This is a genomic window from Streptomyces asoensis (assembly GCF_016860545.1).
Taxonomy (GTDB): Bacteria; Actinomycetota; Actinomycetes; order Streptomycetales; family Streptomycetaceae; genus Streptomyces; species Streptomyces asoensis.
This window is the reverse complement of sequence record NZ_BNEB01000005.1, coordinates 3,051,716-3,108,040: the sequence shown is the minus strand read 5'-3', so window position 1 is coordinate 3,108,040 and position 56,325 is coordinate 3,051,716. Positions and strand designations below refer to the sequence as shown.

Here is a 56,325-nt window from a genome sequence, read left to right as displayed (position 1 = left end):
GGCGACCCCGACGAGCCGCAGGGTCGGCGCGGCGGCGACCGCGTCCGCGACCGCCGCGCACTCCGCCTCCGTGCGGACCCCGGTGCGGGCGCCGTCGCCCGCGGCCAGCTCGACGACGACGTCCAGCGGGCGTCCGGCGCCGCGCAGGGCGGCGTCCATCAGCTCCACGCCCCGCACCGAGTCGACGTAGCAGACGAAGCGGAAGCCGGGGTCGGCGTCGAGCTGCGCGGCGGTCCAGCGCAGTGCGGCGGGGTCCACGAGTTCGTTGGCGAGGAAGATCCGCCGGACCCCGAACGCCCGGGCCACCCGCACCTGGTGGGGGACGGCGAGGGTGATGCCCCAGGCGCCGCGGTCGGTCTGGCGCCGGAAGAGCTGCGGGGCCATGGAGGTCTTGCCGTGCGGGGCGAAGGCGAGCCCGTGGCGGGTCGCGTAGGTCTCCATGAGGGCGAGGTTGTGTTCGAGGCGCTCGGCGGACAGGGCCAGCACCGGGGTGGTGAACCCGTCCGTGAAGAGGTTGCGCCGCTGGGCGGCCAGCTCGCCGACGGTGAGGCCGTCGGCGTCCGGCGGGAGTCCCTTGAAGCGGTGGTCGACGCGTTCCCCGGCCAGTCGGGCCAGCGCCTCGGGTGCCTCGGTACCCATGGAACCTCCTGATCAGGAGCATTGCAGTATATGCAACGTCCATTGCGTATATCGCTTACGGCTGTCTAACATCTCGGCCAGCGCGGGGTCAACGGAGCCGCCCCGGTCTTCGGCCGGGGCGACCCCGTCCCGCTCCGTGCATCCGTACCGGCAAGGGAGCCATGACGATCGTGACCGCCACCGGACCGTGCGACGCCCCCGGCGTCGTGGACGTCGTCACGCTCGGCGAGTCCATGGTCACCTTCCTTCCCTCCCGCCCCGGCCGCCTCGCCGACGTCCCCTCCTTCGACCGGGGCATCGGCGGCGCCGAGTCCAACGTGGCCTGCGCGCTCGCGGCGGCCGGCCACCCGGTGCGCTGGGTCAGCCGGGTGGGCGCGGACGGCTTCGGCGACCACCTCGTCGAGACCGTGGGCTCCTACGGCGTGGACGTGACCCGCGTACGGCGCGATGCCGAGCGCCCGACCGGCGTCTACTTCCGCACCGCGGGCGACCGGGCCACCGACGCGCACGAGGTCGCCTACTACCGGGCCGGGTCCGCCGCCTCCGCGATGTCCGTCGACACCGTCGGCCTCGACGCCGTACGGGCCGGCCGGGTGCTGCACCTCACCGGGATCACCGCGGCCCTCTCCGCCGGCTGCCTGGACCTGCTGCGCGCGCTGACGGCCCCCGCGCCCGGCCGCCCCCTCGTCTCCTTCGACGTCAACCACCGGCCGCTGCTGTGGGCGGACGGCAGCAGCCCCCAGGTCCTCCTCGAACTGGCCCGCGGCGCCGACCTCGTCTTCGTGGGCGAGGACGAGGCGGCCGAGGTGTGGGGCCTGGACGGCGTGGACGCCGTACGGAGCGCCTTCCCCGACCCCGAGGTGCTCGTCGTCAAACAGGGGGCGCTCGGCGCGACCGTCTTCGACCGCGGACGCGTCCTGCACGTCCCCGCCCCCCGGGTCGACGTCGTCGCCGCCGTCGGCGCCGGCGACGCCTTCGCCGCCGGCTTCCTCTCCGCCACCCTGCGCGGACTGCCCCTGCGCGACCGCCTGCGGCACGGGCATCTCATGGCCGCCGCCGCCCTCACCGTCCCCGGCGACCTCGCCGTCCCCCCGGCACGCGCCCACGCCGACCGCCTCGCGGCCCTCGACGACGGCGCGTGGGGGAGACTTCGACTCGGCCCCGGCTGGACGCACCCCGAAGACCGGGCCGACGAGGAGGTACGCACCCCATGAGCCAGACCGTCGACCGAGCCCTGAGCATCCTGCCGTTGCTCGCCGAGGGACCCGCCGACCTCGGACAGGTCGCCCACCGTCTCGGCGTGCACAAGTCGACGGCCCTGCGGCTGCTGCGCACCCTGCACGAACACGGCCTCGTCTACCGCCAGTCCGACCAGCGCTACCGGCTGGGCGCCCGGCTCTTCGCCCTCGCCCAGGAGGCGATGGAGAACCTCGACATCCGGGAGATCGCCCACCCGCACCTCGCCCGTCTGAACGAGACCTGCGGCCACACCGTGCACCTCGCCGTGTACGAGGAGGGCGAGGTCCTCTACATCGACAAGGTGGAGAGCCGCTACCCGGTGCGCATGTACTCGCGGATCGGCAAGCCCGTCGCCATCACCGTCGCCGCCGTCGCCAAGCTGCTCCTCGCCGACCTGCCCGAGACCGAACGCCGGCCGCTCGCGGAGCAGCTCGACTACCCCCTCTACACGGCCCGTTCGACCCCCAGCGCGCCCGCCTTCCTGCGGGAGCTGGAGAAGGTGCGCGAACAGGGCTGGGCCACCGACCTCGGTGGCCACGAGGAGTCCATCAACTGCGTCGCCGCGCCGATCCGGGGCGCGGACGGCCGGGTGGTCGCCGCGATGTCGGTCTCCGCGCCGAACGTCGTCGTCACCGCCGACGAACTCCTCACCCTGCTCCCGCTGGTGCGCCGCACGGCGGACGCCATCAGCGGCGAGTACTCCGGCAGGACGCCCGTATCCGCTCCAGACAGGGACACCGCATGACTGAGAAGACCGCGCTCACCCCCACGACCCACACCACCCCGCCCGCGAAGTTCTCGCACGGCGTGCGCAAGGGCAACATCCTCCAGGTGGCGGGCCAGGTCGGTTTCCTGCCCGCCGAGGAGGGCAGGCCGCCGACGCCCGCCGGCCCCACGCTGCGCGAGCAGACCCTCCAGACCCTCGCCAACGTCAAGGCGATCCTGGAGGAGGGCGGCGCGAGCTGGGACGACGTGATGATGATCCGCGTCTATTTGACGGACACGGGACACTTCGCCGAGTTCAACGAGCTCTACGACGCGTACTTCGGGGAACAGTCCCTGACCGCGCCGCCCGCGGCCCGCACCACGGTCTACGTCGGCCTCCCCGCCGGGCTGCTGGTGGAGATCGACGCCCTCGCCGTCCTCGGCTGACCCCCACGCACCGGCCAGCACCGGGACACCGCGGCACCGGCCCGGGCCCGGCCGCCGGCCACGACCCCGAGCGCGGCCCCGACCCGGGCACCGGGCTGTCCGTCCGCCCACGGCCCCCGGGCCGCCGCCCTCCCGGCGGTGACCTCCGGCGGTCACGTCCGGCGGCGACTTCCGGCCGACGTGCCGTCACTTTCCGCACCCCGTACCGACGTACGGCGCGCGCCCCGTCCGACAAGGGCGCCGTGCCGCGATCCGCCCTGCCCGAAAACCCCGTGAACCCAAGCAGAGGACCCCCCTTGTCCTACCCGCTCGCGGCGTCCACCCCCACCGAGGCCCCGCCTCACACCGGTGGACTGCTGCTCCTGATCGACGGCACCGCAGGCCTCCTGACGGTCGCGGCCCTCGGTATAGCCCTGCTCCTCGTCCTCATCATCAAGGTCAGACTCCAGCCCTTCGTGGCCCTCCTCGCGGTCTCCATAACCGTCGGCCTGCTGGCCGGTCTGTCGGTGACCGAACTCTTCGGCACCGTCCAGCGCTCCGACGCCGTCTCCACCATCGAGTCCGGCATGGGCGGCATCCTCGGACACGTCGCGATCATCATCGGCCTGGGCACCATGCTCGGCGCGGTGCTCGAGGTCAGCGGCGGCGCCGAGGTGCTGGCGTCCCGGCTGCTCGGCGTGTTCGGCGAGCGGCGGGCGCCCCTCGCCATGGGCCTGACCGGCCTGATCTTCGGCATCCCGGTCTTCTTCGACGTCGGCATCTTCGTGCTGGCCCCGATCGTCTACGCGGCCGCCAAGCGGGGCGGCAGGTCGATCCTGCTGTACTGCCTCCCGCTGCTCGCGGGCCTGTCGATGACCCACGCGTTCCTGCCCCCGCACCCCGGCCCGGTCGCGGCGGCCGGCCTGCTCCACGTCGACCTCGGCTGGGTCATCCTGATGGGTGTGGTCTGCGGTGTCCCGGCGGTGCTGGCGGCCTGGGCGTACTCCGCGTGGATCGGCCGGCGCGTCTTCGTCGCCGTGCCGCAGGACATGGTCGAGGCGGCGGCGGAGGCCCGGCAGGCGGTCGTCGAGGAGCAGCGGGCGCAGGGCGTCGTGCCCCGCGAGGACCCGGTGCCGCTGGGCACGGTCGTCGGCATCATCGGTACGCCGCTGGTGCTGATCCTCGCCGCCACGTTCTCCTCGATCGCCCTGGACCCCTCCACGGGCCGCTCGGTGATCGAGTTCTTCGGCAGCCCCTTCGTCGCGCTGACCATCGCGCTGCTCCTCGCCTACTACCTGCTCGGCATCCGGCGCGGCTGGTCCCGCAAGTCCCTGGAGACGGTCTCGACGGCCTCGCTCAAGCCGGTCGGCAACATCCTGCTGGTGGTCGGCGCGGGCGGGATCTTCGGCGCCGTCCTGAAGGCGAGCGGGGTGGCCCAGGCGCTGTCGGACACCTTCAACGACGTGGGTCTGCCGGTGATCGTCCTGTCGTACCTGATCTCGGTGGTGCTGCGGGTCGCGCAGGGCTCGGCGACGGTGGCGATCGTGACGACGGCGGGCATCGTGGCACCGCTGCTCGCCGAGGGCGACCACTCGCAGGCCTTCGTCGCGCTCGTCATCATGGCCGTCTCGGCGGGCTCGATCTTCGCCTCGCACGTCAACGACGGCGGATTCTGGATGGTGGCCAAGTACTTCGGCATCAGTGAGCGGGACACCCTGAAGACGTGGACCGTGCTGGAGTCGGTGCTGTCGGTGGCCGGGTTCGTGGCGGCGGCCGGATTGAGCCTCTTCGTGTAGGTGTCCGGTAACGAAGTCAGGGGCTGACTGTGTCCGGCACAGGATCTTCGACCATACTGCCCGCTGTGGAGCAGCGCATAGGTTCGAGCAGCCAGCCCCTGGAGGGCGCCGGGTTCGACCCGGCATTCATCCCCGGGCTCACGTCGCCCGTGACCGCGAAGCCGGAGGACGCGGGGCCGGCCGAGGACGACGGCGACGACGCCGCCGTCCCCGAGGAGCAGAAGGGGGAGTCGGCGGCGTCGCGGCGGCCGGACGTGCCCGGCGACGAGACCGACGCGCCGGACGCGGCCGACGAGCCCGTGGACGGGCCCGTCTTCGAGGCCGCCGACCGTCGCGCGCGGATCACCGCCGACGCCCGGGGCGTACGCCTCCGCCTCGACGAGGAGTCCTGCGAGTTCCGCTGGGACGAGATCGGCGCGGTCGAGACCGAGTCGCCGCGCTTCGGGAAGCGGTTCACCGTCACGGTGCACACCCCTGACCGCCGTTGGTACCCGATCGAGATCGAGGCGACGGCCAGGGCGCGCTTCCAGGAGTGGGAGGAGCAGCTGGACGCGGTCCTCGACGCCTACTTCGAAGAAGGCGGGCCGGACGCCGAGGACACGTCGGACGACGCCGGCGCCGAGGGCGGCGGAGCCGCCGAGGACGCCGACGCCCGGACCGGCGGTTAGGCGCAGTACTGGCTCTGCTTCCCGATGGACCGGTACATGCAGTCCGCGTTCTCGAGGAGCTGGAGCACCGCGTCCCGGTTGCGGGAGGTCTCCCGCTCGATGATCTCGTCGGGCGGGTAGAACCCCCCTCCGGAAGCGGACGACGGGTACATCTCGAAGGTGTACGAGAAGATCTTCTGTGTGCCCCAGAGGTAGTCGTCGATCGACCCGTCGGTGATGTAGAGGTCGCTCGACTGCTCGGGGGTGTACCCGTTGCTCGCGGCCATCTTCTGCCCGACGGCCTTGAACGCGGCGTTGTCGTCCGCGGTCATCCCGGTCGCCGTGTCCGCGGTGGTGTAGCCGAACGGCCAGAGCACCAGCTGGCTGTACGTGTGGAAGTCGATCCCGGCGGTGATCTGCTGCTTGCCGCCCACGATCCGGCTGCGCACGAAGTCGGCGACGACCTTCACCTCGGGCGCGGACTCGGCCGACGCGCCCCGGTAGGTCTCGGAGGAGGTCGACCCGGAGGAGCCGCCGCAGCAGCCGAACTTGTAGTTCCAGTTCCGGTTGAGGTCCGTGCCGACGTACGAGGAACCGGAGTTGGGCTGCCGGTTCTTGCGCCACGAGCGGTAGGAGCCGGAGGCGATGTCGTACTCGCCGCCGTCCGGGTTGAGGTCGGGGACGATCCAGATCTCGCGGCCGTTGACCATGTTGGTGACGCGCGAGTCCGAGCCGTAGCCGGCGCCCAGCTCGCGGATCAGGTAGAGCGCCATTTCCACGGTGAGGTGCTCGCGGGCGTGCTGGTGGTGGGTGAACAGCACCTCCGGCTCCGCCTCGTCGGTGCCGACGTTGTCGCTGATCTTGACCGCCACGATGTCCCGGCCCTGGTACGACTTGCCGATGACCCGCTTGCTCATGATGCCCGGGTAGGCGGCGATGCGCTGGTCGATCTCCGCCGTCGTCTCGGCGTAGTTGTGGTACTTGGAGTCGGCGGTCGGGAAGTCGAAGAGCCGCACCCCGCTCCCGGCGGACCGGTCGGGCGCCGAGCCGAGCAGGGACACCTCGTAGCCCTGTGCGCGCAGCTTGCGTACCTGGTCGGCGCGGCCGGAGACCACGACGGTCTCCGCGTCGGCCTCGTCGACGCTCACGCCGGACCGGGCGATCGCGGTGCGGTCCTGGGGTGTGCTGTGGGGAATGTGGATCTCGTACTGGTGGATGTCGTCGGCGGACGGCGCCGCCTCGACGGCGCCGCGCGCCGCCGCGTCGGTGACGGTGGCCGAGACCGGGGCGGCGAGAGCGAGGGTGAGCAGGGCGGCGAGTGCGGCGGTCCGTCTGCCGCCGCGGGCGCTCGTGGCGCCGGTGCCTGAGCCGCGGATGCGAAGTCGCATGAACTCTCCTTGTGGGGAGCCGGTTTGTGGGGGTCTGTGCGCTTGCTGTGTGCGGCGGTGCGGTGCCGCTCATCGTCGGGGCATGGCATGAGCAGGTCAAGAGACGACAAAGGGGCGTTGGCCGGAAACGTGCGGAAATCGGCGGGCGACCGGCCGCGCAGTGTATCCACGCGCGCGCCCGTCACCCGGTATCCACGCCCCGGCCGGAGTGTGGGCACATCGGGTGGAGATCGCGCACGCCCCCTTGCCCCACCGGCGGCTTTGCGCTTCCTTGACCGTCATGGCGGACACCACGGGAACCCCCAAGGGAAACTCCACGCACACCGAGGCCCCATCCGGCACCGAAGGCGACACCTCCCCCCGCAGGTCCAGTTGGAAGCACATCGGTCCCGGCATCGTGGTCGCGGCGACCGGCGTCGGCGCCGGCGACCTCGTGGCCACCCTCATCGCCGGCAGCAACTTCGGCTACACCCTGCTCTGGGCGGCCGTCGTCGGCTGCCTGATCAAGATCTCCCTCGCCGAGGCGGCCGGCCGCTGGCACCTCTCCACCGGCCGCACCCTCTTCGACGGCTGGGCGAGCCTCGGGCGCTGGACGACGTGGTTCTTCGTCGTCTACGTCGTCGTCTGGGGCTTCGTCTACGGCGCGGCGGCGATGTCGTCGAGCGCGCTGCCGCTCCAGGCGCTCTTCCCGGGCGTGATGGACCTGAAGGCCTGGGCCGTCGCCTGCGGTCTGGTCGGCCTGGTCTTCGTCTGGTTCAACAAGTACGCCGTGTTCGAGAAGGTCATGACCGTCCTGGTGGGCGTCATGTTCGTGGTGACGGTCTACCTGGCCGTCCGGGTCACGCCGCACCTCGGCGACGCCTTCGCGGGCCTGCTGCCGGTGCTGCCGGACGAGAAGGACTCCGTCCTCAACACCCTCGGCCTGATCGGCGGGGTCGGCGGCACCATCACGCTCGCCGCGTACGGCTACTGGGTCAACGCCAAGGGGTGGACCGACACGGGCTGGATGAAGGTCATGCGGCTCGACAACCGGATCGCGTACGCCACGACGGGCGTCTTCGTCGTCGCCATGCTCTTCGTCGGCGCCGAGCTGCTGCACTCCGCGAACGTGGCCCTCGCGAGCGGGGACAAGGGGCTGGTGCAGCTCGGCGACATCCTGGAGGCGCGCTACGGCACGGCGACGGCCACCTTCTTCCTGATCGGCTTCTTCGCCACCTCCTTCACCTCCCTGATCGGCGTCTGGCACGGCGTCAGCCTGATGTTCGCCGACTTCGTCGCCCGCTCCCGCGGCCGGGGCGACGCCACCGGGACACAGGTCGCCTCGGGTGAGCGCGAGCGCTCCTGGCCCTTCCGCGCGTACCTGCTGTGGCTGACCTTCCCGCCGATCGTGCTGCTCTTCCAGGGCCAGCCCTTCCGGCTGGTCATCCTGTACGGCGTGCTCGGCGCGGCCTTCCTGCCCTTCCTCGCGGGCACCCTGCTGTGGCTGCTCAACTCCTCCCGCACGCCCCGCGCGTGGCGCAACGGGCCGCTGAGCAACGCGATGCTGGTCCTCGCGGGGTTGCTGTTCCTGGTGCTGTGCGTCAAGCAGGTCGTGGACCAGCCCTGGGCGGACTTCTTCTGAGCCGGCCGGCTCCGGCCCGCACGCCCCTCTCCCGGCCCGGTGCCCCGGGAGAGGGGCGTGACCCGGTCAGTCCTGGCCGCTCACCCAGCGGGGGCTGAGCGCGACCGCCCGCAGCTGCTCGACGGTGAGGGCGGGCTCGGCGCGGGTGGCCGCCCGGTGCTGCTCGGAGGTGTTGAACGCCGAGACGACCACCCGCATGCCGTCCTTGCGCAGGGTGTCGACCGTCCACTGCACGACCCCCGCCCCGCCCTTCTCGCCGGGCTCCTGCCGGACCGCGACCCGGGTGCCGTCGGCGAGGGTCTCGGACCCGGAGCCGAACAGCTCTCCCGCGACGTCGGACATGTCCGGCTGCACGTTGACCTGGACCAGGCTCTCGCCCTTGCCGTCGTCGACGACGAAGTAACCGAACCCGGTCTCCTGGCTCCCGTTCGAGACGCGCTCCAGCTTCTTGGGCAGCAGCAGGGCGAGCTTGCGCAGGATGAGCCAGCCCGCCATCTCCGCAGGCCTGGCCGACGAGGCGGACGGGGTCGCCGGCGCCTTCTCCTCGGGGAGGGCGTCGATGATCCGCCGCCACTCGGAGGCCGCGGCCAGCTCCTTCAACCGGGCCGGGCTCAAGGGAGGTTCGGGGCGGGTGACCGGCTTGCCCTTCTCGGCCGCGGCGTTCCACTCGACGACGCTCACATGGTGCCCGGCCGGGGTGACCAGGTCCGCCCCCCACGCCTTGGTGTCCGCACGGCGGTCGGGGTACTCGTAGCCCTGGTACACGGTGACCGCGGACCCGTCGGGCAGCAGCTCGGTACGGCAGCTGTCGAGCCCCGTCTGCCCGCCCGTCGGGCAGGGCATCACCGCGCCGGACGGGGCGGGCCTGCCCGGGATCCGGCCCAGACCCACCGAGATGGACCCCACGCCCTTGCCGTCGTCGAACACGCCCACGGCGAGCGGCGGCTGCTTCCCGTCCGTGCCACGGGCGTCGCTGCGGCTGAACTTCCCCTCGGGGAGCAGCTTGCGCAGGGTGCGCACCATGTCGTCGGCGGAGTAGGACGCCCCGGGCCCGGTGGCGGTGGCGGTCGCGGCGACGGAGGACGGCGTCGGCGTGCCGGCGGTGTCGTCCCACGGGACGAGCAGGGCCCCGCCCACCCCGACGAGGGCGATGCCCGCCGCGCCCCCCGCGAGCGTGGCGCGGCGATGGAGCTGCATCCGCCGGCCGCGCACGGCCCCGGCCGTGGCCAGGCCGGTGCGGGGGGAGTCGAAGCCGTCGCCCGCCTGGTGCAGGGCGGCGGAGAGACGGCTCTCGAAGGGATCGCCGTGCGGGTCTGCGGGCATGGTGAACCACCGTTTCCACGAGCTTGGAGTGAGGTCGAAGTGAGGTGCGGGGCGGTGTCCCCGGGCCGGCCCCGGGGGGCGGGGTTTCAGGGGCGGGCGTACGTGCCGATGTCCTCGCCCAGCAGCTCCCGCAGCCGGGCGAGCGCCCGTGAGCAGCGCGTGCGCACGGCGGCCGAGCTGGTGTCGAGCGCCCGGGCGGTCTCCTCGATCGAGCGGTCCTCCCAGTACCGCAGGACCACGACCGCCCGGTCCTTCGCGGGCAGCCGCCCGAGGGCCTGCATCAGCGTCAGCCGCAGCGGGGTGTCGGACCCGGCGCCGTCCGCCACGTCCGGCAGCCTCTCCACGGCCCGTTCACGGCTGCTGCGCCGCCGCTGGTGCGCGAGGAAGGTGCGGGTGAGGACGGTCTGCGCGTACCCGGCGGGGTTGTCGACCCGGGAGACCCGGCCCCAGCGGACGTACAGCCTGCCGAGGGCCTCCTGCACCAGGTCCTCGGCCAGGTGCGTGTCCCCGGCGGTGAGCAGACACGCCGACCGGTACAGATGCCCGGCGCGCGCCGCCGCGAACTCGGCGTACTCGTCCGCACGGGCGGCCTGTCTCATCGATGATCCCCCTGGATTCGGTTGCCGTGCTGTCCTCACCTCACTAATGCGGTGGGGCGCGGGAAATGTTTCAGGGGAGACCTGAGGTGGGCGCCCGGGCGTCGCGGAGGTACGTTCTGCGCTGTGACAGACCAGCCGCCGCCGTACCCTCCGCAGGGCTTCGGTCCGCCCCCGCCGCAGTACGCCCCGCCGCAGTACGCCCCGCAGCCGGCCGTGCCGCCTTCCGGTCCGGGCCCGGAGTTCCTCGCCGTCGACCGGCGCAACGCCGTGGTGGTCGACGCGTCCGGCGTGGCCTTCGAGATGTACGACATCACGGTCGACTTCCCCTGGTCCGAGATCCGCAGCGTCCACTACAAGGCGAGCCCCGACGGCAGGGCGCTCATGGTCGCCGTCGTGCATCCGGACGGCAGGGTCTACGAGTGCGTGGTCAGGGCCAGGCCGAAGGAGCGGCTCCAGGCCTGGTTCGCCCAGCTGGCCTGGGTGCTGGGCCACTACCGGCCGGCGGGGTAGCGGACGCCGGTCGGACGGGCCGACGTGCGTGAGGGCGCCGCCCACGGTCGTGCCGTGGGCGGCGCCCCGGTCCCGTGCCGCCGTCACCCGCCGTGCGGGCTCCCGCGGTCCGCGGGCTACGGCAGGGCGTGCACGTGGGGGCCGACCGCCGCCGACCACGCGTTGCCCGCGCTCGCGTCCCAGTTCGTCGACCAGGTCATCGCGCCGCGCAGGTCGGGATAGGTCCGCGAGGGTTTGAAGGAGCCGCAGTTCGTGCCCTTGGCCAGGCAGTCGAGGGCGTTGTTGACCACCGTCGGCGACACGTAGCCGCTGCCCGCGCCGCTCGTGGAGGCCGGCAGACCGAGACCCACCTGGGAGGGGGACAGGCCGCCCTCCAGCTGGATGCAGGCGAGCGCCGTCAGGAAGTCCACCGAGCCCTGCGAGTAGACCTTGCCGTCACAGCCCAGCATGGAACCGCTGTTGTAGTACTGCATGTTGACGACCGTGAGGATGTCCTTCACGTTCAGCGCCGTCCGGAAGTACCCGGCGGACGTCGACTGCATGTCGATCGTCTGCGGGGCCATCGTCAGGATCAGCCCGGAGCCGGCCTTCGACGACAGCGAGCGCAGCGCCTGCGACATGTAGGTCGCGTCGATGCCGTTCTCCAGGTCGATGTCGACGCCGTCGAAGCCGTACGTCTGCATCAGCGAGTACACCGAGTTCGCGAAGTTCGCGGCCGAGGTCGGGTCGTTCACCGACACGGTGCCGTTCTGGCCGCCCACCGAGACGATGACCTTCTTGCCGGCCGCCTGCTTCGCCTTGATGTCCGCCTTGAACTGGTCGACCGTGTAGCCGCCCAGACCGGCCGAGTCCAGGTTGAAGGTCACGGCGCCCGGCGTGGTCGTCGCGTCCGCGAAGGCCACGGCGATGATGTCGTACTGGGAGGAGACGCCGGAGATCCGCTGGACGGTCGCGCCGTTGTTGAAGTTCTGCCAGTAGCCGGTCACGGCGTGCCGGGGCAGGGCGCCGCCCCCGGTGTTGCCGGTGGACGTGGTCGCGGTGACCGCCGCCGACTTCGCCGACTCGCCCGCCGCGTTGGTCGCGCTGACCTGGAAGCTGTACGACGTGGAGGCGGCCAGGCCGGTCACCGTCGCCGTAGTCCCCGTCACCGCCGTGACCTTGGTGCCGGCGCGGTAGACGGAGTAGCCCGTCGCCCCGGACACGGCGTTCCAGGACAGGGAGACGGACGACGAGGTCGTGCCGGAGACGGTGAGGCCGGCCGGCGTGCCCGGCACCGTCGGGGCCGGGTCGCCGCCTCCGCCGCCGTCGGGGCCGTACACCGACACGTCGTCCGCGTAGTACGCCGCCTGGCCGTACCAGCCGTGCGTGTACACGGTCACCGAGGTGGTGGACGCGCCGGTGGTGAAGGTCGTCGACAGCTGCTTCCACGCGGCCGAGTCGGGGGTCCAGGTCGAGACGTCCGTGGTCCCGGTGCCGGTCACGCCGAGGTAGGTGTAGCCGCCCTGGACCCACGCGCTCAGCGAGTAGGTCGAGTTGGGCTTCACGGCCACGGTCTGGGCGCACCGCGCGTTGTCCTGGCCGGCCGGCGTCGCCTTCAGTGCGGAAGCTCCGCCGTGCACCGGCGAGGAGACGGTCGAACCGCTGCCGGCCGAACAGCTCCAGCCGGTCAGACCGGACTCGAAGCCGCCGTTCTTGGCGTTGTTCAGGTCCGCGGCGGACGCCTGAGCCGCGCCCGTCACGGACAGGGCGAGGGCGGCGGCCATGACGCCCGCCGCTCCCGTCCAGGGTCGTGTCTTTCGTTTGATTGGGGACATGACAGTAAGAGTTGGTCCAGACCAATTCTGTTGTCAAGGGGTCGGCCGTGGAGGGCCGGTGCAGGACCGGCGCGCGCAACCTGCCCCGGTTTGGCGCGACTTGCGCGAAGAAGAGTTGCTTGCCAGTCACGGAAAGCTGTTCTCCGGCCACAGGGGCATGGATACAGTGCTGAGGTAGTCACGCAATGAAGTCACCCCGGTGCACCGCAGTAACGCCGGTGCGCCGGACCGCGGGAATCGGGGAGCTGCGCGTGCCAACAGCCATTGCCGTGACCGGAGCCGACCTCGCGCTGCCGCCGCAGGACGAACGCACCGTGCCCGCCGCCGTTCTCGCCGGCTTCGACCGGCAGCCGCTGGACGACGCCCTCGCCGCGGTCCAGGCCCTCGTCGACCAGCACGGACACGTGATCGTCGTGTACTCGCGGGCCGTGCCCGCCGCCGTGGAGCAGCGGCTGCACACCATCCGCTCCCTGCTGGAGAGCGACCGCATCGCGCTGTTCCGCCCCGACCTCCCGCCGCTCGCGGTGTCCGTCCTCGCCCGGCAGCTGCGTCAGCTGGCCTCCTGCGACCTCGGCCCCGGCGTCCTCGCCTCCGCGGGCCGGCTGCTCACCCACTACCTCCACGCCGGCGCGCTCCTCGGCTCGGTCGCCCGCCTCGACCGGGTACCGGTGGTCGGCCTCACGTCGCATGCCCGGTCATGGGTTCCGGGTAGTCAGTTCGGTGTGCTCGCCCACCCGCAGCCCGAACTCGTCAAGGCCACCCCGGAGACGGTCCTGCCCGGACCCGAGTTCGGCACCTGGCTGCTCGTCGCCCGCGGGCAGCTCCAGTCCGACTGGGTCACCGACGTCCTCGCCCCCGCCTGGAAGGTCCAGGGACTGCGCGAGACCCACCTGCCCGCCGAGTCCGCCGACTGGTGGAGCACCGGCAAGGCGATCGAGTTCTGCGCCTACCTGCCCGACCTGTCCGTCCTGTACCAGCTGGTCACTTCCGTGCGGCAGAACGTCTGCCACTGGTGCGGCATCGACGTCATCGGCGACCGCTGCGTCTTCTGCTCCGCGACCCCGCCGCCCGCCTCCGACATCACGGCCCGTCCTGCCCGCGCGCTCACCGCGGGCGGCTGAACCGCTCGACCCCCCGTCCGTTCCCGTCCGCTCGACCCGACCCCCAACGAGGTTGCTCGGCCCATGAACTCCCGTCAGCGCCGCGGCGTGATTCTCCTGCTCCTGTCGGTCCTGTGCGCCCTGGGCGCGTTCGCCGGCGTCCTCTCCGTCATCGACGACGTGAGGTCCAAGGTCGGCCCCGAGGTCACCGCGTACGAGCTGCGCTCCGACGTCGCGCCCTACACCACCCTGAGCGCCGACCAGTTCAAGAAGATAGCGATGCCCGAGCGCTGGCTTTCGCCGACCGCCGTCACCGATCTGGCGGCCATCCGCGGCAAGATCGCCGTGACGACCCTGAAGAAGGGCTCCCTGCTCCAGAGCGACATGCTCGTCGCGCAGCCGGCCCTCCAGCCCGGCCAGCAGGAGGTCGCCATCATGGTCGACGCGGCGACGGGCGTGGCGGGCAAGATCACCCCGGGTTCGTCGGTCAACGTCTACGCCACCTTCGAAGGCGCCCGGGCGAGCGACCCCGACCAGTCGAAGATCATCGTCACCAACGCCCGGGTCCTCGACATCGGCGAGATCAAGGCCCTCGAACCGGACGACAACGACCGCGGCAGGTCGGCCACCGACGCGGTCCCCATCACCTTCGCGCTGTCCACGCTCGACGCCCAGCGCATCACCTACGCCGAGTCCTTCGCCAAGCGCGTCCGCCTCGCCCTCGTCGCACCCGGCGGCGACAGCACGGTCCCCGACCAGGACCGGACCTACGAACTCGTCACGGACAAGTGAGAGGCCGCCGCCCATGCCCACGAGGATCCTCCCGGCCGTCGGCGACGCGGACTCGGTCCGTTCCCTCACCACCCTGCTCAGCCAGCTCCCGGACGCCGAACCGGTCGCCCCGGTCTCCGACTCCACCCAGCTCGTCGACACCCTCGCCCGGCTCGCCGCCGAGTCGGTCGACGAACTGCCCGAGGTCGTCGTCGTCCACGAACGCATCGGCCCCGTACCGGCGCTGGAGCTCGTCCGCGAGGTCGCCCTGCGCTTCCCCGCGGTCGGCGTCGTCCTCGTCACCACCGACGTGGGACCCGGTCTGTTCGCCGCCGCCATGGACGCCGGCGCCCGGGGCCTGGTCACCCTCCCGCTCAACTACGAGGACCTCGCGAACCGCGTCCAGGCCGTCGCCCAGTGGTCGGTCGGCGTACGACGCCACCTCGGCCACGGCGGCGACGTGTTCACCGGCGTCGGCGGCACCGTCGTCACCGTCAGCGGCGCCAAGGGAGGCGTGGGCGCGACCTTCGCCGCCGTCCAGCTCGCGCTCGCCGCACAGGCGTCCGGCCGCTCCACCGCCCTCGTCGACCTCGACCTCCAGTCCGGCGACATCGCCTCCTACCTCGACGTGCAGTTCCGCCGCTCCGTCGTCGACCTGGCCGCGATCACCGACATCTCGCCCCGCATCCTCGCCGAGGCCGTCTTCCGCCACGACAGCGGCGTGGCCCTCCTGCTCGCCCCCGGCGAGGGCGAACGCGGCGAGGAGGTCACCGACCGGGCCGCCCGCCAGATCATCGGCGCCCTGCGCTCGCGCTACGAGGTCGTCGTCGTCGACTGCGGCGCCCAGCTGAGCGGCGCGGGCGCGGCCGCCGTCGAACTCGCCGAGCGCGCCCTGCTCGTCACCACCCCCGACGTCGTCGCCGTACGCGCCGCCAAACGCACCGTGCGGATGTGGGACCGGCTCCAGATCCGCAAGGCCGAGGAGACGACCGTCGTCGTCAACCGCCACACCCGGAGCACGGAGATCCAGCCCGCGCTCATCAAGAAGATCACCGGCACGGCCGTCGCCACGACCACCGTGCCCGCGGCCTTCCGGGAACTCCAGGCCGCGGTCGACGCCGGACGGGTGCACGCCCTCGACGGCAGGAGCACCGTCCGCCAGGCCCTGTGGGCGCTCGCGGCGGAACTGGGTCTGGTGAAGGCGCCGGAGACCGCCCTGGTCCGCAGGGGCGGCGGACGGGGCCGCGGCGCGGAACGGGGCCCGGCCGGGTTCCGGCGGCGGAGGGAGTGAGGGCGATGCGCCAACGGCGGGCCCACGACCGGGGCCAGGTCACCATCGAGTTCCTCGGCATGACACCACTGATCATCGTGACCCTGGTGGTGGTGTGGCAGTTCGTCCTCGTGGGGTACACGTTCACGCTCGCGGGGAATGCTGCCGACGAGGCGGTGCGGGCCGGAACGGCGGCGCACCGAGGGGAGCGGCAGGCAGTGTGCGAACAGGCGGGGCTCGACAAGCTCGGGGACGCGTGGCGCTCCGGCGCCACGGTCAGCTGCTCGTCCTCGGGATACGTCACCGCGGACGTCGCGCTCGAGGTGCCCGTCCTGTTCCCCGGCACCGTGAACTTCCCGTTCACCGTGCGCGCCCACGCGGGCGCCGTCGAGGAAGAGGACGACTGAGATGCCGGGGCGCGGACCCGCCCACGGGGGCGTGAACGGCGGCCGGGAGGAGGAGAGCGGTCGCGGAACCGGCGGGGACCGGGGCCAGGTGGCCCTCGAATACCTCGGGTTCCTGCCGCTGCTGCTGCTGGTCGCGCTCGGCGCCGTCCAGCTCGGCCTGATCGCCTACGGCGCCCAGCAGGCCGGGACGGCGGCCCGCACCGGGGCCCGCAGCGCCTCCGTCGACGGGGACGTGCAGGGGGACTGCGCGCAGGCGGCCAGCGCCTGGCTGCACGCGAGCTGCGACCCGGCGTTCCTCGGCGACGAGGTGCGGGTCACCTCCACCGTCACCATCCCGTCCGTCATCCCCGGAGTCGGGGACTTCGAGGCGCACAAGACGGCCACGATGCCGGTCGACCACTGAGGGAAGGGCATCCGACATGAGCCTGCGGGCACGCATCACCTCCCCCGAGGAGAACGGCGGCCGGGGCGAGGACGGCCACCTCGTCTCCTCCTACCGGGCCAAGCTGCTGGAGGAGATCGACCTCGCCGAGATGAGTTCGCTGGCGGCGGCCGAGCGCCGGGCGAGGCTGGAACGGGTGCTGGGCCACATCATCAGCCGCGAGGGCCCCGTCCTGTCCACGGCGGAACGCGCGCAGCTGATCCGCAGGGTGGTCGACGAGGCACTGGGCCTGGGCATCCTCGAACCGCTCCTGGAGGACGCCTCCATCACCGAGATCATGGTGAACGGCCCCGACGCGATCTTCGTCGAGCGGGGCGGCCGGGTGGAACAGCTCCCCATCCGATTCGCGTCCAACGACCAGCTGATGCAGACGATCGAACGCATCGTGTCCACGGTCAACCGCCGGGTCGACGAGACCAACCCGATGGTCGACGCCCGCCTGCCCTCGGGCGAACGGGTCAACGTCATCATCCCGCCCCTGTCGCTGACCGGCCCCACCCTCACCATCCGCCGCTTCCCGCGCTCCTTCACCCTCCATGAGCTGATCGGCTTCGGCTCGCTGGACGAACAGATGCTGTACCTGCTGGCGGGGCTGGTGCAGGCCAAGTTCAACGTGATCGTCTCGGGCGCCACCGGCACCGGCAAGACGACGCTGCTCAACGCGCTCTCCGGCCTGATCCCCGACGGCGAACGCATCATCACCATCGAGGACTCGGCGGAACTCCAGCTCCAGCAGTCGCACGTCATCCGCCTGGAGTCCCGCCCCGCCAACGTCGAGGGCAACGGCCGCATCACCATCCGCGACCTGGTCCGCAACTCCCTGCGCATGCGCCCCGACCGGATCGTGGTCGGCGAGGTCCGCGGCGGCGAGTCGCTCGACATGCTCCAGGCGATGTCGACCGGCCACGACGGCTCCCTGGCCACGGTCCACGCCAACAGCGCGGAGGACGCCCTGATGCGGTTGCAGACCCTCGCCTCCATGTCGGACGTCGAGATCCCCTTCGTCGCGCTGCACGACCAGATCAACAGCGCGGTGGACGTCGTCGTGCAGCTCACCCGGTTCGCCGACGGCGCCCGCCGCATCACCGAGATCGCCCTCCTCGACAGCCACGGCTCGGAGCCGTACCGGCTGGCGACGATCGCCCGCTTCGACGCCCGGCCGATGACCGCCGACGGCCGCGTCCACGGCACCTTCCAGTACTTCCCCCTCCCACGCCGCACCGCCGACCGCCTGTACATGGCGAGCCAGCCGATCCCGCAGGCGTTCGGCGTGGCGCACGCGGCAAACGAACTGACGACAAGGGAAGCCCGGTAACGCAGATGGACCTCGACAGCCTGATCGCCCTCACCACCGGCGTGACCGTACTGACCTGCGCCCTGGCCGTCGTGGGCGTGCACGCGTACGGACAGGGGCGGGCCCGTCGGGCGGAGCTGGTGGAACGCCTCTCCGCCACCGGACAGCTGCCCGGCACCGGCCGCCGGCGCCGGTTCCGCACCCTGGACCGGCGGCTGCGCCGCACCGGGCCCGGGCGCAGGCTGGAGCGCAAGCTCGCGGCGACCGGACTCGACGTGACCCCGGGCGAGTTCTTCGTGTACATGCTGGCGGCGGTCGCCGGCCTGTGGCTGGCCGGCCAGGCCACGCTGGCCCCCTTCTTCGGCCCGCTCGCCGGCCTCCTGGGCGTCTGGGCGGCGTGGCAGTTCCTCAACTGGCAACGCCAGAAACGCATCGAGCGGTTCATCAACCAACTGCCCGAACTGGCCCGCATCCTGGCCAACGCCACCCACGCCGGCCTCGCGCTGCGCACCGCCATCGGCATGGCCGCGGAGGAGCTGGAGGCCCCGGCCGGCGAGGAACTCGGCAAGGTGGCCAACCAGCTGGCCGTCGGCCACTCCATGGAGGACGCCCTCGGCGAGCTCGCCGACCGCCTGCCCTCCCGCGAACTCGTCGTCCTGGTGACCACCCTGGTCCTCTCCAACCGCGCGGGCGGCCAGGTCGTCGGAGCCCTGCGCAACCTCACCGAGACGCTCGAGGAACGCAAGGAGACCCGGCGCGAGGTCCGCACGCAGCTCTCGCAGGTGAACATGACGTCGTACGCGGTGCCCGCCCTGGGGGTCGGGGCGTTGTTCCTCATGAACAGCGTCGAGGACGGCACGCTGGACCGGATGACGGGGTCGCCCGTCGGCCAGGCCTGCGTCATCATCGCGTTCGGCCTCTACGCCGTCGGGTTCGTCCTCATCCGCCGTATGTCCCGCATCGACGTCTGAGCAGGAGGTGGCGCACAGGATGGACATGCTGCTCGCACTCGCCGTGGGTCTCGGCGTCTGGGGGATGTTCGCCGGCATCCGCATGTACCGGGCCGACGTGAAGCTCCCCACCGACCTCGCGCTGGCGCTGGAGGTCGGCTCCACGCGCACCGGCGCCGTCGGCTCGCTCGTCGACCGCATGGGCATGCGGTACGCCCCCGCCGTCCTGCGCCTGATGGGCCCCCGCCAGGTCGCCCGCTACCGGCGCAGGATCGACCTCGCGGGCAACCCCGGCGGCCTGACCATCGACCGGTACGCGGCCCGGCGCGCGGTCTACGGCGCGATCGGCGCCCTCGGCGCGTTCGCCGCGCTCCTCCAGGGCAGCTTCTTCGTCGCGCTGCTCATGCTCGCCTTCGGTCTGTTCTGGTCCGAGGTCGGCATCTGGTCCGCGATCCGGGTCCGCAAGGACGCCATCGAACGGACCCTGCCGGACTTCCTCGACGTCCTCGCCGTGGTCGTGAGCGCGGGCCTCGGTTTCCGGCAGGCCCTCGACCGGGTGGCCTCCCGCTACGAGGGCCCCTGGGCGGACGAGATCCGTATCACGCTGCGTCAGATGGACCTCGGCGTGAGCCGCCGCGAGGCCTTCCAGGAGCTGCGCCGCCGCAACGACTCCGAGCAGGTCGCCATGTTCGTCACGGCGCTCCAGCAGGGCGAGGAGCTGGGGGCGCCGATCGTCGACACGCTCGTCTCGATCGCCAAGGACATGCGCCGCACGGACGCGCAGAACGCCCGCCGCAAGGCGGCCCGGGCGGTCCCCAAGGCCACATTGATGATCACGACGTTCATGGTCCCGGCGACGATGCTCCTCCTCGGCGCGGGAATGCTGCTCGGCTCCGGTACGGACTTCAGCTCGATCACGGGCGACTAGGCGGACGACATGACAGCCATGACGACGGCGAGAACCGGCACGAAGGCGGCTGCCGCCGGGCCTGCGACGGTGGCCGGTGTGACGGCGGCGACGGCCGCGGACGCGGAGGCCGGGACGACGGCGATGCCCGGAGCCGCGACGGCCGGTATGACGGTGGCCGGGGCCGGGGCCGGGGAGGAGGGCGGGGCGCCGGGGACGGAGGACGTCCGGCTCCAGGTCAACGCCCTCCAGGCGATGTGCCGGCAGGTCTTCGGGTTCCGTCTGGCGATGATCGCGGTCGCCACCCCCGCGGCGCTCCTCAACGCCGCCCCCGGCCTGGGTACCCGCCTGGTCGGCGCCGCCGTGGTCGTCACGTTCATGGGCTCGTACGTCCTCTTCCGCGACTGGGAACGCTTCGGCCCCCTGCTCCTGCGCCACCCCTCCCTCCTGGCCGTGGACACCCTGTTCGGCACCCTGCTGCTGATCTCCGCGGGCCCCGACACCACGCTCGCCTACGTCAGTGTCTGCACCCCGCTGCTGGCCGGCATCGTCTACGGCTGGCGGGGAGCCGCCGGTTTCGCGTCCCTCCAGTCGCTGATCCTGCTGCTGGTCCACGCGACCCTCGTACGGGAGTCCGGCGTGAGCCTCGCCGAGCGGCTGCTGCTGCCGGGGCTGTGCGTCATCACCGGCGCGATGGGCTCGTCCCTGCGTCAGCTCATGCTCCGGTTCGGCGCGGCCACCCACGCCCTGACCTCCGTCAAGGCCCGCCTGGCCGGCACCGAGGCGGCCGCCGCCGAACGGGCCCGCCTGGCCCGCGAGATGCACGACTCGGTGGCCAAGACCCTGCACGGGGTGGCCCTCGCCGCCGATGCCCTGGCCCACTCGGCCGGCACCCCGGGCACCGACCCGGTCCTCGTGCGGCAACACGCCGAACTCGTCGCCCGGGCCGCCCGCCGCGCCGCCGCCGAGTCCCGCGAACTCCTCACCGACCTGCGCCGCGAGCCCCACCCGGCGCAGGACGTCGACCTCCTGCCCGAACTTGCCGCGCACACCGGCCTGTTCGGGGACCGGACGGGCCTGCCCGTCAGCTACCACGCCTGCGCCGACCGCGAGACGCTCCCCGTGCCGCCCGCAGTGGCCCGCCAGCTCCTCACCATCACCTCGGAGGCCATGGAGAACGCCCACCGGCACGCGTGCCCCACCCGCGTGGAGGTCCGGGCGGCGGTGGACGGCGGCCTCCTCACCCTCAGCGTCCGCGACGACGGCCGGGGGATCCCGCCCGGCGCCACCCTCGAACAGCTGCGCCGCGACGGTCACTTCGGGCTCGTGGGCATGGCCGAACGGGCCGCCTCCGTCGGCGCCCGCATCCACATCGGCCAGGGCCACCACGCCCGGGGCACCGAGGTGCGCCTGGAACTGCCCCTGGCCGCGTTCACCGCGCAGGAGGTCGCCTGATGCCGGACCTGCCGTCCCCTCACCCCGCCGCCGGGCAGCCGCTCTTCCCGCCGTCGCCCCGGCCCGCTCCCGTGCGCGTGGTCGTCGCCGACGACAACCCGGTCGTCCGCGCGGGACTCACCGCCCTGCTGTCCGGACGCGAGGACATCACGGTCGTCGCGCAGGCGTCGGACGGCCGCGAGGCCTGCGAGACGGCCCTGCGGCACCGCCCCGACGTCGTCCTCCTGGACGTGCGCATGCCCGGCGTGGACGGACTCTCCGCCCTGCCCCACCTGACGGCGATCACCCGGGTCGTGATGCTGACGTACAGCCACGAGGCCGACATCGTCCGGGCCGCCCTGCGCGGTGGCGCCGGAGGCTACCTGGTCCACGGGGAGTTCACCGTGGAGGAACTGGTGTCGGCGGTGCGCGACGTCACCGTGGGCCGGGCCCACTTCACCCCGACCGCGGCCACAGCGGTACTGGAACATCTCCGAAGCGATGCGACTGCACATGTAGAAGCGGACCCAAAGCCCCTATTTCCCATGACTTCAGCGGAAGCGCTTTCGCAGTTGCAATCGCCCGTGAGACAGTCGTCACGGGTACTCAGGGCGGGGTTCCAACTCAGCGCGAGGGAGGCGGAGATCATGGACCTCATCGCGTCGGGCATGACCAACCAGCAGATCGCCGCCACCTGCTTCATCAGCGAGAAGACGGTCAAGAACCACATCAACCGCATCTTCGCCAAGCTCCACAGCAGCAGCCGCTCCGAGGCGGCGGCCAAATGGCTCGGCACGGCGGTGACCTCATGAGACCGCGACGGACACACCGCTGGGCCCGGAATTGGGCCCAGGGACCCTTCTCCCGGACGGACGCACGGCCGTACGGTGCCGGTCACGCCACCAACGGAGAGGAACGCCATGAGCGACCTGCTGCTGAAGACCGCCGTCGCGGCCAAGGTCCGGGTGAGCGGCTGGACGAACACGACGGCCCGGGCGGTACGCCGCCGCGCCGGCAACGACCGGGGCCAGACCGCCGTCGAGTACCTGGGCATCATCGCGGTGGTGGTGGCGATCGTCGTCCTCATCGCCAACACGAACCTCGGCCAGACCATCGTGGACAAGCTGACCACCCAGATCGGCAAGGTGGCTCCCTGACCCGATCTCGCGGCTACGGCGACGCCGGGCAGGTCTTCCCCATCTACATCATGGTGGTGGCGGGCCTGCTCTTCTTGGCGTTCGCGTACTTCGCGGTCGGTCAGGCAGCGGTGAACCGCAACGGAGCGCAGACCGCGGCTGACGCAGCCGCTCTGGCGGCAGCGCAGGAGACCAGGGACGAACTCGGCGACTTGTGGAAGTCCGCCGTCCTCGACCCGACACGATGGCAGCAGATCTTCGACGGCGATGTCGGGCTGAAGCCGTCCTGCTGGCGCGCCCAGGAGCTTGCGGCCCAGAACGACGCCAGTGTGGACACATGCCACGACGGCATCCGGACGACGGTCAAGGTGCAGGCGAACAAGTCGGCAGGGGACTCCGTACTTCCCATCACGAGCACGACGAGGGCACACGCCCTCGCCACTGCCGTGATCGAGTCGCTGTGCACGTTCGAACCGCCGGGCCAGCCGGCTCCGGCCGACCTGCTACCGACGCTCACCTGCAAGGACGGGGACGGTGAGAGGGACTGGGAGCTGGACCCGGACGATCTCGCCGATCTCCCCGGACCCGAAGACCTCTTCGGCGTTCACCTGACCACTGACTGACGTGCGATCGACGAGTGCTGAAAGAAGCGGAGTGATGAGCATGCGGTTCACTGCGAAGGCCCGTAGGGGGATGGTCGCGCTCGCGGTGGTGACCGGGCTGGCAGTCGGCTCGGGCGCCTGCGGCGGCGGAGGCGGCGATGACAAGAAGCCCCAGTCCTCGGCGTCGTCCTCCACCAAGCCCGATGAATCGCAGCAGAACACGCAGGAAGGCCAGTCCGATGAGCCCTTGGCCGAGTTGAAGGGGCCGAGCGGGCTACTGCTCCAGATCACCTCTGCCGTCCGCGACTCCGGTGGCTTCGTCACCGTCGACGGATCACTGAAGAACGACAGCGGCACTCTTGTGACGATTCCTTCGGCACTGAGCGGCAACGAGACCGAGATCATGAACAACGGCCGGTCACTCGGCGGAGCCACTCTCGTCGACTCCAAGAGCAAGAAGCGCTACTACGTCCTGCGGGACACCGAAGGCCGGCCCCTCACGACCACCGGCTTCTCGACGCTCAAGGCCGGCGACTCCATCGACGTCTTCCTCCAGTTCCCCGCGCCCCCCGCGAGCTCCACCGACGTCTCCTTCCAACTCCCGCTGTTCCCCAGCGGGGTCATCAAGATCTCCGGGTGAGGCCGACCATGACCCCACGTCTCACTCTGGTGGTGGCCGCGGCCGCCCTCGTGGTCGGCGGCCTGGCTCCCGCCGCCGCGGCCGACACCACGCCCAGCGTCCCGCCCGGCACCGAACCCACCGCGACCGCGCCCGTGGAGGTCGACCCGAACGACCCCGACCTCAAGCTTCCCGAGGGCGGCACCCTCGCCGAGCCGAAGGTGCTCGACATCAAGCAGGTCGTCGAGGACGAGTCGGGTGACGAGCGGCGGGAGGACACCAACGCCGACGTGACGTTCGCGCTCCAGGCCGAGGTCCTCTTCGGCAAGGACAGCGCGCGGCTCGGCGCGGAGGCGAAGGCCCGCATCGGCGCGATCGCCCAGGAGATCAAGAAGCAGAACACCACCGTGGTCCGGGTCTTCGGGTTCACGGACAACCTGGGCTCCTCCGCGCACGGCGACGTCCTGTCGAAGCAGCGGGCCGACGCCGTCCAGGCGGAACTGGCCGGTGACCTGAACAATCCGGGCATCACCTTCGAGGTGCGCGGCTACGGCGAGCAGTACCCCATCTCCGACAACTCCACCGAGGCCGGCCGCAAGAAGAACCGCCGGGTGGAGGTCACGTTCCCGCGCACGGCGGGCTGAGCCGCACCTCGACCCGCACCCCCGCCCGCAGACCCCATGTCTCCATGGCCCCGGCCGCCGCCTCCAGCACATGACGGGAGCGCAGCCGGGGCAGCCCGAGTCGCCCCGGCGGCATGGTGCGTACGGCGATGACGCGCAGGCGGCGGTCGAGATACGCGACGTCGATCGGCATGCGCATCCGGAAGGTGTGCACGCTGCCGGCGGGCGTCAGCAGCATCGCCCCGTCCACCGAGTCCCGCCCCAGCAGGCCCCGGGTACGGGCCCGGTAGGACGCCGCGATCTCCACCGGGACCCGGCGGCCGCCGCCCTCCGCGTCCACCACCAGTTCCCCCCGCCCGTCCCGCCAGCGCGCCATCCCCGTCTCCCCTCGGCCGTGTGGCTACCCTCTGGATCCTTCGCACCGTAGCGAGCCGGCACACGAGGAGGGGACCCCCGTATGAGGAAGATCGTCCTGATGATGTCGGTGTCCCTCGACGGGTACATCGAGGGGCCGGACCGGGACATCTCCTGGCACCAGGTCGACGAGGAACTCCACCAGCACTTCAACGACGCGGTCCGCGGGCTGGGCGCCCTGCTCAGCGGCCGGACCACCTACGAGCTGATGGCCGGCTTCTGGCCGACCGCGGACGCGGATCCCGACGTCCCGCCCACGATGGCCGAGTTCGCCGCCATCTGGCGGGAGATCCCGAAGATCGTGTACTCGCGGACGCTGGAGCACGCCGACTGGAACACCACCGTCGTCCACGAGGTCGTCCCCGAGGAGGTCGCGCGGCTCAAGGCGGAGCCGGGCGGCGACCTGGGGCTCAGCGGCGCCGACCTCGTCGCCTCGTTCCTGCGGCACGGCCTCGTCGACGAGTTCCGCATCTACGTCCACCCGGTCCTCGTCGGCGGCGGCACACCCCTGTTCCCGCACACCGGCCGGAAGCCCCCGGCCACCCTCCGCCTGGCCGGCACCCACACCTTCGGCAACGGGGTCGTGCTGCTGCGCTACGCGTGACGGTCCGCCGGAAAACCGGCGGCGGCGCGGCGGCCCCCTCTGCCACCATCCCCGTATGGACGACAAGGACCGGGGCACCGGGCACGGCGGCGGGCACCCGGCCCCGGCCTTCGAGGCGCTGCTCGCCGAGGGCGCCGCCGTCCCCACCGAGGGCTGGGACTTCTCCTGGTTCGAAGGGCGGGCCACCGAGGAGCGGCCCTCCTGGGGATACGCGATGTCGCTGGCCGGACGGCTGGCCGGCGCGCGGGCGGCGCTCGACGTGCAGACCGGCGGGGGCGAGGTCCTGGACTTCGCCCTCGGCCGGGCGGCGCCGAAGGCCCCCGTGCTCACCGTCGCCACCGAGGGCTGGCCGGCGAACGTGGCCAAGGCCACGGCCCTGCTGCGCCCGCGCGGCATCGCTGTCGTCGCGTCCCCGGAGGAAGGTCCGCTGCCCTTCGCGGACCGCGCCTTCGACCTGGTCACCAGCAGGCATCCGGTGCAGCCCCTGTGGGAGGAGATCGCCCGGGTGCTGCGGCCCGGCGGGACCTACTTCGCCCAGCACGTGGGCCCGCGCAGCGTCTTCGAACTCGTCGAGTACTTCCTCGGTCCGCAGCCGCGGGAGGTGAGCGGCGCCCGGCACCCCGAGCGGGAGCGGGCCGCGGCGGAGGCGGCGGGACTGGAGGTCGTGGGCCTGCGCGCGGAGCGGCTCCGCGTCGAGTTCCACGACATCGCCGCGGTGGTCCACTTCCTGCGCAAGGTGGTGTGGATGGTCCCGGGCTTCACCGTGGAGGCCTGCCGGCCCCGGCTGCGCGCCCTGCACGAACGGATCGAGAGCGGCGGGCCCTTCGTCGCCCACAGCACCCGCCACCTCGTCGAGGCCCGCCGTCCGTGACCGGCCGGGCGTCCCGGCGGCCGTGCCGCGGCGTCCGGTTCCGTGAATTGGCCGGGAACCACCCCTCTTCACCGGACCCGGGCGCGAGGCCGCGGACGCCGCCGGGCGGGGGCCGCGCGGGGACCGGCGCGTCAAGCGGACGTGCGCGACCGGTAGCCCGTCGGAGGGACGGACGGACAAGTGACCCCCGAGTGCTGAAGCCGCGCCAAAACCTCAGCTTCCTCCGGCAATCGGGTTCATTCTCCTGAGATTCCGCTGTGTTCCGGCCATGAACACTCAGGAACCATGCCTTCCGTGACCACCGTGGCGTCGCCGGACGACTTCGGAGAGTAGTTGTGGCGCGCCGATGCACGCAGCATCACTTACGAAGGGTTATGGTGGAAACCCCCCCTCGGGCCGGTCCGTCTCCCCCCCACGGACCGGCCCGTTTTTCTGCCCGGGACCCCCGCGGGGGTAGGCTGCGCCCCGCGGGGACCGCACCGTACGGAGGGGCTGACAATCACGTGAACCTGCGCGACAAGCTGCGCGGCCTTCTGGTCAGGCTGTACGCACGCCGGGTGGAAGGTCACCTGGACCACGCTCAGGTGCCGAAGCACATCGGCGTCATCATGGACGGCAACCGACGCTGGGCGAAGGCCTCGGGGTCCACCACCGAGCACGGCCACCGCGCGGGCGCGGAGAAGATCGAGGAGTTCCTCGGCTGGTGCACCGAGACGGACGTCGAGGTCGTCACCCTCTGGCTGCTGTCGACGGACAACCTCGACCGTCCCGACGACGAACTCGTCCCGCTCCTCAACATCATCGAGAACGTCGTGCGCACCCTCGCCGCCGACGGCCGCTGGCGGGTGCACCACGTCGGCACCCCCGACATCCTCCCCTCGCACGTGCAGACCGCGCTGAAGGTCGCCGAGGAGTCCACCTCGCACGTCGACGGGATACTGGTCAACGTCGCCATCGGCTACGGCGGCCGCCAGGAGATCGCCGACGCGGTCCGCTCGATGATCGTGGACGCGGCGGACAGGGGCACCTCCATGGAGGACCTCGCCGACTCCGTGAGCGTCGACCTGATCGGCCGCCACCTCTACACCGGCGCCCAGCCCGACCCCGACCTGGTGATCCGCACCAGCGGAGAGCAGCGCTTGTCCGGTTTCATGCTGTGGCAGACGGCCCATGCGGAGTACTACTTCTGCGAGGTCTTCTGGCCGGCCTTCCGCAAGGTGGACTTCCTGCGCGCCCTGCGTGACTACGCGGCCCGCCACCGTCGTTACGGCGGCTGAGACGCCGGCTCGCGGACGCCCCTCGCGGGCGTCCCGTATACCCCGTGAGGGGCGGAAGTAACGCGGAGTTCACCGGCGCGCCGTCATATGCCGTGGCATGGCGGCGCGTTTTCGAGGGCATAAGCCAAGCAGGTCGACATCCGAACCACGGGTGTCGGATCTCAGCGGACGGCACGGGGCCGTCCGCCCGGGAGGCCCTTTGCACCAGCCCGACCGTGCGGTCACGGCACGGAAGAAGCAGCGGGGGGCCGGTCCTCGGCCCGTGCGAAGCGGCCGCGAACCGGTCCAGCTCCACTCCGTCGCTCCCCGACCTCATCCGAGGGGGTACGTCCTTCCGTGGTGACCAGCACAAAGCGCCGTATGCCAGACCGGCGCACCTATGTTCTCGACACCAGCGTCCTGCTGGCCGACCCGAACGCCCTGACCCGCTTCGACGAGCACGAGGTCGTGCTCCCCATCGTCGTGGTCACGGAGCTGGAGGCCAAGCGGCACCATCCCGAGCTCGGCTACTTCGCCCGGCAGGCCCTGCGCCTGCTGGACGACTACCGGGTGAAGTTCGGTCGCCTCGACGCCCCCATCCCGATCGGGGAACTCGGCGGCACCGTCCGTGTCGAGCTCAACCACTCGGACCCCGGCGTGCTGCCCTCGGGCTACCGCCTGGGGGACAACGACTCCCGCATCCTCGCGGTCGCCCGCAACCTTCAGGCCGAGGGGTTCGACGTCACGGTCGTGTCGAAGGACCTCCCGCTCAGGATCAAGGCGTCCTCGGTCGGTCTCCTCGCCGAGGAGTACCGCGCCGAACTCGCCATCACGGGCTCCTCCGGCTGGACCGGAATGTCCGAACTGACCCTGTCCGGCGAGCAGGTGGACATCCTCTTCGAGGAGGGGCGCATCCACGCGCCCGAGGTCGCCGACCTTCCCGTGCACACCGGTCTGACCATCCAGTCGGAGCGGGGCAAGGCGCTGGGCCGGGTCACCGCGGACGGCAGCGTCCGTCTGGTGCGCGGCGACCGGGAGGCCTTCGGCATCAAGGGCCGCAGCGCCGAGCAGCGCATCGCGCTCGACCTGCTGCTCGACCCGGACGTCGGGATCCTGTCGATGGGCGGCCGGGCCGGCACCGGCAAGTCGGCGCTCGCGCTCTGCGCCGGTCTGGAGGCGGTCCTGGAGCGCCGCCAGCACCAGAAGGTGATGGTCTTCCGGCCGCTGTACGCGGTGGGCGGCCAGGAACTGGGCTATCTGCCCGGTTCCGAGGCCGACAAGATGGGCCCCTGGGCCCAGGCCGTCTTCGACACGCTGTCCGCGGTCACCAGCCGCGAGGTCATCGAGGAGGTCACCGCGCGCGGGATGCTGGAGGTCCTGCCCCTGACCCACATCCGGGGTCGTTCCCTGCACGACGCCTTCGTGATCGTCGACGAGGCGCAGTCCCTGGAGCGGAATGTACTTCTCACCGTTCTGTCCAGGATCGGTGCGAATTCCCGGGTGGTTCTGACCCACGATGTCGCGCAGAGGGACAATCTCCGGGTGGGCCGTTACGACGGTGTGGTCGCCGTCGTCGAGAAACTGAAGGGGCATCCGCTCTTCGCGCACGTCACCCTGAACCGGTCCGAGAGGTCCCAGATCGCGGCGCTTGTGACCGAAATGCTGGAGGATGGACAGATCTGATTGAACCGCACCGATTGAGTGAGCTCAGGCGGTAGTTGGCGCCGTCCGGCAAAGGCAGTGAGCCTAGCCGGGCGGCGCCTTCGTGTGTGAGGATTTCGCGAAATCCCCAGGGTCATGTGAGGTGTGAGCTTTCACACGCAACTCGGAATTGCCTTGCACAGTCGGGTTACGGCAAAGTCTCAGTCCTGTCAGGCCCCGCATGCGACACATCTGTGCCCCCAGCAGTCCGGCACCGCTTGAGCATCACCCTCAACTCCATACCGACCGTCGTATGCCGCCCGTGCTTCATGTGGCGCCTCCTTCACGGGAGTTGCCCACCGGGCCCGTGTCTCCTGTGACCCCGCAGTTCGGAGACCAGCGTCAAGGGCACGATTGCGTCCGCCAGGGTCACCGAAGCGGGCGACGCTGGAAGGAAAACCGTGTGAGCCGGATCTCGGTCCGGGGATTCGCAGTGGCCTCGGCCACGGCGGTCACCGCTGTCGGAAGCGTCGTCGGCGTTGCCTCGGGCAGTGTCGCGCAGCCCAACGACGCAGAAGCGACGGCAAGCGACGCGACGCTCCTCGCCGACATCCCTGCCGGCCAGCAGGCCCAGGTGCAGACGGCGTCCCTCGCGCAGCAGGCCAACGTACAGGCCATCGCCGCGGACGAGGGCGCGAAGAAGGACGCCGAGGCAGCGGCCCGCAAGGCCGCCGCCAAGTCGGCGATCGCGAAGAAGGAGGCCGCCGAGCAGGCTGCCAAGGACCGCGCGGAGGCGAAGGCCAAGGCCAGCCGCAGCGCGGGCGACTTCCCGATCCAGAGCTCCTACTCCGTCGCGCAGATCCAGGCGATGGCGGCGCAGATGGTGCCCAGCGGCCAGTTCCAGTGCTTCAGCAACATCGTGGACCACGAGTCCAGCTGGAACTACCACGCCGTGAACGCCTCCTCCGGCGCCTACGGACTCTTCCAGGCCCTGCCCGCCGGCAAGTACGCGTCGGCCGGCTCCGACTGGCAGACCAACCCGGCCACCCAGATCAAGTGGGGCCTGAACTACATGGACAGCCGGTACGGCAGCCCGTGTGAGGCCTGGTCGTTCTGGCAGGCCAACCACTGGTACTGAGCCCGCGCGGCCCTGGTCGTTCCGCTTCCCACCCGACGGCACAACAGAAGGAGTCCGCGTGAGCCGGATATCGGCCCGGGGATTCGCCGTGGCCTCTGCCACCGCGGTCACCACCGTGGGCGCTGTCATGGGAGTCGCCCAGGGCAGCGTCGCCCAGCCCAACGACGACGCCGAGGCGACGGCCGGCGAGTCGACCCTCCTCGCCGACTTACCGGCAGGGCAGCAGGCCCGGGTGCAGACGGCCTCGCTGACGCACCAGGCGGACGTCCAGGCCATCGCCGCGGACACCACCGCCAGGAAGTCGGCCGAGGAGTCCGCCCGTAAGCAGGCCGCCAAGGACGCGGTGTCCAAGCAGAAGGCCGCCGTAGCCAAGGCGGAGGCGAAGGCGAAGGCCGAGCAGGAGGCCAAGGACAAGGCGGCCGCCGAGACCAAGTCCGCCACCGCGGACACCCCGACGGCCTCGGCGGGCAGCTTCCCGCAGCAGGCGTCCTACAGCGTGTCCGAGGTGCAGGCCATCGCCCGCCAGATGGTGCCCAGCGGCCAGTTCCAGTGCTTCAGCAACATCGTGGACCACGAGTCCACCTGGAACTACCAGGCGGTCAACCCCTCGTCGGGCGCCTACGGCCTCGTCCAGGCCTACCCCGGCTCGAAGATGTCGTCCGCGGGCGCCGACTGGCGGACCAACCCGGCCACCCAGATCAAGTGGGGCCTGAACTACATGAACGAGCGGTACGGCAGCCCCTGCGACGCCTGGGACTTCTGGCTGGCCAACGGCTCCTACTGAGCCGGAGCCGCCGGAACCGCTCAACCCCGCGCAGCCCCTCCCCGTCATTGGGGGAGGGGCTTTCGCCCTGTACGGTCGGTACGGCCGGGACCGACGACTCCAGGGGGAGTGGTGGGGGAAGACGGGGGAAGAGGTCCGATCATGTCGCGAGTTCCAGGGTGGCTCGGCCGGCTCGGTGCCGGTCTGAGCGAGATGGGTGAGCGGCTCGACGAGCGGCGTGCCGAGGTCGAGCGCGAAGGGCGCGAGAGCGCGCCCGAGCCGGAACCGGCTGCGCCGGACGCCACCGTGCCGTCCTCCGTCGAGCCGGAACACGAGGAGGACCCGCCCCTCGTGTCCCGCCCCGACCCGGCGCAGGCCGTGCCGTGGGGGGTCAGGGTCGCCGCGGAGGCGGGCTGGCGGCTCCTGGTGCTCGCCGGGACCGTCTGGGTGCTGATGAAGGTCATCAGCGCCGTCCAGCTGGTCGTCATGGCTTTCGTGGTCGCCCTGCTGCTCACCGCGCTCCTGGAGCCCACCGTGGCCCGGCTGAAGCGGGCCGGCGTCCCCGGGGGAGCGGCCACCGCGCTGACGGCGATCCTCGGGTTCGTCGTCATCGGCCTGATGGGCTGGTTCGTGACCTGGCAGGTCATGGCGAACATCGACAACCTCTCCGACCAGGTCCAGGACGGCATCGACGACCTGCGCCGCTGGCTGCTCAACAGTCCCTTCCACGTCACCGACAAGCAGATCAACGGCATCGCCAAGAACCTGCGCGACGCCATCGGCAACAACACGGACTCGATCACCTCGGCGGGCCTGGAGGGCGTCACCGTCGTGGTCGAGGGGCTGACCGGCATCCTCCTGGCGTTCTTCTCCACCATCTTCCTGCTCTACGACGGCAAGCGGATCTGGCAGTGGACGCTCAAGCTCGTCCCGGCCGCCGCCCGGCCGGGCGTGGCCGGAGCGGGTCCGCGGGCCTGGGCGACGCTGACCGCGTACGTGCGCGGCACGGTGATCGTCGCGCTGATCGACGCGATCTTCATCGGGCTCGGCATCTACTTCCTCGATGTGCCGATGGCCGTCCCGCTCGCCGTCTTCATCTTCCTGTTCTCCTTCATCCCGCTCGTCGGCGCGGTCGCCTCCGGCGCCCTGGCGGTCGTGGTCGCGCTCGTCACCCAGGGCGTGTTCACCGCCGTGATGACCCTCGCGGTCGTGCTCGCCGTGCAGCAGATCGAGGGCCACATCCTCCAGCCGTTCATCCTCGGCCGCGCGGTGCGCGTCCACCCGCTCGCGGTGGTGCTCACGGTCGCCGCGGGCGGCATGGTGGCGGGCATCGGCGGCGCGGTCGTGGCGGTGCCCCTGGTGGCCGTGTCGAACACCGTGGTCGGTTACCTGCACAGCTACTCCCGCGAACAGGCACTGCGCCACGCGCCCCGCCCGAGGGGCGCGACCGCGATGGACGTGGCGCCGGTCGCGGCGACCGCGGGCGCTCCCGCCCCCGGAGCGAAGACCCTTTCGGCGCCCGCTCCCGAGAACCCGCCCGCGTCCTCGCCGCCGGGCCCGGGGGAGCCCGGGGACACGCCTCGCTGAGGGAACGACCGACGCCTTCCGATCGGTCAAATCAGCACTGAACAAAGCGAATTGAGTCCGACGGAGGAACAACTTCCGTCAGCTCGGGGCAGGTCGGAAATCCCTCCCGGGACCGCGCGCCCCGGCTGATACACCTTCCCTCCTCAGCGCTACGCGTCAGGCGTATGTGCGAGAGGCCCAAGGGGAGTGATGTCGGGCTACGAGCTGCTGGCACGCGACCTCGCCGCGTGCGGCCGCGACGGCTTCACCGGGGAAGTGCGCGTCCTCGGTTCGCCCGGCGGCGTCTTCCACCTGAACGGCGGACTGGTCGTCGCGGTCGAGTCACCGGGCGCCCCCGCCCCCGAGGCGCTGCTGCTGCGCTCCGGCCGGATCGGCGGCGAGGAGTGGGCCGGGCTGGTTCGCGAGTCGGGCGGCGTGCGCTGGCCTGCGGCGGGGCTGATCTCCCACGGCTACGCGGGGGCCGCCCAGCTCCGGGTGGTCTGCGCGATGGCCCTCCAGGACGCCGCGTTCGCGGTCGTCGCGGGCAGCGTCGACGGCTGCGAACGCGGTCCGGCGGCCGGTCCGGCCCCCGCCCCGGTCGCCGTGGGCGAACCGCCCACCCGGCTGCTCCAGGCGGCCTCGCGCAAGCTCCGCGCCCTGCTGGAGCTGCCGTACCCGGTGCGCCCGGACCGGGAGCGGCCCGTACCGGCCTCCCTGTCCTACGCGGCGTCCCGGCTCGGCGTGCTGCAACGAGAGATCCTCGCCCACGCCGACGGCCGCCGTACCTCCCGCGACCTCGCCTTCCGTACGGGCCGCGGGGTCTACACCGTCACCGTCGAAGTGGCCCGGATGCTGGGCGAGGGGCTGCTGGAGTGCGGGGACGAGCCCCGGCCGATCCCCGTCCGGCTGCCCCCCGACGGACACGGCGTCCGCCCCCGTGAGCCGGCCCCGCCCCCGCCGCCGCAGCAGCCGGTGCCGGAGGCCACGGCCCTGCCCCGCCGCCTTCCCGGCGCGAGCGGGATCAACGAGGCGCTCACCCCGGAACGCAACGGCACCGGCTGGAAGGAGTTCTTCCGCCTGCGGAATCCGACGACGAAATAGCGCGGGAACGCCCCCGCGAGAACCGGCGTCGGCAGCCCCACGAGAACCCGCGGAGAAGTCCGCGGAAACCCCACAGGAAACAGACGGTCACATGCCATCGGAAACAGGGGAGTCGCCTTTATGGACCACTCAGCCCTCGCGCGGGAGATGCGCGGCCTGCGCGAGCAGGTGGCGGGTATCACCGACACCGCGCTGGCGGCGGCGGACGGACTGCTCATAGCCGCCGACACCGCCGACACCATCGACCCCGAGGGCCTCGCCGCCCTCGCCGCGGCCGGGCTCGGCCTCGCCCGCCGCACCGCCGAGGCGACCGCCCGCGGCGCACTGCACCGCACGGTGGCCTACGGCAGCCACGGCTGCGCCGCGTTCTACGCGGTCGGCGAGAACGCGCTGATGGTCGTGCTCGGCGACGAGGGCATGGACGTGGAGCGCCTGCACACGGCGAGCCAGCCCGCCCTGCGCCGCATCGACCTGATCCTCACCGGCAGAACCGACCGGGCCGACCGGATCGGCTGGAGCGAGACGACCGTGAAGACCGCCGAAGGAGTCTGAAGGGATGGCGACGAAGCGTATGACCCCCGGTTTCTCCGATCAGGTGATGGGCCTGGTCAAGTCACTGCGTACGGATGCCCCCGACTGCGTCGCCTCCGGCGTCGTCGACATGTCCACGGGCATGCTGCTGTCCTACGAGACCGTCGACAACCATCCGCCCGAGGTCCTGGACCTGCTGGCGGGCGCGACGCTCGACCTGTTCCAGGGCCGCACGGTCGTGATGATCGAGGACGTCTTCAAGGAGCGGCGCGGGGTCCAGAGCGACAACCACTTCTTCCAGGAGATCCTCGTCAACAGCGAGAACCTCACCCACCTGTTCGTGCGGATGACGGAGCAGCAGGACGTGGTCGCGGTGGTCGTCTGCCGCAAGTCCGTCAACGTCGGGATGCTGTTCGCGCAGGTGCGAAGGGTGGTGCGGGAGTACCAGCTGTGAAAAGCGAACGGTCCCTTCCCGCGCGGGAAGGGACCGTTCGTCCGTCGGGTGCCCGGCCCCGGGGGCCGGGCACGCGCTACTCCGTGCGCAGCCCGTCCGGCCGCAGCAGCCGCATCAGCGGCGGCAGGCTCAGCGCCGTCACCAGGACGACGACCGCCGCGCCGCAGCCCGCCATGCCCAGCACGCTCGCCCAGTCCACGCTCACCGGGGTGTCGGTCATCTTCAGCAGGACGATGCCGAGCGTCAGACCGACCGTCGTGGCGAGCAGCAGGCCCAGCGCGATCGGGATCGCCGTCTGCCACAGCACCGACAGGCCCAGCGTGCGCCGCCGGGTGCCGAAGGCGACCAGGGACGACAGCAGCTTCTTGCGCTCGCGCAACTGCTCCAGCTGGGAGACCAGCAGGCTCGCCCCGATCAGCAGCAGCACACAGGCGGAGCCGACGAACAGCCCGTTGCGGATGGAGGTGAACTTGGTGTCCTGCCGGGTGGACGCCCAGTCCATCGGGCTGGCCAGCGGGTCCAGCGCGAACGCGGTGTTGCGGGCGTACTCGTAGGCGTCGGGAACGGATTCGTCGATCGAGAGGTAGACCTCGCCCCGGACCGACTTCGCGGCCTGCGCGGGCAGCGCGCCCCTCGTCATCAGGAAGCCGCCGCGCTCGTAGTCGACCAGGCCCTTGACCGACTTGGCCGGCACGATGCCCGCGGGGACGGTCCACACGGTGTCCCGGGTGTCCTCGGAGGAGGCGTTCTCGAGGTACAGCTTCTTGCCGGGCCTGTTCAGCTTCGGGCCGTCGGCCGAGTACTCGTCGCCGTCGAGGACGAACATGTCGCCGTCCTTGCACGAGGGCAGGTCCGCCACCTCGCGCAGGGCCGGGCAGTCGCCCACGGTCAGCTCGGTGATGGTGTCCGGACCGTTCTCGCCGTTCCAGGAGGAGTCGCCGAGATAGCCCTCCCACAGGGCCGTCACCTTGCGGACGGCCTCGGTGCCGGCGAACTTGCGGGCGGTGTCGTCCAGCGGGACGCCGTCCGGCACCCGGACCTGCATCTGCGCGCGGGTGACGTCCTGCCCGGTGGGCTTGCTGTAGTCGCCGTCCACGCCCGCGAAGAGCATCTGGAGCGCGATCGCCCCGGCCACCGCCACCGCGATGCCGTTGACCATCCGGGCCGCCGTGCCGCTGCTCAGCTGGAGTCGCCGTACGGCCAGCTGCCAGGCGACACCGCCCCGGCCGAGGCGGGCGACGACCGTCTCCACGAGCCAGGGCAGCAGCGCGGTGATGCCCACCAGCAGCAGCAGGACGCCACCGGTCACCAGGTACTCGTTGAAGTCCCCGTTCTCGCGGCCCTGTCCGATCATCGGGAAGAGCAGCGCCAGGCCGGCCACCGGCATCAGCAGCCGCCACCACAGCCGCCGCCGCGCGGGCTTGGCCGCGCGCACCACGCCGAGGGGTTCGATCACCACACCGCGCAGCGCGAAGAGGGTGACCAGGACGGCGGCCGTCGGCACCGCCAGCGTGACCAGGGCGGCCAGCAGGGGGGAGGGGTTGAGGTCGCCGGGCCACACGCTCATGCCCATCACCTCGACCGTGCCCGCCGCCTCGCGGCCGATCACGAAGAACACCGAGCCGAGGACGAGTCCCAGCAGCGAGCCGGCCATGGCCTCGCCCGCCGCGATGCGCCGGGTCATCCGGCCGTCGGAGCCGATCAGCCGCAGCGCCGCGAGCCTGCGGTCGCGCCGCTCGCCGCCGAACCGCACGGCGGCGGCGATGAACACGGCCACCGGCATCAGCAGGACGACGATGACGACGAGGACCAGCAGGACCAGCACGGGGTCGGTCCGCTCGGGGGTCGGGTTCGGGTTCCCGAACGTCCTGAGCCGGGTCGCTCCGCCGCCGTCGACGTGCGAGCCGAGCCCGGTCGCGCCCGCGTAGTAGGCGAGCTCCTGGGAGCCGACCAGCCCGGTCCGCCCGATGGTCCCGACGATCCGGTACGGCACCCGCTGCCGCAGCAGCTGCGATCCGTCGGCGTCGAGCAGCTCCTTCAGCGCGGGCGAGACCACCATGTCGCCCGCGGCCGGGAACCGGCTCACGCCGGGCGGCAGCGGGGCGCCCGCCCCCTCCGGCTCCACCAGCCGCCCGCGGACGTCCTTGTCCCGGAACTCCGTGTCGGCCTGCGCGATCAGCAGGGTGTCGTCGGCCCTGGCGGGCTGTGATTCGCCGAACGCCCAGTCCAGTCGCGCCTGTTCGCGGTCGTGGCGGGCCGCGAGCACGTTCGGCACCGCCGTCGTCAGCAGCAGCACCGCCACGCCGAGTCCGACGCCCACGGCCGTCAGCACGGCCCGGATCCAGCCCTCCCGGCCGCCGCTGAAGGCGAACCGGACCCCCAGGCCCAGATCCCTGGCGAGCCCCCACTTCCGGTTTCCCCCGTGCGGGAGCCGCCCCCCGGGCTCGCTCATATCGCGCGCTCCATGTCGCGCGACTTGCCGTCCCGGACGACGATCTCGCGGTCGGAGTAGGCGGCCACCCGTGCCTCGTGCGTGACGAGGACGACGGCGGTGTTGGCCGACCGGGCCGCCTCGGTGAGCAGCTCCATCACGCGTTCGCCGTTGAGCGAGTCCAGCGCGCCCGTCGGCTCGTCGGCGAAGACCACGCGCGGGCCGGTGACGAGGGAGCGCGCGACGGCCACCCGCTGCCCCTGCCCGCCGGACACCTCGCCGGGCCGCTTCCTGCCGAGGTCGTCGACCTCCAGCCGCTCCATCCAGCCCAGGGCGGTGCGCTCGGCCTGCTTGCGCGGGGTGCCGTTCAGCCGCAGCGGCAGGGCCACGTTCTCCACACAGGTCAGTTCCGGCACGAGCTGCCCGAACTGGAACACGAAGCCGAACTCGGAGCGCCGCAGCTGACTGCGCTGCGCGTCGTTCATCGTGGCGAGTTCGCGCCCGTCGTAGCGGATCGAACCCGAGTCGGGCGTCACTATCCCGGCGAGGCAGTGCAGCAGCGTCGACTTGCCGGACCCGGACGGGCCCATCACGGCGACCACCTCACCTGGATGGATGGAGAACTCGGCGCCGGCCAGCGCCGCCGTCGGCCCGTACGCCTTGTGCAGGTTCTCGGCGACGAGCAGGGATCCCCCGGGGGCGTTCACGCGATCACCGCGTCCTTCAGTCTGTCGAGGCGCGCGGCCGCGAGTTCCAGCCAGCGCAGGTCGGCCTCGAGATGGAACAGGGCGTGGTCACAGATCAACTGGTCGGCGAAGTCGCCGCCCCGCTTGCGGTCGGTGAGGATGCGCATGCTGCGCAGGTGCTCGGACCGCTGGGTGTCGAGGATGTCGGCCGCGTCGCGGTGGGTCAGGAGCGCGAGGACGACCTTCGTGTACAGCGTCGACTGGAGGTACGGCTCGGGCTTCTCGGGCGTGGCGAGCCACTGTTCGACGTCGGTGATGCCGGCGTCGGTGATCGCGTACCGCTTGCGCTCGGGGCCGCCGCCGGTCTCGACGCCGTCGACCTCGACGAGGCCGTGCTTCAGCAGGCGCGACATCGTCGAGTAGACCTGGCCGTAGTGCAGCGGCCGGTCGTGACCGAACTTCTCGTCGAAGGCCCGCTTGAGGTCGTAACCGTGACGGGGCCCGGACTCCAGGAGTCCCAGAAGGGTGTGACCGATGGACATGAGGAGGACTGTACATGCGGTGTATACCCGGCGTGTATACGCCGCGTGCGCGGGCGGCAGCGGGGGGTACGCCTACGCAGGTGGGGATCGATTGTCACCGTTTCGCTACAGGCGCGGCCCGTCAGGTCTGCGGTGGTCCGGGGGCCGTCCCGCCCGGGGGCCGGCCGCGGCGGGGCAGCGGGCCCGCCTCGCCCGGCAGGCGTCCCGCCTCCTTCAGTGCCTTGCGCAGCAGGAACTCGATCTGCGCGTTCGCCGACCGCAGTTCGTCCGAGGCCCAGCGGGCCAGCGCGTCGTGCACCAGCGGATCCAGCCGCAGCAGCACCTGCTTGCGCTGCTGCGGCCGACGCTGGGGGGACGGGCCCCCGGCGGGATCGCTCACTGGTAGAGGGTCCCGGTGTTCAGTACCGGCTGGGGCGCCCGGTCCCCGCACAGCACCACCATCAGGTTGGACACCATCGCCGCCTTCCGTTCCTCGTCCAGTTCCACGATGCCCTGCTCGGCGATGCGCTGGAGCGCCGCCTCGACCATGCCCACGGCCCCGTCCACGATCTCCCTGCGGGCCGCGACCACGGCACCCGCCTGCTGGCGCTGGAGCATCGCCGAGGCGATCTCGGGAGCGTACGCGAGATGCGTGAAGCGGGACTCGATGATCCGCACGCCGGCCGCCTCCACGCGCGCGTGCAGCTCTATCGCGAGCTTCTCGGTGATTTCCTCGGCGTTGCCGCGCAGCGACAGGCCGTCCTCGTCGTGCGAGTCGTAGGGGTACTCGATGGCGATGTGCCGCACGGCGGCCTCGGTCTGGGTGGCGACGAACTCCAGGAAGTCGTCCACCTCGAAGCTGGCCTGCGCGGTGTCGCGCACGTTCCACACCACGACCGCGGCGAGCTCGATCGGGTTGCCGTAGGCGTCGTTGACCTTCAGGACGGCCGTCTCGTGGTTGCGGACCCGGGTGGAGATCTTCTCGCGGGAGGTGAAGGGGTTCACCCAGCGCAGCCCGTCCTCGCGGATGGTGCCGCGGTAGCGGCCGAAGAGCTGCACCACCCGTGCCTCGCCGGGCGAGACGGTGTTCAGCCCGCACATGGCGAGGAACGCGGCCAGCCCGACCAGGATGCCGAGGGTGATCAGCGCGGCCTTGGGCCCGGTCGCGGTCACGGCGGTGGCGCCGGCGATCATCCCCGCGCCCGCCAGCAGCCCGGCGAGGCCGAACAGCAGCGCGAGCCCGCCGGCCACGCTGCGCGCGGGGAACTCCTGCACGCGCGGAGCGGGCATGGCGGGCGCGTCGACGGCGTCGGCGGTCTCCGTGGCGGTTGCGGTCTCCGTGGCGGTGGCCGAGGGGTGGTCGGGTGCGGACATGAGGGATCCCCCGTCTTTCGTGGTCGGCCGCGCTAGCGGCCATCTAGCTAAGTGATATCACTTTAGCGTCTCGCGGCAACCCTGTGCCACTCTCGTACGTCGGATCCGGTGGGGAGTTCGAACGGTTCCCTCGTCGGGGGTGCTGATTCTCACCCCCCGCGAAGGCCGGGCCGGGACCCCTTCGTCATGGACAGCGGTGTTAGCTTTCTGAGCTGACCTGCCCCTGCCCCCGGGCACTGGTGTGACTGCCGAGTAGGAAGCGGAGCGAGCGGACTCATGGGACGAGCGGACGAGAGACGAGCTCGACAGCGCGGTGGGCGCCGCGCCGCGCCCCGGGGCCGCTCCACGGAGGCGCAGGCGACGCAGGCCGATGCGCGGACCGAGTCCGCGGCCCCCGCCGGGACCGCCACCGCGACGGCGACCCCGCCGGCGACCGGAGGGCGCGCCGCCGCCCGCAGGGGTGCCAAGAACGCAGGCAAGGGCGCCAAGGGCAAGGCCGGGAAGAAGGACCAGAGCTTCATACGCCGGCTCTTCACCTGGAAGAAGATCCTCGGCACCTTCCTCGGCCTGGTCGTGGTCGTCGTCGGCGCCTTCGTCTGGCTGTACGTGAGCACGCCGATCCCCAAGGGCAACCCCGACGCCAACCTCCAGAGCAACGTCTACGAGTACGGCAACGGCGCGATCCTCGCCCGCGACGGTGAGGTCAACCGGGAGAACGTCGATCTCGCGAAGGTCCCCAAAGAGGTCCAGCACACCTTCGTCGCCGCCGAGAACAAGTCCTTCTATACGGACGCCGGCATCGACCTCAAGGGAACCACCCGCGGCATCCTCAACACCCTGATGGGCAAGGGCGCGCAGGGCGGTTCGACGATCACCCAGCAGTATGTCAAGAACTACTATCTGACCCAGGAACAGACCGTCACGCGCAAGCTGAAGGAACTGGTCATCTCCCTCAAGCTGGACCGGGAGAAGGACAAGGACTACATCCTGGCCGGGTACATCAACACCAGCTACTACGGCCGCGGCGCCTACGGCATCCAGGCCGCCGCCCAGGCCTACTACCGCGTCGACGCCGACAAGCTCACCGTCCCCCAGGGCGCCTACCTCGCCGCCCTCCTCCAGGCGCCCAGCCAGTACGACTGGACCTCCGCCAGCGACACCGGCAAGAAGCTGGTCACCGCCCGCTGGAACTACGTCCTCGACAACATGGTCGGGCAGGACTGGCTGGACAAGTCCAAGCGCGACGCCATGACGTTCCCGGTGCCCAAGGACCCCAAGGCCGCGCCCGGCAAGGAGGGCCAGGTCGGCTACCTCGTCGACGCGGCCAACACCGAGCTGGCGAAACAGCTGGTGGCCCAGGGCATCGCCGACGACTACGAGTCGGGCATGGCCCTGGTCAGGCGCGGCGGCTGGAACATCCAGCTCAACATCGACAAGAAGAAGCAGAAGGCGCTGGAGGCGGCCGTCAAGGACCAGCTGACCAGCAAGCTGGACAAGAAGAAGCGCCCGGTCGACGGCGACGTCCAGGCCGGCGCGGTGTCGGTGAACCCCAAGACGGGCGCCGTGGAGGCGATGTACGGCGGTACGAGCTACACCGACCACTACCTCAACAACGCCACCCGCACGGACTACCAGCCCGCCTCGACCTTCAAGCCGGTCATCCTGGCCGCGGCCTTCGACGAGGCCGCCAAGACGCAGGACGGCGAACAGATCACCGCCAACACGATCTACGACGGCACCAGCAAGCGCCCCGTCGTCGGCAGCGACATCGGCTTCGCCCCGGAGAACGAGGACGACCAGGACTACGGCGACGTCACCGTGCAGACGGCGCTCAACAAGTCCATCAACTCCGTCTTCGCGCAGATGGGTGTCGACGTCGGCATGCCCGAGGTGCTGAAGGTCGCCGCCAACCTCGGCATGGACACCGCCGACCTGAAGGCCGTGCCCGCGCAGACCCTCGGCACCATGGGCGCGAGCCCCCTTCAGATGGCCGGCGTCTACGCCACCCTCGACAACCACGGCAAGCAGGTCACCCCGGCGCTCATCAAGTCGGCGGAGAACAGCGCCCACCCGTCGTTCAAGCACACCGCGCCCATCGGGGAGCAGGTCATCAGCCGGGAGGCCGCCGACTCGGTCACCTCGGTGCTCACCGGCGTCGTCGACGACGGTACGGCGAAGAAGTCCGTCCGGGACAACCCGATGCGCAAGGGCCAGAAGGTCGCGGGCAAGACGGGTACCTCCGACAACAACAAGTCGGCCTGGTTCAGCGGCTACACCCCCGACCTGGTCACCTCGGTCGGCCTCTTCGGCGAGTCCGCGAAGGCCCCGCACCCCCAGGTTCCGCTGACCGGCGCGACGAACGGCCTGACCTCGGACGCGGGCCGGGTCAACGGCGGTGGCTTCCCCGCCCAGATCTGGGCGGCGTACACCTTCGGTGTCTCGACCAAGGTCACCAAGTTCGACCTGGAGACCGACCAGGGCGCGGCGGTCCAGACCGCGTCGCCGTCGCCGTCCGCCTCCCCGTCGACGAGTTCCTCCCCGTCGTCGTCGCCGTCGACGAGTTCGTCCCCGTCGTCGTCGCCGTCGAGGAGTTCGTCCCCGTCCGCGTCGTCGAAGCCGAGCACGTCGCCGTCCAGCACGCCGACGGGCGACACCTCCACGGAACCGACCCCGGACGATCCGTCGACCGGGACCGAGGATCCGGCGGACCCGCTCTTCGGCGGCGGCCAGTAGCGAAGGCCGGCGGGGGAGCGGACAGCACCCCCGCCGGCCCGGAACGGGAAGAGGGCGTCCGGAGATCTCCGGACGCCCTCTTCGCGCGCTCGCCGCGCTCTGCCCGCTCTCAGTTCCGGTTCAGCTCGAACCAGACCACCTTGCCGGTGCTCAGCCGGGTGGCTCCCCAGCGCCGGGCCAGCCGGTTGACGAGATACAGCCCGCGGCCGCCCTCGTCGGTCGCCCGGGCCTGCCGCAGCCGGGGCAGCTGCGGCACGTCGTCGCCGACCTCGCAGCGCAGCACGTCCGTCTTCAGCAACCGCAGGGTCACCGGCCGCGTGGCGTACCGCACCGCGTTGGTGACGACCTCACTGACCAGCAGCTCCACGGAGTCCGTCAGGTCCTCCATGTCCCAGCGGGACAGCGCGTGCCGGGCCAGCCGGCGGGCCCGGCCGGGAGCCGCGTCCTCCGGTTCCAGGCTCCAGTACGCCACGTCGCTCGGCGCGATCCCGTCGAACCGGGCGGCGAGGAGCGCGATATCGTCGTCCCGGTCGCCCGGACCGAGCATGTCGAGCACCTCGTCGCACAGCGCCTCGAGCGGCGGCGGATGATCGGGTCCGGTCAGCTGGGCCGTCGCGGCGAGCTTCTCCCGCAGCTGCTCTATGCCGGTCGCCACGTCCCGCAGCCGGGACTCGACCAGCCCGTCGGTGTACAGCAGCAGCGTCGCGCCCGCCGGGGCGTCGAGCTCCACCGCCTCGAAGTCGACCCCGCCCACGCCGATCGGCGCGCCGGGCGGCACCCGCAGCACCTCGGCCCGGCCGCCCAGGTGCAGCAGGACGGGCGGGGGATGCCCCGCGTTGGCGATGGTGATGCGGTGCGCGACCGGGTCGTACACCGCGTACAGGCAGGTCGCCATGCGGTCGGTGCCCAGTCGCTGGGCCTGCTCGTCGAGATGGTGCAGGACCTCCTGCGGAGGCAGGTCGAGACCCGCGAGGGTCTGGGCCGTCGTCCGCAGCTGCCCCATGATGGCCGCCGAGGTCATGGAGTGCCCCATGACGTCGCCCACCACCAGTGCCACCCGGCTGCCCGGCAGCGGGATGGCGTCGTACCAGTCGCCGCCCACCCGTGCGGTCTCGGCCGCGGGCAGGTAGCGCGACGCCAGCCGGACGCCCGTGGGCCGCGGCAGGGTCTCCGGCAGCATGGTGCGCTGGAGCTCGTCGGCGATGTACGCCTCACGGTCGTACAGCACCGCCTTGTCGATGCCCAGGGCGCTGTGCGTGGCGAGCTGGGCCGCCACCAGCAGGTCGTCGTTCTCGAACGGGATGCGTTCCGGGCGGCGCAGGAACACCGCGGCGCCGATCACCCGCCGGCGGCCGCGCAGCGGGGCCAGAACGGCCCGCTGGCCGCCCGGGACGGTCAACGTGCTGTCCTCGCCCAGCAGTTCGGGGAGCGCGGCCCGAGCGGCCGGATGGTCGGCGAACACCGGGCGCACCCCGCGCAGCACCTCGGCGAGCGCCCCGCCGGGCCGCACCTCGCACATGTCCCCGACCGACGCCGACAGTTCGGCGGTCAGTTCCGCCGGCTCCGGGGGCGGCAGGGCCAGCGCGGCGAAACCGGTCTCGGTGTCCCGCTCCTCCGGGATGCGGTCGGTGCGCCGCAGCCGCAGCATGATGCGGTCCGCCGCGGGCCGCTCGTCGCCCACCGGCAGCGGGTCGCGCAGATAGACGAGGATCGCGTCGGAGAAGGTCGGCACGGTCGCCCGGCACAGCCCCATCACGATCTCGTCGAGATCCAGGCCGCGGGCGATCCGGCGGGTCGCCGCGCCCACGAAGCGCAGCCGGTCGCCGTCGCGCCGCATCGGTGTGGGCCGGCCGGGCGTCACCGCCCCGCCGGCGCGGCGGTCCTGTCCGTCGGGCCCGCGGTCCGGGCGCGCGTCGGCGCCCGGCTGGGCCGGGATGGACTCCGCCGCGGGCCGCGTGCGGTGGTCCCCGACGTCCGGCTTCGTGCGCGCGGGAGGTGTTCCCATCGCCTCGTCGGACGCCGACGGCTGGGAATGCTCGGTGCCGGGACCGGCCTCCGAACCGGCAGCGTCCGTTCCCCTGGCTCCCTGGCCGCCCATGCCACCCTTTCCGCCCTTGCCGCACGGCGTCGTCGTACCCGAGGCATCGGGCGGTAAGGCGGACGGACCCTGGGCTGGCGCCTGGGTATGCAGCAGTGCCCCACGGGGGTCCGTGGGGTCGACGCCCTGGGGGCGTTCGTAGGAGGTGGGCTGCTCCGTCACGCGTGTCGAATCCGTCCGTCCGGGGCTGCGCGCCGCGCGCGCAGTTGGTCCCGCAGGAAACCCGATACCCGGAATACGTGCCCCCGGAACGGAATTCCCGCGTGGTCAGAGGTTGTTCCTGTGTCACCGGTGGACCGCACGCGGCCCTGGGGGCCGACGCCGAGCGTCCCGCCGGTCGTGCCGTACCCCTCGCTCACGTCCTGCCGCCCCTCGGTGACGTTCGGTCAGACCCGGCGTCTGCTCCGGGAGTTACTGCCAGCGTGCCTTGCGGAGGACGATCCTACGTTTGTTGCCCGGGGGCGCATCAAGGGTCTCATGTGGACATGTGCGCGGGCGTACGGTCCCAGTCCTCCGGCAGCAACGGTACGGCCCAGGAGGCGTCCGGGCGCCAGTGCTGCCAGCCCTCGTCGAACGGAGGTCCCCACGCCCGGATCACCTCCACCGCCCTGCGACCCGCCTCCCGCACCTGTGCGGCGACCGCCGCGTCCATCAGTCCGTCCTGCTGGGCCTGCGCGAACTCGTCCTCGTCCCGCACTTCCCAGCTGCGGTCCGGGTAGACGCACAGGTCCAGGAAATGGTCCTCGGAATCCACTCCGCCCTCCCAACGGGACAGCGGCTCCTCCAGGTTGACGTACCAGTTCTTGAACTGCCAGCCCGGCTCCCAGAACAGCCACACCGACCACGGCTCGCCGGGCCGGACGACCTTCAGCACGCCGGTGCCCAGCCAGCGGCCCCGCTGCACGGTACGCGGCTTGGTGTACCGGGTGTGCAGCGGCTCCTGGTGCAGCGGCGTGCCGTCGGCGAGCACCGGCTTGACGCACTCCGTGCCCGGGGCCAGCCACACGGCGAGCAGTTCCTCGTCGTCGCGCACGACGGTGACCGGCCGGGCGATGTGGACACGCGGTCCGCCGTTCTCCCGGTAGCGCCACAGGATTCTGCTCCCGGGCTCCCAGAACGCCCCCGCACCACCCGTTCCCACGCGTCTCACCACTCCACCGTCTGCCATGCACAGATATTAGGTGCCATGGGCATACGACGCTGCGGCGCGCGTCACGGTTCTCGCGCCGGGGGCGCGAACGGACGCGGGTCTTTACGGGTGTGTCATCCGCAGGACATCCAGGGCCTCGTCGAGCTGTTCGATCGTCAGGTCGCCCCGCTCCACGTACCCGCCCTCGAGCACCACCTGACGGATCGTCCTGCGTTCCGCGAGCGCCTTCTTGGCGACCTTCGCGGCCTCCTCGTACCCGATGTACTTGTTCAGCGGGGTGACGACGGACGGCGAGGACTCGGCGTACTCCCGGGCCCGCTCGCGGTGCGCGACGATCCCGTCCACGGTCCGGTCGGCGAGGAGGCGCGACACGTTGGCGAGCAGCCGGATCGACTCCAGCACGTTCTTCGCGATCACCGGCAGCATGACGTTGAGCTCGAAGTTGCCCGCCGCGCCCGCCGCGGCGACGGTCGCGTCGTTGCCCATGACCTGCGCGGCGACCATCAGCACGGCCTCCGGGATGACGGGGTTGACCTTGCCCGGCATGATCGAGGAGCCCGGCTGGAGGTCGGGGAGGCTGATCTCGGCGAGGCCCGTACGCGGTCCCGAGGCCATCCACCGCAGATCGTTGGCGATCTTCGTGAGGCCGACGGCGATCGTCCTCAGCTGCCCGCTGATCTCGACCACCCCGTCCCGGGCGCCCTGTGCCTCGAAGTGGTCGCGCGCCTCCGTCAGCGGCAGCCCGGTGGCCCGGGCGACCTCCTCGATGACGGCCGCGGAGAACCCGGGGGGCGTGTTGATGCCGGTGCCGACCGCCGTGCCGCCCAGCGGCAGCTCGGCGAGCCGGGGGAGCGAGGCGTCGAGACGCTCCACGCCGTACCGCACCTGGGCGGCGTAGCCGCCGAACTCCTGCCCGAGGGTCACGGGCGTGGCGTCCATCAGGTGCGTCCGCCCGGCCTTCACCACGTCGGCGAACTCCGCGGACTTGCGCTCCAGGGAACCCGCCAGATGCTCCAGCGCCGGGATCAGGTCGCGGGTGACGGCGGCGGTCGCCGCGATGTGCAGCGACGAGGGGAAGACGTCGTTGGAGGACTGCGAGGCGTTGACGTGGTCGTTGGGGTGCACGGGGCGGCCCAGGCGCTCCGACGCGAGGGTGGCCACGACCTCGTTGGTGTTCATGTTCGAGGAGGTCCCGGACCCGGTCTGGAAGACGTCGACCGGGAAGTGCTCGTCCCAGCGGCCCTCGGCGACCTCGGCGGCCGCCTCCTGCACGGCGTCGGCGATCTCCTGGTCGACGACCCCGAGGCGCGCGTTCACCTTCGCCGCGGCCCCCTTGATCAGCGCCAGCGCCTCGATGTGCGCCCGCTCGATGCGCTGCCCCGACACGGGGAAGTTCTCCACGGCGCGCTGCGTCTGGGCCCGCCACTTGGCCTCCGCCGGGACGCGTACCTCACCCATGGAGTCGTGCTCGATCCGGTATTCGCTCATGCCCGGTACAGCGATCGGACCCCCGCGGATGTTCCGCGTCGCCCGGCCCGTCCGCCGTTCGAGGACGAGGCCCTTCCGGGGCCGCTCGGGGGTCCCGGGGCAGTGCCCCCGAGAAGGGGACGGGCACGGGCGGCGGGGGCGCGATCCGCCCCCGCCGCCCGGGGCCGCTACGCCAGGCCGGGCCCGCGCACCGGGATCGAGCTGAAGGTCGGCGCCGGCGCCGGGTCCTGGAAGAAGTCGTTGCCCTTGTCGTCGACGACGACGAACGCCGGGAAGTCCTCGACCTCGATCTTCCAGACGGCCTCCATGCCGAGCTCCTCGTACTCGACGACCTCGACCTTCTTGATGCAGTCCTGGGCGAGCCGCGCGGCCGGACCGCCGATCGAGCCGAGGTAGAAGCCGCCGTGGCTGTTGCACGCGTCCGTGACCTGCTTGCTGCGGTTGCCCTTGGCGAGCATCACCTTGGAGCCGCCGGCCGCCTGGAACTGCTCCACGTAGGAGTCCATCCGGCCGGCCGTCGTCGGGCCGAAGGAACCGGACGCGTACCCCTCGGGCGTCTTGGCCGGACCGGCGTAGTACACCGGGTGGTCCTTCAGGTACTGCGGCATCTCCTCGCCCGCGTCGAGGCGTTCCTTGATCTTGGCGTGCGCGATGTCGCGCGCCACGACGAGCGGGCCGGTCAGCGAGAGCCGGGTCTTGACCGGGTACTTCGTCAGCTCGGCGAGGATCTCGTCCATCGGCTGGTTCAGGTCGATCCGGACGACGTCGGACGAGTCGTCCAGGTGCTCGTCCGTGGTCTCGGGCAGGAAGCGCGCCGGGTCGGTCTCGAGCTGCTCCAGGAAGACGCCCTCGGCGGTGATCTTCGCGACGGCCTGCCGGTCGGCCGAGCAGGAGACGGCGATGGCGACCGGGCAGGACGCGCCGTGCCGCGGCAGCCGCACCACGCGCACGTCGTGGCAGAAGTACTTGCCGCCGAACTGCGCGCCGATGCCGATCTTCTGCGTCAGCTCGAAGACCTTCTCCTCGAGCTCCTTGTCCCGGAAGCCGTGCCCGAGCGGCGAGCCCTCGGCCGGGATCTCGTCCAGGTAGTGCGCGGAGGCGTACTTCGCGGTCTTCAGCGCGTACTCGGCCGAGGTGCCGCCCACGACGATCGCCAGGTGGTACGGCGGGCACGCGGCCGTGCCGAGCGAGCGGATCTTCTCCTCCAGGAACCTCATCATGGAGGCCTCGTTCAGGACGGCCTTCGTCTCCTGGTAGAGGAAGCTCTTGTTGGCCGAGCCGCCGCCCTTGGCCATGAACAGGAACTTGTACGCGCCGCCGTCGGCCGCGTACAGCTCGATCTGCGCCGGGAGGTTGGAGCCGGTGTTCTTCTCGTCCCACATGGTCAGCGGGGCCATCTGCGAGTAGCGCAGGTTGAGGTTCAGGTACGCGTCGTAGATGCCGCGGCTCAGGGCCGCCTCGTCGCCGCCCTCGGTGAGCACGTTCTGCCCGCGCTTGCCCATGACGATCGCCGTGCCGGTGTCCTGGCACATGGGGAGCACGCCGGCGGCCGCGATGTTCGCGTTCTTCAGCAGGTCCAGGGCGACGAACTTGTCGTTCCCGGAGGCCTCCGGGTCGTCGATGATGCGGCGCAGCTGGGCCAGGTGGGCCGGGCGCAGGTAGTGCTGGATGTCGTGGATGGCCTCCTCGGCGAGCTTGCGCAGCGCCTCCGGCTCCACCTTGAGGAACGTCCGCCCGTCGGCCTCGAAGGTGGAGACACCCTCGGCGGTCACCAGCCGGTAGGGGGTGGTGTCCTCTCCCATGGGAAGCAGATCGGTGTATGCGAACTCAGGCATCTCGCCCATTCCTCACTCGACGGACAGCGGGCCCGCCATCTCCGGCGGGCGCCCACCAGCGTAGGACCTGCCGCCGACGGGGAGCCTGTGAGGTAAGGCTCAGTAGGGGCGCACTCCGTCCGCGACGGGGACTATCGCGATCTATCGTGTGTGGGTAGGCTGGTCCCGTGGACCTTCAGAAGCAGACCGCCGCCCCCACACCGCCGTCCGCGCTGCGCGCCTCGGACGCCGACCGCGACCGCGTCGCCGACATCCTCCGCGACGCCCTGGCGGAGGGCCGGCTGACCGCCGACGAGCACGCCGAGCGCGTCGAGGGCGTCCTGGCCGCCAAGACGGTCGGCGAGCTGGAGGAGTTCGTCCGGGACCTGCCCGCCGCGCACGAGCGCCGCGCCGCCCCCGCCCCCAGCAGGCCCACCGCGGGCGCGATCCCCGCCGACCCCGACGACAACGTGGTGGCCGTCTTCAGCAGCGCGGTCCGCCGGGGCCGCTGGCGCGCGGGCCGCCGTATCCACGCCTACGCGGTCTTCGGCAGCGTCGAGATCGACCTCACCGAGGCCCTCTTCGAGTACCAGCAGGTCGTGATCAAGGCGATCTCGGTCTTCGGCAACGTCGAGGTCCGCGTCCCGGAGAACGTCTCGCTGCGCGGCACCGGCGGCGCCGTGCTCGGCAACTTCGAGGTGGACGCGCTCGATTCGCCCCAGCCCGACGCCCCGGTGGTCTACGTCGACGGCTGGGCCGTGCTGGGCAACATCGAGGGGCGGCCCAAGCGCGGCAAGCTCGTCGCGGACATTCTCGACCGGGTCCAGAACAAGGTCGACCGGAGTTTGCGCAAACACCTGGGCCATTGACGGCCGTGAACTCCGCGCACGGGTCACCGGGGCGGCCGGCTGGTCCCCGGGGGCGCGCGGAGGGAGGGAACTCAGTGCATAGGCGCGCGCACAGCGGGTAGGCCTGCTGCATCGTCTCTCGCTCGCGAAGCCGTCGTCAGGAGTAGACCCGTGCTGCAACCGCCGCATTCGTCCCTGCAGGTCGCCGCTGTTCCGGCCCAGCGGGTGCCAGCGCGCGACAGGGACCAAGACGCTCCCTGGCATACCGAGGCGGTGTGCCGACGCGACGAGGCAGGCCTGTTCTTCGCCCCCTCCAAGGAGCCCACGGCCGCCCGGCTCTCCCGCGAGGAAGCCGCGAAGCGGGTGTGCGCCCGCTGTCCCGTCATGGTGGAGTGCCGCGAACACGCGCTCCTGCAACCCGAGCCCTACGGCGTGTGGGGCGGCCTCACCGCCGCCGAACGGCGGGTGGCCCTCGCCCGGCGCCGTCGCCGTGACGTGGAGCTGAAGAAGGCGGCCCAAGCGGCGGGCCGCATAGCCCAGGCGGGGTAGCCCGCGTCCGGTCGGCCGCCGCCCGGGCGGGCCCGGCCGGACCCGCCCCGAGGGCCCGGAGAAGACGAGGGGCGCCCCCTCCGCACCGGGGGCGCCCTGTCTCTTCGCCCGTCAGGGCGCGGCGACCGCCGGCCTGTCACGACGGGCGCGCGGCCGCTTTCTGGCCCGGACCGCTCCGGACCGCTCCGGGCCGCCGCCCCCGCACCGCACCGCGGGAGCGGCCCCCGGCGGCTACTTGGCCCGGTCGAAGTCCACGGCGCTGTAGGCCCGCAGCTTGCTCAGCCGGTGCTCGGAGTCGATCCGCCGGACCGTGCCCGACTTCGACCGCATCACGATCGAGTCCGTGGTCGCGGTCTCCGACCGGTACCGCACGCCCCGCAGCAGTTCGCCGTCGGTGATGCCGGTGGCGACGAAGAACACGTTCTCGCCGGTCACCAGGTCCTCGGTGGTCAGCACGCGGTCGAGGTCGTGCCCGGCGTCGATCGCGCGCTGCCGCTCCTCGTCGTCCTTGGGCCACAGCTTGCCCTGGATGACACCGCCCAGGCACCGCACGGCGCAGGCCGAGATGATGCCCTCGGGGGTGCCGCCGATGCCGAGCAGCAGGTCGATGCCGGTGCCCTCGCGCAGCGCCAGGATCGAGCCGGCCACGTCGCCGTCGGAGATCAGCTTGATGCGCGCACCGGTCGCCCGGATCTCCTCGATGATGCCCGCGTGGCGGGGGCGGTCCAGGATGACGACGGTGACGTCCTCGGGCGTGGCCCGCTTGGCCTTGGCCACCCGGCGGATGTTGACCTCGACGGGCGCGTCGATGTCGACGAACTCGGCGGCCTCCGGGCCGGTGACCAGTTTGTCCATGTAGAACACGGCGGACGGGTCGAACATCGCGCCCCGCTCGGTGGCCGCGAGGACGGCGATCGCGTTCGGCATGCCCTTGGCCGTCAGCGTGGTGCCGTCGATCGGGTCGACGGCGATGTCGACCTCGGGCCCGGTCCCGTCACCGACGCGCTCGCCGTTGAAGAGCATCGGGGCCTCGTCCTTCTCGCCCTCGCCGATGACGACCACGCCGTTCATCGACACGGTGGAGACGAGGGTCCGCATGGCGCGCACCGCGGCGCCGTCGGCGCCGTTCTTGTCGCCGCGTCCCACCCAGCGGCCCGCGGCCATGGCGGCGGCTTCGGTCACCCGGACGAGTTCCAGGGCGAGGTTGCGGTCCGGGGCCTCGGAGGGGACATCGAGTTCGGACGGCAAGTGATGATGCTCGGTCATCGGAGCGCACCTTTCTGACTGATACGACGACGGCCGGATGAGGGTTCGAACCCGACTCTATCGTCAGTCCGACAAAATGAGCAGGGGACCCCACGGATGAGCGCCTCGGGCACCTGCGACGATAGGGGCGTGGCAGGTTCGAACGGCAAGCAGAAGACGGCCCGCGACATGATCCTCTCCCTCGGGGTGATCATGATCGCCGCCTGGGTCATATACCTCTTCGTCCCGCACGACGATCGCCCTCGCGACGTCCAGCAGGTCGACTACCGCGTCGAGCTCCTCACGGCGCGCCGCGCGGCGGCGTACCCGGTGGCCGCGCCCGAGGGGCTGCCGGACACCTGGAAGGCGACCTCGGTCCGCTTCAAGAGCGATGCCTTCGACGCCTGGCACCTCGGTTTCCACGCTCCCGACGGGGAGTACGTGACCATCGAGCAGTCCACTCAGGAGCGCGCGAAGTTCGTCGACGCGGCCAGCCAGGGCTCGACCGCGACCAAGGTCACCGAGCAGATCGGCGGCCGCACCTGGATCCGCTACACGGGCGGCCGCTACGACGCCCTGGTCCTCCAGGGCAGCACGGCGGGCTCCACCACCGTCGTGGCGGGGACGGGCGGCTTCGCCCAGCTCTCGGTGATGGCCGGAGCGCTGAAACTGTCGTGAGCGCCCCCTGAGCGCGACCTGCGCCCCTGACACGCGAAGAGGCCCCGGCGGATGTGCCGGGGCCTCTTCGCGTGTCGGTGCCGCGTGCCGGTGCGCGCTCAGACGGTGGTGACGACCTCGTCGTACGCCAGGCGCGGGGAGCGCGGGTAGGAGGCGCCCTCGCCGGGCTTGCCGATGTTGACGACCATCAGCGGGGTGTGGTCGTCGTCCAGGAACTCCTTGCGCACGCCTTCGAGGTCCACACCGGTCATCGGGCCGGCGGCCAGACCGGCGGCGCGGACGCCGATGATGAAGTACGCGGCCTGGAGGGCGGCGTTCAGCGCGGCGGCACCCTCACGGGCCGGACGCGTGCTGAAGAACAGGTCCTTGGCCTGCGGGAAGGCCGGGAACAGGGTCGGCAGCTCCTCGTGGAACTCGTTGTCCGCGGAGAGGATCGCGACCAGCGGGGCGGTGGCGGTCTTGGCCTGGTTGCCCTCGGCCATGTGCCGCACCAGACGCTCGCGGGCCTCGGGGGAGCGGACCAGGGTGACGCGCAGCGGGGTCTGGTTGAACGCCGTCGGCCCGTACTTGACCAGGTCGTAGATCGCCTGGACCTGCTCGTCGGTCACCGGCTCGTCGGTGAAGGTGTGCGCGGTGTGGGCCTCGCGGAACAGCAGGTCCTGGGCGGCGGCGTCAAGAACGAGAGACATGCGGGATCTTCCTCGGGGGTGGCGTCCGGGTCCCGTACCGGACCGCGGTCCGGATAGGCTGACGGCACCGACAGTACGCGGAGAAGGTTAAAAGTTCAACAATGCCTCCGACGGGGTGACCCGCCTCACGGCCCGGCCCCGCTCCGCCGCCCGGCCCGGTGCAGGGCCCTGCCCCGGTTCACGCCCCCTGGCCGCTCTCCTCCGCCTCATCCTCGTCCGCGAGCGCCGCGTCCAGCCGTGCCCGGGCGCCCTCCAGCCAGCGCCGGCAGACCCGGGCCAGCTCCTCGCCCCGCTCCCACAGGGCCAGGGACTCCTCCAGAGTCGTCCCGCCGGCCTCCAGCCGCCGTACGACCTCGATCAGCTCGTCACGGGCCTGCTCGTACCCGAGGGCCTCGTCCGTCTTGCTCGTCATGCGCTCATTCCCGGTCGTCGTTGTCGTCTGCTGCCTGGTCGCCGGACCGGACGCGGCCGCCGACGTCCTCGGTCCGGACCGTGAACTCGCCCTCGGCGACCCGCGCCCGCAGCGTCTCGGCGGCCGTCACCTCGGCCGGGTCCCGGACCACGTGCCCGTCGGCCTTCTGGAGCACCGCGTACCCGCGCTTCAGCGTCGCGGCGGGCGACAGGGCCACCACGCGCGCGTGCGTGTGCGTCAGTTCCGAGTCGGCACGGTCCAGGAGATGCCCGAGCGTGCGCCGCGAGCGGTCGGTCAGCGAGGAGACGTGATCGGCCCGCTCGTCGACCATCCGGTGCGGATCCTGCATCACGGGCCGCGCGAGCGCGTGGGCCAGCCCGCGTTCCTCACGCTCCAGGAACGCCTGCGCGCAGCGCCGCGCCCGCCCCCGCAGCATCCGCACCCGCTCCAGCTCCTCGCCCACGTCCGGGACGACCTTCTTCGCGGCGTCGGTCGGCGTCGAGGCGCGCAGGTCGGCCACATGGTCGAGCAGAGGACTGTCCGGCTCGTGCCCGATCGCCGAGACGACCGGTGTGCGGCAGTCGGCGACCGCCCGGACCAGCCGCTCGTCGGAGAACGGCAGCAGATCCTCCACGCTGCCGCCGCCGCGCGCGACGATGATCACGTCCACCTCGTCCAGGGCGTCCAGCTCCTTCACCGCCTGGACCACCTGCGTCACCGCGTGCACCCCCTGGACGGCGACGTTGCGCACCTCGAAGCGGACGGCGGGCCAGCGGTGCCGGGCGTTCTCCAGGACGTCCCGCTCGGCGGCGGACGCCCGCCCGCACACCAGCCCGACCAGCTGCGGCAGGAAGGGCAGCGGCTTCTTCCGCGCGGGCGCGAACAGGCCCTCCGCGGCCAGCGACTTCTTCAGCTGCTCGAGCCGCGCCAGCAGCTCGCCGACGCCCACCGGCCGTATCTCGACGGCCCGCAGCGACAGCTGGCCCCGCGGCGCGTACCACTCCGGCTTCGCGTGGACGACGACCCGCGCGCCCTCGCCGACGACGTCCGCGACCGCCTCGAAGACCTGCCGGAAGCAGGTCACGCCCACCGAGATGTCCCGCGCCGGGTCCCGCAGCGTCAGGAAGACCACACCGGCCCCCGGACGCCGCGACAACTGGGTGATCTGCCCCTCGACCCACACCGCGCCGAGCCGGTCGATCCAGCTCCCGATGAGCCGCGAGACCTCGCCGACGGGCAACGGCGCGTCCGCGGACGTGTTCACAGCCATGCGCCCGAGACTATCGGCCGCCACCGACAACCCCGGTGACCGTTCGGCGAAGGCCGGGCGACGGACGCCGGGCGCGGCCGGACGCACCCTTACGATGGGACACATGACTGCTTCGCCTGGCCGCCGCCGTGTCCTGCTCGCCGCTCCCCGGGGCTACTGCGCGGGCGTCGACCGTGCCGTGATCGCCGTCGAGAAGGCCCTGGAGCAGTACGGGGCGCCGGTCTATGTCCGGCACGAGATCGTCCACAACAAGTACGTCGTGCAGACGCTGGAGCGCAAGGGCGCCGTCTTCGTCGAGCGGACGGAGGAGGTCCCGCCGGGCAACATCGTCATGTTCTCCGCGCACGGAGTGGCCCCCGTCGTCCACGAGGAGGCCGCGCGCGGGCGCCTGGCCACCATCGACGCGACCTGCCCCCTGGTCACCAAGGTCCACAAGGAAGCCGTCCGCTTCGCCCAGGAGGACTACGACATCCTTCTGATCGGGCACGAGGGCCACGAGGAGGTCATCGGCACCTCGGGCGAGGCCCCCGACCACATCCAGCTCGTCGACGGCCCCGAGGACGTCGCCAAGGTCGAGGTCCGCGACCCGTCGAAGATCGTGTGGCTCTCCCAGACCACCCTCTCCGTCGACGAGACCATGGAGACGGTCGACGCCCTCAAGGAGAAGTTCCCCCAGCTCATCTCCCCGCCCAGCGACGACATCTGCTACGCCACGCAGAACCGTCAGCTCGCCGTGAAGCAGATGGGCGCGGAGGCCGAACTGGTCATCGTGGTCGGCTCGCGCAACTCCTCCAACTCCAAGCGGCTCGTCGAGGTCGCCAAGCTCGCCGGCTCCCGCGAGGCCTACCTGGTCGACTTCGCGAGCGAGATCGACGAGGCGTGGCTGGAGGGCGTGACCACGGTGGGCGTCACCTCCGGCGCCTCCGTCCCGGAGGTCCTCGTCGAGGAGGTCCTGGCCTGGCTCACCGAGCGTGGCTACGGGGACGTCGAGCTCGTCAAGGCGGCCGAGGAGCACATCACCTTCTCGCTGCCCAAGGAGCTGCGGCGCGACCTGCGCGAGGAGGCGGCCGCGCTGGCCGCCGGGCGCGGCGGCAGCGGCGCCCCGTCCGCCGCCGGGGCGTCCGGCGCGGTGGACGACGGGCCCGCGAAGGCCTGACGGACACCTCGGCCGAGTGACGGTCAGTCGATCGTCGTAACGTAGGGCCATGCAGATCTTCGGCGTGGACATCGGCGGATCCGGGATCAAGGGCGCCCCCGTGGACCTGGACAAGGGCGACCTGGCTCAGGAGCGCCACAAAGTGCTCACCCCGCACCCGGCCACGCCCTCGGGCGTGGCCGACGGGGTGCGGGAGGTCGTCGAGCACTTCGGGTGGACGGGCCCGGTGGGGCTGACCTTCCCGGGCGTGGTCACCGGCGGCTCCACGATCCGTACGGCGGCGAACGTCGACAAGAGCTGGATAGACACCGACGCGCGCGCCCTCTTCAGCGAGCGGCTGGGCGGGCTGCCGGTGACGGTGGTCAACGACGCGGACGCGGCGGGCGTCGCGGAGATGTCGTTCGGCGCCGGGCGCGACCGCAGCGGCACGGTCATCCTGCTGACCTTCGGCACGGGCATCGGCAGCGCCGTCTTCTCCGACGGCGTGCTCGTCCCCAACACCGAGCTCGGCCACCTGGAACTGCACGGGCACGACGCCGAGAAGCGCGCGTCCAGCAAGGCCAAGGAGGACGGCGAGCTGAC

Annotated in this window: 56 protein-coding genes (2 of these 56 only partly in view); 37 read left to right on the top strand and 19 right to left on the bottom strand. The window is 71.7% G+C overall.

Features of this window, described 5'->3' with window-relative positions; all coding sequences use genetic code 11:
- Window positions 1-639 carry the 5' portion of an amino acid deaminase gene (locus tag Saso_RS36255; RefSeq protein WP_189920249.1) on the bottom strand. The gene continues 636 nt to the left of window position 1, outside the view, so only the first 639 of its 1,275 coding nucleotides appear in the window; it begins with the start codon at window positions 637-639; its stop codon lies beyond the left edge, outside the window.
- Between the two features lie 161 nt (window positions 640-800).
- On the opposite strand from Saso_RS36255, the gene Saso_RS36250 reads away from it, so the two are divergent.
- The 5 genes from Saso_RS36250 to Saso_RS36230 all read left to right on the top strand — a co-directional run bounded on the left by Saso_RS36250 (window position 801) and on the right by Saso_RS36230 (window position 5,473).
- Complete coding sequence (locus tag Saso_RS36250; protein WP_189920248.1) at window positions 801-1,853, top strand: sugar kinase; 1,053 nt, start codon at window positions 801-803, stop codon at window positions 1,851-1,853.
- Window positions 1,850-2,623: an IclR family transcriptional regulator gene (locus tag Saso_RS36245; RefSeq protein WP_189920247.1), complete on the top strand. Its 774-nt coding sequence runs from the start codon at window positions 1,850-1,852 to the stop codon at window positions 2,621-2,623. Before Saso_RS36250 ends, Saso_RS36245 begins: the two co-directional genes overlap by 4 nt.
- Window positions 2,620-3,030: a RidA family protein gene (locus Saso_RS36240; protein WP_189920246.1), complete on the top strand. Its 411-nt coding sequence runs from the start codon at window positions 2,620-2,622 to the stop codon at window positions 3,028-3,030. The genes Saso_RS36245 and Saso_RS36240 overlap by 4 nt, the downstream gene beginning before the upstream one ends.
- A gap of 296 nt (window positions 3,031-3,326) precedes the next feature.
- Entirely contained in the window at window positions 3,327-4,805 is a 1,479-nt protein-coding gene (locus Saso_RS36235; protein WP_189920245.1) for a GntP family permease, read from the top strand.
- A gap of 65 nt (window positions 4,806-4,870) precedes the next feature.
- On the top strand, window positions 4,871-5,473 hold the full coding sequence (locus Saso_RS36230) for a hypothetical protein (RefSeq protein WP_189920244.1): 603 nt from the start codon (window positions 4,871-4,873) through the stop codon (window positions 5,471-5,473).
- On the opposite strand, the gene Saso_RS36225 is transcribed toward Saso_RS36230, so the two are convergent.
- The gene (locus tag Saso_RS36225; protein ID WP_189920242.1) at window positions 5,470-6,840 is read right to left on the bottom strand and encodes a M14 family metallopeptidase; all 1,371 of its coding nucleotides are present in this window, start codon (window positions 6,838-6,840) and stop codon (window positions 5,470-5,472) included. The genes Saso_RS36230 and Saso_RS36225 overlap by 4 nt on opposite strands.
- Window positions 6,841-7,120: 280 nt before the next feature.
- On the opposite strand from Saso_RS36225, the gene Saso_RS36220 reads away from it, so the two are divergent.
- Complete coding sequence (locus Saso_RS36220; RefSeq protein ID WP_189920240.1) at window positions 7,121-8,461, top strand: Nramp family divalent metal transporter; 1,341 nt, start codon at window positions 7,121-7,123, stop codon at window positions 8,459-8,461.
- 66 nt (window positions 8,462-8,527) lie between these two features.
- On the opposite strand, the gene Saso_RS36215 is transcribed toward Saso_RS36220, so the two are convergent.
- Together Saso_RS36215 and Saso_RS36210 are read right to left on the bottom strand one after the other, a co-directional pair.
- Window positions 8,528-9,784, bottom strand: a complete 1,257-nt coding sequence (locus Saso_RS36215; RefSeq protein WP_189920238.1) for a hypothetical protein — start codon at window positions 9,782-9,784, stop codon at window positions 8,528-8,530.
- A gap of 86 nt (window positions 9,785-9,870) precedes the next feature.
- Complete coding sequence (locus Saso_RS36210) at window positions 9,871-10,383, bottom strand: SigE family RNA polymerase sigma factor (protein WP_189920236.1); 513 nt, start codon at window positions 10,381-10,383, stop codon at window positions 9,871-9,873.
- Between the two features lie 123 nt (window positions 10,384-10,506).
- Here Saso_RS36210 and Saso_RS36205 point away from each other — a divergent pair, with 123 nt between their 5' ends.
- Window positions 10,507-10,893 (top strand): hypothetical protein, encoded by a 387-nt coding sequence (locus tag Saso_RS36205; RefSeq protein ID WP_189920234.1) that lies wholly within the window; start codon window positions 10,507-10,509, stop codon window positions 10,891-10,893.
- A 116-nt stretch (window positions 10,894-11,009) separates the two neighbouring features.
- Here Saso_RS36205 and Saso_RS36200 read toward each other — a convergent pair whose 3' ends face one another.
- A complete protein-coding gene (locus Saso_RS36200; RefSeq protein WP_189920233.1) occupies window positions 11,010-12,707 on the bottom strand; it encodes a chitinase in 1,698 nt (565 codons plus the stop codon).
- A gap of 251 nt (window positions 12,708-12,958) precedes the next feature.
- Here Saso_RS36200 and Saso_RS36195 point away from each other — a divergent pair, with 251 nt between their 5' ends.
- From Saso_RS36195 to Saso_RS36130, 14 genes are all read left to right on the top strand, one after another.
- Window positions 12,959-13,828 carry a hypothetical protein gene (locus tag Saso_RS36195; protein WP_189920231.1) on the top strand — a complete coding sequence of 290 codons (870 nt, stop codon included), beginning with the start codon at window positions 12,959-12,961 and terminating at the stop codon, window positions 13,826-13,828.
- Between the two features lie 63 nt (window positions 13,829-13,891).
- Entirely contained in the window at window positions 13,892-14,599 is a 708-nt protein-coding gene (gene cpaB / locus Saso_RS36190; RefSeq protein ID WP_189920229.1) for a Flp pilus assembly protein CpaB, read from the top strand.
- Between the two features lie 13 nt (window positions 14,600-14,612).
- Window positions 14,613-15,869, top strand: coding sequence for an AAA family ATPase (locus tag Saso_RS36185; protein ID WP_189920227.1), 1,257 nt, complete (start codon window positions 14,613-14,615; stop codon window positions 15,867-15,869).
- A 5-nt stretch (window positions 15,870-15,874) separates the two neighbouring features.
- On the top strand, window positions 15,875-16,255 hold the full coding sequence (locus Saso_RS36180) for a TadE/TadG family type IV pilus assembly protein (RefSeq protein WP_189920225.1): 381 nt from the start codon (window positions 15,875-15,877) through the stop codon (window positions 16,253-16,255).
- Between the two features lies 1 nt (window position 16,256).
- A complete protein-coding gene (locus Saso_RS36175; protein ID WP_189920223.1) occupies window positions 16,257-16,658 on the top strand; it encodes a TadE/TadG family type IV pilus assembly protein in 402 nt (133 codons plus the stop codon).
- 16 nt (window positions 16,659-16,674) lie between these two features.
- Window positions 16,675-18,012 (top strand): CpaF family protein, encoded by a 1,338-nt coding sequence (locus Saso_RS36170; protein ID WP_189920221.1) that lies wholly within the window; start codon window positions 16,675-16,677, stop codon window positions 18,010-18,012.
- A gap of 5 nt (window positions 18,013-18,017) precedes the next feature.
- Entirely contained in the window at window positions 18,018-18,962 is a 945-nt protein-coding gene (locus Saso_RS36165) for a type II secretion system F family protein (RefSeq protein WP_189920219.1), read from the top strand.
- Window positions 18,963-18,981: 19 nt separating this feature from the next.
- Window positions 18,982-19,869: a DUF5936 domain-containing protein gene (locus Saso_RS36160; protein ID WP_189920217.1), complete on the top strand. Its 888-nt coding sequence runs from the start codon at window positions 18,982-18,984 to the stop codon at window positions 19,867-19,869.
- A gap of 9 nt (window positions 19,870-19,878) precedes the next feature.
- Window positions 19,879-21,303, top strand: coding sequence for a sensor histidine kinase (locus Saso_RS36155; protein WP_372442537.1), 1,425 nt, complete (start codon window positions 19,879-19,881; stop codon window positions 21,301-21,303).
- Window positions 21,303-22,094, top strand: coding sequence for a response regulator (locus Saso_RS36150; RefSeq protein WP_189920215.1), 792 nt, complete (start codon window positions 21,303-21,305; stop codon window positions 22,092-22,094). Before Saso_RS36155 ends, Saso_RS36150 begins: the two co-directional genes overlap by 1 nt.
- A gap of 108 nt (window positions 22,095-22,202) precedes the next feature.
- Window positions 22,203-22,439 (top strand): Flp family type IVb pilin, encoded by a 237-nt coding sequence (locus Saso_RS36145; protein ID WP_189920214.1) that lies wholly within the window; start codon window positions 22,203-22,205, stop codon window positions 22,437-22,439.
- Between the two features lie 50 nt (window positions 22,440-22,489).
- Window positions 22,490-23,041 (top strand): pilus assembly protein TadG-related protein, encoded by a 552-nt coding sequence (locus tag Saso_RS36140; RefSeq protein ID WP_229901177.1) that lies wholly within the window; start codon window positions 22,490-22,492, stop codon window positions 23,039-23,041.
- Between the two features lie 34 nt (window positions 23,042-23,075).
- Complete coding sequence (locus Saso_RS36135; RefSeq protein ID WP_189920212.1) at window positions 23,076-23,660, top strand: hypothetical protein; 585 nt, start codon at window positions 23,076-23,078, stop codon at window positions 23,658-23,660.
- Between the two features lie 8 nt (window positions 23,661-23,668).
- The gene (locus Saso_RS36130; RefSeq protein ID WP_189920210.1) at window positions 23,669-24,283 is read left to right on the top strand and encodes an OmpA family protein; all 615 of its coding nucleotides are present in this window, start codon (window positions 23,669-23,671) and stop codon (window positions 24,281-24,283) included.
- Here the strand turns inward: Saso_RS36130 and Saso_RS36125 are convergent.
- Window positions 24,258-24,638, bottom strand: a complete 381-nt coding sequence (locus Saso_RS36125) for a DUF192 domain-containing protein (RefSeq protein ID WP_189920208.1) — start codon at window positions 24,636-24,638, stop codon at window positions 24,258-24,260. The two genes, Saso_RS36130 and Saso_RS36125, sit on opposite strands and share 26 nt — an antisense overlap.
- A gap of 81 nt (window positions 24,639-24,719) precedes the next feature.
- Between Saso_RS36125 and Saso_RS36120 the strand changes: the two genes are divergently transcribed.
- From Saso_RS36120 to Saso_RS36075, 10 genes are all read left to right on the top strand, one after another.
- Window positions 24,720-25,280, top strand: coding sequence for a dihydrofolate reductase family protein (locus tag Saso_RS36120; protein WP_189920206.1), 561 nt, complete (start codon window positions 24,720-24,722; stop codon window positions 25,278-25,280).
- Window positions 25,281-25,335: 55 nt separating this feature from the next.
- The gene (locus Saso_RS36115) at window positions 25,336-26,151 is read left to right on the top strand and encodes a class I SAM-dependent methyltransferase (protein WP_189920204.1); all 816 of its coding nucleotides are present in this window, start codon (window positions 25,336-25,338) and stop codon (window positions 26,149-26,151) included.
- 503 nt (window positions 26,152-26,654) lie between these two features.
- Complete coding sequence (locus Saso_RS36110) at window positions 26,655-27,428, top strand: isoprenyl transferase (protein ID WP_189920202.1); 774 nt, start codon at window positions 26,655-26,657, stop codon at window positions 27,426-27,428.
- A gap of 336 nt (window positions 27,429-27,764) precedes the next feature.
- A complete protein-coding gene (locus tag Saso_RS36105; RefSeq protein WP_189920200.1) occupies window positions 27,765-29,090 on the top strand; it encodes a PhoH family protein in 1,326 nt (441 codons plus the stop codon).
- Between the two features lie 421 nt (window positions 29,091-29,511).
- A complete protein-coding gene (locus tag Saso_RS36100) occupies window positions 29,512-30,186 on the top strand; it encodes an aggregation-promoting factor C-terminal-like domain-containing protein (protein ID WP_189920198.1) in 675 nt (224 codons plus the stop codon).
- Between the two features lie 58 nt (window positions 30,187-30,244).
- Window positions 30,245-30,970, top strand: coding sequence for an aggregation-promoting factor C-terminal-like domain-containing protein (locus Saso_RS36095; RefSeq protein ID WP_189920196.1), 726 nt, complete (start codon window positions 30,245-30,247; stop codon window positions 30,968-30,970).
- 141 nt (window positions 30,971-31,111) lie between these two features.
- Complete coding sequence (locus Saso_RS36090; protein ID WP_189920195.1) at window positions 31,112-32,536, top strand: AI-2E family transporter; 1,425 nt, start codon at window positions 31,112-31,114, stop codon at window positions 32,534-32,536.
- A 189-nt stretch (window positions 32,537-32,725) separates the two neighbouring features.
- Window positions 32,726-33,616, top strand: coding sequence for a MarR family transcriptional regulator (locus tag Saso_RS36085; protein WP_189920193.1), 891 nt, complete (start codon window positions 32,726-32,728; stop codon window positions 33,614-33,616).
- Between the two features lie 120 nt (window positions 33,617-33,736).
- On the top strand, window positions 33,737-34,168 hold the full coding sequence (locus Saso_RS36080) for a roadblock/LC7 domain-containing protein (RefSeq protein ID WP_189920191.1): 432 nt from the start codon (window positions 33,737-33,739) through the stop codon (window positions 34,166-34,168).
- Window positions 34,169-34,172: 4 nt separating this feature from the next.
- Window positions 34,173-34,601 (top strand): hypothetical protein, encoded by a 429-nt coding sequence (locus Saso_RS36075; RefSeq protein WP_054242616.1) that lies wholly within the window; start codon window positions 34,173-34,175, stop codon window positions 34,599-34,601.
- A gap of 76 nt (window positions 34,602-34,677) precedes the next feature.
- On the opposite strand, the gene Saso_RS36070 is transcribed toward Saso_RS36075, so the two are convergent.
- The 5 genes from Saso_RS36070 to Saso_RS36050 form a co-directional block, all read right to left on the bottom strand.
- Window positions 34,678-37,053 (bottom strand): ABC transporter permease, encoded by a 2,376-nt coding sequence (locus tag Saso_RS36070; RefSeq protein ID WP_189920189.1) that lies wholly within the window; start codon window positions 37,051-37,053, stop codon window positions 34,678-34,680.
- Window positions 37,050-37,739, bottom strand: a complete 690-nt coding sequence (locus Saso_RS36065) for an ABC transporter ATP-binding protein (protein WP_189920187.1) — start codon at window positions 37,737-37,739, stop codon at window positions 37,050-37,052. Before Saso_RS36065 ends, Saso_RS36070 begins: the two co-directional genes overlap by 4 nt.
- The gene (locus Saso_RS36060; protein WP_189920185.1) at window positions 37,736-38,260 is read right to left on the bottom strand and encodes a PadR family transcriptional regulator; all 525 of its coding nucleotides are present in this window, start codon (window positions 38,258-38,260) and stop codon (window positions 37,736-37,738) included. The genes Saso_RS36065 and Saso_RS36060 overlap by 4 nt, the downstream gene beginning before the upstream one ends.
- Before the next feature lie 121 nt (window positions 38,261-38,381).
- A complete protein-coding gene (locus Saso_RS36055) occupies window positions 38,382-38,639 on the bottom strand; it encodes a type II toxin-antitoxin system antitoxin (protein ID WP_189920183.1) in 258 nt (85 codons plus the stop codon).
- Window positions 38,636-39,613: an SPFH domain-containing protein gene (locus tag Saso_RS36050; RefSeq protein WP_372442535.1), complete on the bottom strand. Its 978-nt coding sequence runs from the start codon at window positions 39,611-39,613 to the stop codon at window positions 38,636-38,638. The genes Saso_RS36055 and Saso_RS36050 overlap by 4 nt, the downstream gene beginning before the upstream one ends.
- A 276-nt stretch (window positions 39,614-39,889) precedes the next feature.
- Here Saso_RS36050 and Saso_RS36045 point away from each other — a divergent pair, with 276 nt between their 5' ends.
- Window positions 39,890-42,346: a transglycosylase domain-containing protein gene (locus tag Saso_RS36045; protein WP_189920181.1), complete on the top strand. Its 2,457-nt coding sequence runs from the start codon at window positions 39,890-39,892 to the stop codon at window positions 42,344-42,346.
- A gap of 109 nt (window positions 42,347-42,455) precedes the next feature.
- On the opposite strand, the gene Saso_RS36040 is transcribed toward Saso_RS36045, so the two are convergent.
- From Saso_RS36040 to Saso_RS36025, 4 genes are all read right to left on the bottom strand, one after another.
- Window positions 42,456-44,606 carry an ATP-binding SpoIIE family protein phosphatase gene (locus Saso_RS36040; protein ID WP_189920179.1) on the bottom strand — a complete coding sequence of 717 codons (2,151 nt, stop codon included), beginning with the start codon at window positions 44,604-44,606 and terminating at the stop codon, window positions 42,456-42,458.
- Window positions 44,607-44,919: 313 nt separating this feature from the next.
- Window positions 44,920-45,612 (bottom strand): cytidylyl-2-hydroxypropylphosphonate hydrolase, encoded by a 693-nt coding sequence (gene fomD / locus Saso_RS36035; RefSeq protein WP_189920177.1) that lies wholly within the window; start codon window positions 45,610-45,612, stop codon window positions 44,920-44,922.
- 84 nt (window positions 45,613-45,696) lie between these two features.
- A complete protein-coding gene (locus Saso_RS36030) occupies window positions 45,697-47,082 on the bottom strand; it encodes a class II fumarate hydratase (RefSeq protein ID WP_189920175.1) in 1,386 nt (461 codons plus the stop codon).
- A 167-nt stretch (window positions 47,083-47,249) separates the two neighbouring features.
- Window positions 47,250-48,917, bottom strand: coding sequence for a fumarate hydratase (locus Saso_RS36025; RefSeq protein WP_189920173.1), 1,668 nt, complete (start codon window positions 48,915-48,917; stop codon window positions 47,250-47,252).
- Between the two features lie 167 nt (window positions 48,918-49,084).
- Here Saso_RS36025 and Saso_RS36020 point away from each other — a divergent pair, with 167 nt between their 5' ends.
- The gene (locus Saso_RS36020; protein WP_189920171.1) at window positions 49,085-49,765 is read left to right on the top strand and encodes a DUF1707 SHOCT-like domain-containing protein; all 681 of its coding nucleotides are present in this window, start codon (window positions 49,085-49,087) and stop codon (window positions 49,763-49,765) included.
- A 150-nt stretch (window positions 49,766-49,915) separates the two neighbouring features.
- A complete protein-coding gene (locus Saso_RS36015; protein ID WP_189920169.1) occupies window positions 49,916-50,293 on the top strand; it encodes a WhiB family transcriptional regulator in 378 nt (125 codons plus the stop codon).
- 231 nt (window positions 50,294-50,524) lie between these two features.
- Here the strand turns inward: Saso_RS36015 and glpX are convergent, their stop codons facing one another.
- Complete coding sequence (gene glpX / locus Saso_RS36010; RefSeq protein ID WP_189920166.1) at window positions 50,525-51,559, bottom strand: class II fructose-bisphosphatase; 1,035 nt, start codon at window positions 51,557-51,559, stop codon at window positions 50,525-50,527.
- Window positions 51,560-51,688: 129 nt separating this feature from the next.
- Here glpX and Saso_RS36005 point away from each other — a divergent pair, with 129 nt between their 5' ends.
- Window positions 51,689-52,216 (top strand): DUF4245 domain-containing protein, encoded by a 528-nt coding sequence (locus Saso_RS36005; protein ID WP_189920164.1) that lies wholly within the window; start codon window positions 51,689-51,691, stop codon window positions 52,214-52,216.
- A 98-nt stretch (window positions 52,217-52,314) separates the two neighbouring features.
- Here Saso_RS36005 and Saso_RS36000 read toward each other — a convergent pair whose 3' ends face one another.
- The 3 genes from Saso_RS36000 to xseA form a co-directional block, all read right to left on the bottom strand.
- On the bottom strand, window positions 52,315-52,905 hold the full coding sequence (locus Saso_RS36000; RefSeq protein WP_189920163.1) for a malonic semialdehyde reductase: 591 nt from the start codon (window positions 52,903-52,905) through the stop codon (window positions 52,315-52,317).
- Window positions 52,906-53,083: 178 nt separating this feature from the next.
- On the bottom strand, window positions 53,084-53,317 hold the full coding sequence (locus Saso_RS35995) for an exodeoxyribonuclease VII small subunit (RefSeq protein ID WP_189920160.1): 234 nt from the start codon (window positions 53,315-53,317) through the stop codon (window positions 53,084-53,086).
- Window positions 53,318-53,321: 4 nt separating this feature from the next.
- The gene (xseA, locus tag Saso_RS35990; protein WP_189920159.1) at window positions 53,322-54,587 is read right to left on the bottom strand and encodes an exodeoxyribonuclease VII large subunit; all 1,266 of its coding nucleotides are present in this window, start codon (window positions 54,585-54,587) and stop codon (window positions 53,322-53,324) included.
- A gap of 103 nt (window positions 54,588-54,690) precedes the next feature.
- Between xseA and Saso_RS35985 the strand changes: the two genes are divergently transcribed.
- Both Saso_RS35985 and ppgK read left to right on the top strand, forming a co-directional pair.
- Entirely contained in the window at window positions 54,691-55,743 is a 1,053-nt protein-coding gene (locus Saso_RS35985; protein WP_189920157.1) for a 4-hydroxy-3-methylbut-2-enyl diphosphate reductase, read from the top strand.
- Between the two features lie 49 nt (window positions 55,744-55,792).
- Window positions 55,793-56,325, top strand: the 5' portion of a protein-coding gene (gene ppgK / locus Saso_RS35980) for a polyphosphate--glucose phosphotransferase (protein WP_189920155.1). It continues 214 nt past the right edge of the window; 533 of the gene's 747 nt are visible here — the first part of the coding sequence; it begins with the start codon at window positions 55,793-55,795; its stop codon lies beyond the right edge, outside the window.

Coding starts and splice junctions, on each gene's coding strand:
- Saso_RS36210 (WP_189920236.1), bottom strand. CDS start 10,383: ATGAGACAGGCCGCCCGTGCGGACGAGTACGCCGAGTTCGCGGCGGCG.
- Saso_RS36000 (WP_189920163.1), bottom strand. CDS start 52,905: ATGTCTCTCGTTCTTGACGCCGCCGCCCAGGACCTGCTGTTCCGCGAG.
- Saso_RS36160 (WP_189920217.1), top strand. CDS start 18,982: ATGGACATGCTGCTCGCACTCGCCGTGGGTCTCGGCGTCTGGGGGATG.
- Saso_RS36145 (WP_189920214.1), top strand. CDS start 22,203: ATGAGCGACCTGCTGCTGAAGACCGCCGTCGCGGCCAAGGTCCGGGTG.
- Saso_RS36180 (WP_189920225.1), top strand. CDS start 15,875: ATGCGCCAACGGCGGGCCCACGACCGGGGCCAGGTCACCATCGAGTTC.
- Saso_RS36240 (WP_189920246.1), top strand. CDS start 2,620: ATGACTGAGAAGACCGCGCTCACCCCCACGACCCACACCACCCCGCCC.
- Saso_RS36085 (WP_189920193.1), top strand. CDS start 32,726: ATGTCGGGCTACGAGCTGCTGGCACGCGACCTCGCCGCGTGCGGCCGC.
- Saso_RS36045 (WP_189920181.1), top strand. CDS start 39,890: ATGGGACGAGCGGACGAGAGACGAGCTCGACAGCGCGGTGGGCGCCGC.
- Saso_RS36120 (WP_189920206.1), top strand. CDS start 24,720: ATGAGGAAGATCGTCCTGATGATGTCGGTGTCCCTCGACGGGTACATC.
- Saso_RS36200 (WP_189920233.1), bottom strand. CDS start 12,707: ATGTCCCCAATCAAACGAAAGACACGACCCTGGACGGGAGCGGCGGGC.
- Saso_RS35985 (WP_189920157.1), top strand. CDS start 54,691: ATGACTGCTTCGCCTGGCCGCCGCCGTGTCCTGCTCGCCGCTCCCCGG.
- fomD (WP_189920177.1), bottom strand. CDS start 45,612: ATGGCAGACGGTGGAGTGGTGAGACGCGTGGGAACGGGTGGTGCGGGG.
- Saso_RS36165 (WP_189920219.1), top strand. CDS start 18,018: ATGGACCTCGACAGCCTGATCGCCCTCACCACCGGCGTGACCGTACTG.
- cpaB (WP_189920229.1), top strand. CDS start 13,892: ATGAACTCCCGTCAGCGCCGCGGCGTGATTCTCCTGCTCCTGTCGGTC.
- Saso_RS36245 (WP_189920247.1), top strand. CDS start 1,850: ATGAGCCAGACCGTCGACCGAGCCCTGAGCATCCTGCCGTTGCTCGCC.
- Saso_RS36070 (WP_189920189.1), bottom strand. CDS start 37,053: ATGAGCGAGCCCGGGGGGCGGCTCCCGCACGGGGGAAACCGGAAGTGG.
- xseA (WP_189920159.1), bottom strand. CDS start 54,587: ATGGCTGTGAACACGTCCGCGGACGCGCCGTTGCCCGTCGGCGAGGTC.
- Saso_RS36225 (WP_189920242.1), bottom strand. CDS start 6,840: ATGCGACTTCGCATCCGCGGCTCAGGCACCGGCGCCACGAGCGCCCGC.
- Saso_RS36090 (WP_189920195.1), top strand. CDS start 31,112: ATGTCGCGAGTTCCAGGGTGGCTCGGCCGGCTCGGTGCCGGTCTGAGC.
- Saso_RS36115 (WP_189920204.1), top strand. CDS start 25,336: ATGGACGACAAGGACCGGGGCACCGGGCACGGCGGCGGGCACCCGGCC.
- Saso_RS36025 (WP_189920173.1), bottom strand. CDS start 48,917: ATGCCTGAGTTCGCATACACCGATCTGCTTCCCATGGGAGAGGACACC.
- Saso_RS36135 (WP_189920212.1), top strand. CDS start 23,076: ATGAGCATGCGGTTCACTGCGAAGGCCCGTAGGGGGATGGTCGCGCTC.
- Saso_RS36050 (WP_372442535.1), bottom strand. CDS start 39,613: ATGTCCGCACCCGACCACCCCTCGGCCACCGCCACGGAGACCGCAACC.
- Saso_RS36075 (WP_054242616.1), top strand. CDS start 34,173: ATGGCGACGAAGCGTATGACCCCCGGTTTCTCCGATCAGGTGATGGGC.
- Saso_RS36080 (WP_189920191.1), top strand. CDS start 33,737: ATGGACCACTCAGCCCTCGCGCGGGAGATGCGCGGCCTGCGCGAGCAG.
- Saso_RS36140 (WP_229901177.1), top strand. CDS start 22,490: ATGGTGGTGGCGGGCCTGCTCTTCTTGGCGTTCGCGTACTTCGCGGTC.
- Saso_RS36030 (WP_189920175.1), bottom strand. CDS start 47,082: ATGAGCGAATACCGGATCGAGCACGACTCCATGGGTGAGGTACGCGTC.
- Saso_RS36060 (WP_189920185.1), bottom strand. CDS start 38,260: ATGTCCATCGGTCACACCCTTCTGGGACTCCTGGAGTCCGGGCCCCGT.
- Saso_RS36150 (WP_189920215.1), top strand. CDS start 21,303: ATGCCGGACCTGCCGTCCCCTCACCCCGCCGCCGGGCAGCCGCTCTTC.
- Saso_RS36250 (WP_189920248.1), top strand. CDS start 801: ATGACGATCGTGACCGCCACCGGACCGTGCGACGCCCCCGGCGTCGTG.
- Saso_RS36125 (WP_189920208.1), bottom strand. CDS start 24,638: ATGGCGCGCTGGCGGGACGGGCGGGGGGAACTGGTGGTGGACGCGGAG.
- glpX (WP_189920166.1), bottom strand. CDS start 51,559: ATGACCGAGCATCATCACTTGCCGTCCGAACTCGATGTCCCCTCCGAG.
- Saso_RS36155 (WP_372442537.1), top strand. CDS start 19,879: ATGACAGCCATGACGACGGCGAGAACCGGCACGAAGGCGGCTGCCGCC.
- Saso_RS35995 (WP_189920160.1), bottom strand. CDS start 53,317: ATGACGAGCAAGACGGACGAGGCCCTCGGGTACGAGCAGGCCCGTGAC.
- Saso_RS36175 (WP_189920223.1), top strand. CDS start 16,257: ATGCCGGGGCGCGGACCCGCCCACGGGGGCGTGAACGGCGGCCGGGAG.
- Saso_RS36185 (WP_189920227.1), top strand. CDS start 14,613: ATGCCCACGAGGATCCTCCCGGCCGTCGGCGACGCGGACTCGGTCCGT.
- Saso_RS36170 (WP_189920221.1), top strand. CDS start 16,675: ATGAGCCTGCGGGCACGCATCACCTCCCCCGAGGAGAACGGCGGCCGG.
- Saso_RS36215 (WP_189920238.1), bottom strand. CDS start 9,784: ATGCCCGCAGACCCGCACGGCGATCCCTTCGAGAGCCGTCTCTCCGCC.
- Saso_RS36130 (WP_189920210.1), top strand. CDS start 23,669: ATGACCCCACGTCTCACTCTGGTGGTGGCCGCGGCCGCCCTCGTGGTC.
- Saso_RS36220 (WP_189920240.1), top strand. CDS start 7,121: ATGGCGGACACCACGGGAACCCCCAAGGGAAACTCCACGCACACCGAG.